Genomic DNA, 55,211 nt, shown 5'->3' with positions numbered 1-55,211 from the left:
TGAATCAGAACTGCTCCAGATTGTTGTGACGCGTTTTCGTCCCGCGAATTTGAAAACGCTCTAAGCCGCAAGCCGCTGATCGGCCGGGCCCGTCAGGTGCTTGAGCACTTCCGCGTGCTCCAGGTCGGGAACCGCAATGGCTGTGTGGCTGTAGCTCGTATTGGTTCGTGAGTTTGCAATCCTGTCCAGGATCTCGCCGCCCTTGATGACGTGGAGACCCATGCCCTCTCCCGACGGGAAGATCGCGAGCACCACGTCATAGGCTGTGATGACGGCGCGAAGCGCTTCGGCCTTGTCTTCGGCAATGTCGACGAACACGCGAACATCGGCCGCGAGTTCACGCAGCTCGTTAAAATCCAGCACTGTGGGGTACTCCAACGCAACGATACTAAGAGGAGCTTGGAGGCGTTAGGTTACCGAAGTCTCAACGGCGCATGCCCAGCCAAAGGTTTATCGACCAGGCGCTCCCGTCCAGCCGATAGGACGCGCGGGCGTTGCCGCTTGCTCGGCAAGGCGCCGGCACGGAAAGAACCTATGGAGCGGGAGGGACGAAGCGCGCCTCATACCCATACGGGCGTCACGCGATACGCGCGTGACTCATGTGCGGTTTACTTGGCGTATCCCTGGGAGCGGAGCCACGCGATCTTGCGGTCGCCATTGATCCAGTCGTCGGCGTCTGCCTTGCTGGTGAAGCCCTTGATTTCGCGCTGTTCGCTGTCCGGGTAATCCGCCAGGATTTTCCAGTCGTTGTCTGCAATGCGGACGGTTTTGAAGGTCACTTTTGTTTTTGCCATGCCGCATTATGCAGGAGATGGCCGAAAAAGAGAACCTGCCTTGTGACGGTCACCGGGGTGGCCGGGCGCAGACCTCGGGGGCCAGCCTGATGGCAGTGCGGGGCCGGGTCCAGGCAAAAACGAAAGCCCCGCCTGGGGGAAGCGGGGCTCTCTGATGGGGGTGAAGCTTGGGGACTTCAAAGAGTTAGACGGCTCAGGGAGAAAATGGTTCAACGCGAAAACGGCGCAAGCTGCGGCATCTTTGCCGGGGCGTCCGGCCCTCCGCAGAACCCCTGCTTGCGTTTTGGGCGTCGATGGGTTCTAAGCCCCGTCACTTCATGAAAGTTGGCATGAAACAGAAGCGCGTTGCGCGGTCGGACCGCGTCTTGAGCAAAGCCTGCTCGCGCGCACAGAAGGAAATTCAGACATGGCGAAGATGACCAAGACTCAGTTGATCGATGCAATTGCCGAGGGCACGCAGCTGTCGAAGAACGACGTGAAGTCGGTCATCGAGTACATGGCGACGGTCGGCTACAAGGAGCTCAACGAGTCCGGCGAGTTCGTCATTCCCGGCTTCGTGAAGATGTCGGTGGTGAACAAGCCGGCGACCGAAGCCCGCATGGGCGTCAATCCCTTCACCAAGGAGCCGATGCAGTTCGCCGCGAAGCCGGCGAGCAAGTCGGTGAAGGCCTCGCCGCTGAAGGTGGCCAAAGACTCCGTCTAAGGGCTCGCGTTTTCGTTGCGGAGGCTTCTTTTCGCGGAGCGCTGCAATGATTGCTTGCTTGTGCTGAACCAATAAGGAACTCTCTTAAGGAACTCTAGGGCGTCGTCAGGCTTTGCTTCCGAAAGGGAGAAATCACATGACTGGTCTCAGCGAAGAAGAGATTCGAAATCGGGCCTATCACCTCTGGAAGGAGGCTGGCGAGCCCGCAGGCACGATGGACACCTTCTGGTATGAGGCCGAAAAGGAGCTTCTCGCCGAGCGGACCAAGCAAGGCGAAGTCCCACCCGGCATGACCGACAATTTGTCGGTCTGACTTTGCTGGTCTAACAGGCGGACAGGGGCGAGCGTCGACAGTTCTCAAAGCAGCCACCCGGCATAACACCCGGGTGGCTGCTTTGCTGTTCGGGCCCTCGTTCGAATCGAGTCGCCTCCTGCGGCCGCCTCAAGAAAAACCCCGGTCTTGGGGACCGGGGCTCTTCAAGCTGGTCGGCCGCGTTGCGACATGCCGCCAGCACCACCGAATTCGACCTGACAACGCGGGGCGGGAAAACTCGTTCCGGCCGCTAGTCCGGCGATACGGACACGTCGATGATCGCCGGCGTATCGACCTGGCGCTCGCGCCAGACGATGAGATCGCATTTGGGATTGAGCCACTGATATTCGGAGCCGCGCGCCTTCAGGTGCGCGAGCGCTGCATCATGTGCGGCGGTCTGATCCGGCGCTTCGACCATGATCTCCACGGTCTCTTCGATCTGACGCACCACTTCGACGGCGTAGTATTTTCTGGTCACGATCCCTAGCTCCGGAATGACTAACGGGGAGGGCGGTGGCGCGTTCCCCAAAAGAAAACCCCGCGCTTTCGCACGGAGCCTTCTTGGCTGGCGGGGAAGGGATTTCAGCGCCTAGCCGCCGCGCCGTGGCTCGAACTTAAGGTTGAAAACCTAAAAAGCAACCGTCGGCGCGCGGAAGGCTCAAGGCGATGTGCCCGGCGAATTTCACGGGAGGGGCTGGACTTGTTGTTCCCATTTTGTTCTAGTGAGGCATCTCTTTTGGCAGCGACATTCTTTGGAGGTGCCCATGACTGTCGAGAAACAACGCGAAGTGATCAGGCTCTGGAATCAGCTCAGGAAGCTTGATGGTCCGGCCGCGGAAGAACTCCGCATCCAGATCCTCGAATGCTTTTCGGAGAAGGCTCTATCGAAGGATACGGCGAAGCGAGCGGCGTGATGAGCATCGCACTATCTCGATGACAACAGGCAATCGCGCGCGCCTTCACCGATCGTTAGGGATCGTTTTGCGCTGGATTTCTCGACCTGATTCGTTCCTTGCGAACGAAATGGAGTCGGATGCAGAACAAGTCGTGGCTTCTGTGTCGATCCGGGACACGCCTTTCCTGACCAAGCCGGCGTGATGCTTCGCACAGTCCCGTTCGCCTGTCCTCGCTACGAGTGAGGCGAGGGAGACGCGACATGGATGCGTGCTGTTGCTCGAGATGTTCGCCGAGATCGCAAAAGTGTTTTGGTACGACCGGCACCCGCGCTTGCGCAACGACAGGCCCTCGGTGTCGCAGGTGCCACCGCGGTCGAAGTCCGAAGACGCCATGTGAGCGCGCGATCGTTGGCGACGGCGCTCGTTTGCATGCGAACAATATATTAAGACTTGCTTCCTGCCGATTTCTGCGATTCCTGATTCGTTCTCCTAGAACGAAAGGCAGGCGAAGCTGGAACAATGCCGGACGACGGATCACCACACCTTCGCTTCACTCCTCGACGCTCTCCGTCTCCGGCGCTATCGTTGCCCCGGCGGACGCAACATGAAGAACGGGCTTTATTCCATCCACATCCACATGCTCGACGGCGTGAAGGGCCGCGACAGCGGCGTGCTGATTCTGCGTGACGGCGTTCTGCTCGGCGGCGGGCCGTATTTCTGGTCGCGCGGCGCCTACACGATCCGGAACGGCAATTCGAACAACGGCCCTTCGAAACACGGGACCTGGAAGGGCGAGCTTGTCACCAACCAGCACACGCCGTTTGCGGATGGCTTCGCCCGGCCGCTGTTCGGCGGAGTGGAGGCAACGAGCGGCTTCTCCGGGACGTTCAGCGACGACACGGCCGAGGTGTTCGGCACCGTGCTGGTCGCAGGCCATCGCAGCCTCGGTTTTCGCGCGAGCCTGAAGCGGCTCGCCGAGTTCTGAAGACGCGTGTTCTGAAGACGCTTGTTCTGAAGACGCTTGTTCTGAAGAGGCTTGGCGAACTCCTAACGGAAGCTTGCCGCGAAGCCGATAACCCTATTCGGTTAGGTTAAAAGCGCAATCGCGTTGCACTTGCCGCCACTTGCGATAGGTGTCTGGCGAAGACGCGATCCGACTTTGGCCAACAAGCGACTTTGGCCAACAAGCAATTTTGCCAAGAACGAATTCATGACACCTTTTTCAGAACCGTCCTTTTATCAGGGCGACCCCCACACCTACCGGCGCATCGCCATCGTCGGCACGCTCTTTTGTCTGGCTTTCGTGGTGATCAGCGTCTCGCTGCGGCCACAGCTCGAGGACACGCGTGTCGCGGTCAAAGCCGACAGGCTGATGCGTACGGCGGGCCAGCTACCGCACACGAATTAACGGTCGTCGGTGGAGGTCTGATGGTCGGCGCAATTGCTTGGGCACGCGGTGCCGTGTGAGGCGAGCGCCACGAAGCCGGCATAGCCGGACAGGTTGAGCAGGATTTCGAGCCAAACGGGCATGTCGGCCTCCTTTCTCCTTGAAGGCTACGCCAACGTGCGCGCGAAGCGCATGTTCCCGGACAAAGGCGGACCGGCGCCTCAAAGTGGGGTGGTGGGGTCGAGCCGCCGGCCGAGGGCGCCTACGGACTCGCTCGACGGCTGTTCCTTAAGGAACTCGGCAATCGCCCGCGCCAGTTCGCCGTCGCTCATCGGGGTCGGCGGCGGGCGCAGCGTACCGACACCGAAACTGCGGACGATCTCGTCGTAATGCTGATCTCCGGATCTGGGAACGAGCCTGCGGATACGGGCCAGCAACGTGGATATCGGCACTTTATCCTCCTCGGCTCCCCGCTGGCAGCAATTGTGGCGCATTGCCAATGCTGTGCGTGGAACTGAAAACCCCGCCAGCATCGGTGATGCTGACGGGGTCTTCGTGCTGTTGCCTCAACCGGACGGCGGAGGCTTCCGCACTTGAGCAAACAATTCGCGGAACGCGTGCCCGTTCCATGCGTGGCCGGATTTATTCCGAACTCGGTTCCACAGGCTTGCGCGCAACCATAGCAACGCGCCGGCGTTGTCTGCGCGAGATACGAAGGAGGAGATTCATGATGAGGAAGACACTGGCAGTTCTGGCTACCGTCGCGGCCGTTGGCGTGACCGCGGTCGCGGCGCCTTCGCCTGCCGAGGCGCGCGGCCGCGGCATCGGTCCGGGCCTCGCGTTCGGTCTTGCCGCCGGCGCCATCACCGCGGGCGCCGTCGCCGCGTCGCATCCTTACGGCTATGGCTACGGCCCGCGGTATGGCTACTATGGCGGCCCCGCTTATGCTTACGGCCCTGGTCCCTACGCTTATTACGGTGATGGACCATACTACCGCCGCCACCATTATTACCGTCACTGGTAACGGCTGAACAAACGAAAAGCCCGGAGCAATGCTCCGGGCTTTTTTCATGCTCGGTGATCCGGTGTCGTTACGGCCAGAGCGAGGGCCGTTCCGCCTTGCGCGCGTTGTCGAGCGTCGACACGAAATACTCTTCACGTTCGCGCTTGAATTTTTCCTGGGTGGCACGGAAGGCGGCGACACGGGCGGCGATCTCTTCGCGTTCGCGGATTTTGCGTTGTTCGTCCTCGGTCATGTTAAATCCCCTCTGCACGTGAGTATGTGTCCTACTGAACCCAAGCACTGCCGCCGCAATCACGTTGAGTCGCGTCAACACATGCATTGGCGCTTCTGATTGGGGCGTCAATGGGGAGGAGGCATTGCAGGATTGTGATAAGCGAGGGTCGGAAAAAATTGCCGACCATGTCTTGCGTGGCGGTGGAGAACAGCGTCAATAATCTTGTCGCTTGCGCATGTTGCAGCTAGCGCAAAAACAAATCAGTAAAACAAAAGCAAAACGGGAGGCGGCGTTGATTGCATCGGATCTTCGCAGCGGCGTCGAGCGTCTTGGCGACATGATCGCCGAAGCCAAACGGATCGTGCCGTTCACCGGCGCCGGCATCTCGACCGAATGCGGCATCCCCGACTTTCGCTCGCCGGGCGGAATTTGGACGCGCAACCGCCCGATCCCGTTCGACGAGTTCGTCGCCAGCCAGGAGGCGCGCGACGAATCTTGGCGCCGGCGCTTCGCGATGGAGGAGGTCTTTGCGGCAGCCAGGCCCGGCCGCGGCCATCGCGCGCTCGCCTCACTCTACCGCGCCGGCAAGGTTCCCGCGATCATCACCCAGAACATCGACAATCTGCATCAGGCCTCCGGCGTCGCAAGCGATCACGTGATCGAACTTCACGGCAACACCACGTATGCGCGCTGCATTGGATGCAGGCAGGCCTATCCGCTTAATTGGGTGAAGCGCCGCTTCGACGAGGAGGGCGCCGCGCCCAACTGTACCGTGTGCGACGAGCCGGTGAAGACCGCCACGATCTCCTTCGGCCAGACAATGCCCGAGGACGAGATGCAGCGCGCGACGGCGCTGTCGCAAGCCTGCGATCTCTTCATCGCGATCGGTTCCTCGCTGGTGGTATGGCCGGCCGCGGGCTTTCCGATGATGGCGAAGGAATCGGGTGCACGCCTGGTGATCGTCAATCGCGAGCCGACGGAGCAGGACGACATCGCCGACCTCGTGATCCGCCACGACATCGGCGAAACGCTGGGGCCCTTTGTCGGTAATTGAGGCAGCAATTTGATTCGCGGCTGTGCAAGCTGTTCATAGGTTCCGCCGAATCTCTTTTTTGTCTATGCGTCGCAACCGGGAGTGTTATCTTTTGAGTCGAAAGATCTGCGTCGCGTCGAGTTGAGAAGATTCTCTAAAGACGCGTGATTCGGCGCCGCCATTCAGGCGGGTTGCATGGCATGTGTGGGGTCCGGGGTTATGGGGTCGTCGGACGGATTTGAGTCCAAGAAGGTCGGAGTTCCCGCGGTGGGCGAACACGGCGGTGGCGGTCGCGACAGTGCACTCAGTCCGTTCACCGGACTTGGTGAGAGCAGCGCCAACCTCGTCGAGGTTCACGGCGTCATCAAATGGTTCGACGCCTCAAAAGGCTACGGCTTCATCGTTCCCGACAATGGCTGGCCCGACGTGCTCCTGCACGTCACCGTGCTTAGGCGCGACGGCTTCCAGACCGCCTACGAGGGCGCCCGCATCGTCGTCGAGTGCATCCAGCGCGCCAAGGGCTACCAGGCGTTCCGCGTGGTCTCGATGGACGAGTCGACTGCGATCCATCCGGCGCAGATGCTGCCGCCGCGCACCCATGTCACGGTGACGGCGACCAGCGGGCTGGAGCGGGCTCAGGTCAAATGGTTCAACCGGCTGCGCGGTTTCGGCTTCCTGACCCGCGGCGAGGGCACCCCCGACATCTTCGTGCACATGGAGACGCTGCGCCGCTTCGGCATGACCGAGTTGCGGCCCGGCCAGTATGTCCTGGTCCGGTTCGGGCCCGGCTCCAAGGGCATGATGGCGGCCGAGATCCATCCCGAGACGGGATCGCCGGTTTCGTCCCACTAATTCCATTCCCGCGATCGTGAGCAGAGGCGCGCTGGCTGGCCGGCGCGCCTCTGGCTTTTCCGGTGACCGCCACGTAAGGACTGGTCCAGTCCCACGCCTCGAGAGCCATCCATGAATTTCGATCGAAAGGCCGTCTTCGCCGTTGCGAAGGGCTGGCTTGCCGCCATCCTCGTCATCGCCGGCTGTGTCGTCGCGAGCGCACCCGTGCGCGCCGCCAGCTTCCAGCCCCTCGAGATCGTCACCAGGAGCGGCGTGCAGGTGTTCTCGGTCGAGGTCGCGACGACGGAGGAAGAGAAGCAGACTGGCCTGATGTACCGTAAGGAACTGGCGGACGGCAAAGGCATGCTGTTCGACTTTAATCCCGAGCAGGAGGTGTCGATGTGGATGAAGAACACCTACGTCTCGCTCGACATGATCTTCATTCGCGCCGACGGCCGAATTCTGCGCATCGCCGAAAATACCGAGCCGATGTCGACAAAGATCATCTCATCCAGGGGGCCCGCGCGGGCTGTTCTGGAGGTGGTGGCAGGCACGGCGCAGAAATATGGCATCCGCGCCGGCGACCGCGTGGGCCACCCGCTGTTCGGCAGCAAGTAGGCGGGAGGGCTTATTGCCCCGTCCTGGCGGTCTTTTGGGAAGCTTGCTCGCGCCTTTGGAAGGCTTGCTGGCGCTTTGGGAAGCGTGTATCGACGGGGCTCGCCGGACATTCGGGGTATAGCGCAGCCTGGTAGCGCGGCAGTTTTGGGTACTGCAGGTCGTTGGTTCGAATCCAGCTGCCCCGACCAGTCCGAGGTGGGCCAGACCCGCGCCTCAGAACAATAGCCAATCGGCGAGGCGCCAGGCGAGCGCAGCTCCAGCCGTGCATGGCGCGCGTTCGATGCCGATGCCCGCAGCCGCCAAAGCCTTCCTAACCCTCGGCGCTCATTCCCTGCGCAACGCGACTTTCCGCGCGACATTTCAAGGCATTGGGGCGGGTCGGGCGGCGCGGAATGCGTAAAACTTTGTCGAACCTTTAGGCGTCGTCCTAGACATATTGGTGTTGGGGATTTCAGCGCCCAATGCCTAGCGGACGCCGCCAAGCGATGATATTCCGCTTGCGCGGCGTTACGCTTTTCCAACCATCAGTTCGTCGCGTACCAGCCGAACGGAAACGGCAGGAATGGCCAGGCCAGCTGATTGTCGTTGGCGACCTTCCGCGGCTCCTGCTCCGGCGTCTTCGCGGGCAGAGCAGGCGGCGTCGAATGCAGCGCCAAGCGCAGACATGCACATTGCAAATTCATCGTGGTGGCCCCCGCCCATCAATCGTTTTCAAAAATTCGCGTCAGCCTGGAAATCAACGCGCGTCCTCAAAACGACGCGCTCATTCTCAAATCGCACACAGTCTAGGAAAATCGGCGGCCGCTTTCAACCGGTCTCGCCACGCGCTCACAGGAGGTAAGGTTGATCGGTTAGGTTAAGAGCGAGCGGTTGTTGCGGGCGCCTTCGCGACTGTTATCAGATCGGTTCGGCTTGCGACGGTCTGCCTGAAATTCGTGCTCACACGACATCACAGTTCGTCGCAGCGCTCGTCTCCTGTGAGTTCTGTATCATGTCTCTCGATCGCAACGTCCGAACCGTCGGTCCGCAGGCGAGCTGGACCGAGATCTGGCACCTCTGGGCCGTGTTCGTGCCGCGCCGCTCGATCAACGGGCAGCTCGTTTACGGCAAGGTCTGGCGCCGCCACGACGGCCGTGACTGGATCTACAAGAAGGTTACCGAGTACGACAGCGAAGCGGCGGCCTGAAGCGGGGGCGCTGTCGTCCGGCGGATCGGAGCTGCCCGTTCAAGCGGCCTTTGCGGCCGCAGTCTTGGGCGGCGGCGGCTTCAGCGGCTTGTCCTGCTTCTTCGACCAGGAGATATAATAGGCCACCGTCGTCATGATCGCGATCCCGGCGACGCTGACGAAGATCTGCGCGAACAGCGAGCCCGAGCTCATCGACAGCTCGAAATGACCGACGAAGGACAGGAACACGCCGACGCAGAACACGGCGAGCGACTGCTGGCCGCACACGATGATGGGGTCGAACCCTTTCCATTCCAGGCCCGGCCAGTCCTTGGGCACGAAGCGGATCACCAGGATCACGATCACGACGAAGTGGATAAAGCGGTAGGGCGCGAGGTTGGTCTTGTCGTTCGGGTTGAACGCCGAGAACAGCCATTCCGGGAACATGCCGCCGAGGGTCGGGAAGCGGCCGGCCATGGTCATGACCAGCGCAAACAGCATGTAACCAAGACAGAGCCACAGCGTGACCGGTGCGTTGATCAGCGTCATCGAGCGCCGCGCGCCGCCCATGGCGCACCAGGCGCCGAACACGAACAGCACCTGCCAGCAATACGGGTTGAAGTACCACTGTCCGGCCGGATAGGCGTTCAGGTTCAGGCCGAAATGGCGCGCGGTCAGCCACAGCACGATGGACAATGCCATCGTCAGGTCCGGCTTGCGCAGCATGAACCAGAGCACGGGCGGAAACAGCCCCATCAGCACGATGTAGAGCGGCAGCACGTCGAGATTGAGCGGCTTGAAGCGCAGGAACAGGCCCTGGCGCAGCGTCTCGGTGGCGTTGTCCACCAGGCCGGCGACGTTGAACTCGTTGATCATCTCGGAATCGCCGAAGCGCAGCGCCAGATAGCTGATCGAGGCGATGTAGATCACGAACAGGATGATGTGGGCGACGTAGAGCTGCCAGACCCGCTTGGTCAGCCTCGTAGCACCGACGAGGAAGCCGCGCTCGAGCATCATCCGCGCATAGACGAAGGAGGCGGTGTAGCCGGAGATGAAGACGAACAAATCCGCGGCGTCGGAAAAGCCGTAGTTGCGGGTGGTGATCCAGTTCACCACGTTGTCGGGGATATGGTCGAGGAAGATCGCCCAGTTCGCAATGCCGCGAAACAGGTCGAGCCTGAGGTCACGGCCCTTCTCGGGGAGCGTGGCGTTGATGTTCAGGAAGGACATGCGACGGGAGCTTTCGGAGGGGACGGACAGGTAGATGTCAACGAAGCAGGGCCACCGGGCGAGACCCCGGCGCGGAAGGCGGGTACGCAATTGTCACGATGCAGCATAATGATTATACCCATCGGCGAGCCATCCCGGGGGGCCGGAATCACCGATCAGTTCCCTAAAGGTGTCTCTATACTATGCCCGCGGTTTCCACCAACTGCTACCGTGACGCATCGAAATCGAACGAAAAGACGAACAAGAGGCCCGGACCGTCCATGACCGCACGCATTTTCAAGCCCGCCAAGAACGCGATGCAATCCGGCCGGTCGAAGACCAAGGAATGGCAGCTCGACTACGAGCCCGAGCAGCCGCGCGCGGTCGAGCCGCTGATGGGCTGGACCTCGTCCGGCGACATGAAGCAGCAGATCACGCTGCACTTCCACAGCAAGGAAGAGGCGGTCGCCTATTGCGAGCGCAAGGGCATCGCCTACCAGGTGATCGAGCCAAAGGAATCGGTGCGCCGTCCGGTCGCCTATGCGGACAATTTCTCGTTCCGCCGCGGCGAGCCGTGGACGCATTGAGGGCGGGCAACGAAACTCTCGTCATGCCCGGGCTTGTCCCGGGCATCCACGTGTTAGCGTCCACGTAAAAAGCCCGCGGTTGGCCGGGACAAGCTCGGCCAACCACGCCGGTTCTTCCCATCGTCCTGCCTTGGCAGCCATTCCGCCCCGTGCTTCGCTGTCTCGCATGATGCGACCATGACGAGGTGGGCTATGGCGGGGCGTGACCAGCTCGACGGCGTCGATCTGAAAATACTCTCCGAGTTGCAGCAGGACGGGCGGGTTCGCAATAACGAGCTGGCGCTGCGCGTCGGGGTGTCCGGGCCCAACTGCGTGAGGCGGCTGAAATCGCTGTTCAGCCGCGGCGTGATCCGGGCGGTGCGCGCCGTTATCGACGAGCGGCTGCTCGGCTACGAGGTGGTGTCGTTCGTCTCGATCCAGCTCGGCAGCCAAGCCCAGCCGGTGCTGGCGGCATTCGAGAGCTCGATCGCCGCGATCCCGCGCATCCAGCAGTGCTGGCGGATTTCGGGAGACACCGACTATCTTCTCAAATGCGTGGCGCCGAGCGTCGAGAGCATGCGGCAGCAGCTCCTGCATTTCGCCGCGATGCCGAACGTGAAGAACGTCCGCAGCTTTCCGGTGCTGGGCGTGGCGAAGGACGTGCCGCTGCCATTGCAGGAGATCGCGGCGGCAGGATAGTTCGGCGGCGACGGGTCCCAAAACGTAGCTCGCGTAACGACATCCAAACATCCGAAGGCGCGGGAGTGACTCCCTTACCGGGATACAGGTTCGGATAAGGCGGATATAAACCTAAGTAACTCACCTAACTGTGACATGTGATTTGCGAAGTTCTGCAATGCGCCGAAGCGTGATTGCCGGTTCCTGGTGCTGGCCTACATGCGAGGTGTGAACCTCAGCCTGCGTCGCATGCCGAGGCCTCTTTTGTGGGACCCTGAAGCAGGAAAAGACAACATGACCTCGATCTCGAAGACGTTCGTCGCATCCGCTGCGACGCTGTTTGCATCTGTGTTTCTCATGATGACCGCGCCGGCTGCCCAGGCAGAAGACTACTGCATCACCAATGGTGCCCAGGCCGCGCATGGCTGCGGCTATCCGACGATGGAGGCCTGCCGGGCCGCGGCCGGCGGCATCGGCGGCTCGTGCTCACAGAGCGGCGGCGCGAAGACGTCGACCGACGCGCTGGCCTTCCAGCCGAAGCAGACGCACTCGCGCACCAAGCTGCGCCCGGGCGGGCAGACCAACTCGAACTGATCGAGACCGGTTTGGAAATGTTGCGGCCTCCGAGTTGGATCTCGGAGGCCGCAACAGCATGACAGCACGCGCGTCAGCGATACCTGCCGCGAAACTCGCGCGGTGAGGCGCCGGCCCAGGTGCGGAAGGCGCGGGAAAAGCTCTTCTCGCTGCGGAAGCCGGCGATCTCCGCGATCCGCTTGATCGGGCTACGACTGCGCATCAGCTCCTGCTTCGCGAGCTCGAATTTTGCCTCTTCCTTGAGATCCCGCAGTGAGGTCGCTTCATCGCGCAGGCGCCGATGCATGGTGCGGGTGGAGAGTGCTAGCTCGCTTGCGACATCCTCGGCGCCCAGACTGCGTCCGCGCGCATTGCGGAGTACGCGGCGAACGCGCTCGACCAGCAGCCGGTCGCGCCGATAGGGCAGTACGGTCAGCCGCAGCGCGCCCTTGAGCATGTTGTCGAGGTCCGCCGCGCTCCGGGTGAGCGGCAGCGACAGGTAATGCTTGTCGAAGGTGATGGAAGCGCGGTCCGCACCGAAGCGGATGTTTCGGCAAAAGATGGTCGGATAGACCGAGACGTGGCCGGGCTCGGGGTACGGAAATTCCGCGGCGCGGAGCGCGATTTGCGAATCCACCGCCCAGCAGGAGAAGCCGAGAACATAGCGGAGCAGGGTGACCAGGCAGAATTCGCGTAGAGGTCCGAGGTCGGCCAGTTCGCGGATGGACACGACCGCGGTCTCCTCGCCGACGGCGAGATCGAGCAGCACGTCCTCGGTGAGCAGACGATGGTGCCGGCACCAGCGCTTGAGCGCGACCTCCAGCGTCGGGGCGGTGATCGAGGCGCGGCACAGCATGCCGTAGGTGCCAAAGGGCAGCCGCCGCGAGAACCAGCCGAGCGCCTCGTCATCGAGTTCGCGCATGGCATGGCCCGCCAGCGCCTCGAACTGGCCGGCCGTGACCCGCCCATCCGGAGAATTGACAAGGTCCGGCGTTACCTGACCCCGGCTCAGCGCCTCGGTCGGATCGCGGCCGTAGCGTTCGTAAGCGGCAACGACGCCGCGGACGAAGGCGGCAGGGGTCACGGCACGGCGCGGGATCGCGGTTGCGACTTGAAAAGGCATCGGAAAATCCTCTGGGAAAATCCTCGCCAAGTTTGGCGGAAAATGCAACCTTTTCGACCGCAGAAGGGCCCCGATGCCGCTAGGTTCGGTCCCCAAAATAGGGAGGAATCGCCTTGAATATCCCGAGCATCGATTTCGATCTGGGCGAAGACATCAGCATGCTGCGCGACACGCTGCGCGCCTTCGTGGAGGCGGAGATCGCCCCGCGTGCCGCCGATATCGAGAAGGCCAATCTATTCCCGGCGGACCTCTGGAAGCGCCTTGGCGACCTCGGCCTGCTCGGCATGACCGCGCCGGAGCAATATGGCGGCTCCAACATGGGCTATCTCGCCCATATCGTCGCGATGGAGGAGATTTCGCGCGGCTCGGCCGCGGTCGGCCTCTCCTATGGCGCCCACTCAAATCTCTGCGTCAACCAGATCCGCCGCAACGGCAATGATGCGCAGCGCGAGCGCTATCTGCCAAAGTTGATCTCCGGCGAGTATGTCGGCGCGCTCGCGATGTCCGAGCCCGGCGCCGGCTCAGACGTCGTCTCGATGAAACTGCGCGCCGACAAACGCGGCGACCGCTACGTGCTCAACGGCTCGAAGATGTGGATCACCAATGGCGGCGATGCCGACGTGCTGGTGGTCTATGCCAAGACCGATCCGGAAGCGGGCCCGCGCGGCATGACCGCCTTCCTGGTCGAGAAGGGGACGAAGGGCTTCAGCCACGGCCAGCATCTCGACAAGCTCGGCATGCGCGGCTCCAACACGTATCCGCTGTTCTTCGACGAATGCGAGGTGCCGGAGGAGAACGTGCTTGGCAAGGTCGGCGAGGGCGTCAAGGTGCTGATGTCCGGCCTCGACTATGAGCGTACGGTCCTCTCGGGTGGACCACTCGGGATCATGGCGGCCTGCATGGACGCGGTGGTGCCCTATATGCACGAGCGCAAGCAGTTCGGGCAGCCGATCGGCGACTTCCAGCTCATGCAGGGCAAGCTCGCCGACATGTACGCGACCTGGCAGGCCACGCGCGCCTATGTCTATGCGGTGGGGCGTGCCTGCGACCGCGCCGATCACGCGCGCAGCTTGCGCAAGGACGCCGCCGCTGCGATCCTCTATTCCGCCGAGAAAGCGACGTGGATGGCGGGTGAGGCGATCCAGGCGCTTGGCGGGGTCGGCTACACCTCCGAATTTCCGGTCGGACGCCTGTGGCGCGATGCAAAGCTTTACGAGATCGGCGCCGGCACCTCGGAGGTCCGACGTATGCTGATCGGTCGCGAATTGATGGCCGAGACGGCTTAAAACCTTCACGCGATTGGAATCAACATGCCGCTCCATTCCAGCATCGATACGTCTTCGTCGGACTTTGCGCGCAATTCCGAGGCCATGCGCACCCTCGTCGCGGATTTGCGCGAGAAGCTGAGCCAGGTGGCCGGCGGCGGCGGCGAGGTCTCGCGCAACCGCCATACGTCGCGCGGCAAGATGCTGGCGCGCGAGCGCGTCGACCTGCTGGTCGATCCCGGCACCGCGTTCATGGAGCTGTCGCCGCTCGCGGCCTATGGCCTCTATGGCGGCGACGTGCATTCGGCGAGCGTCGTCACCGGGGTAGGGCGTATCTTGGGCCGCGAATGCGTGATCGTCGCCAACGACGCCACCATCAAGGGCGGCACCTATTATCCCATGACGGTGAAGAAGCATCTGCGCGCGCAGGACGTGGCGCGGCAGAACAATCTTCCCTGCGTCTATATGGTCGATTCCGGCGGCGCCTTTTTGCCGCTGCAGGACGAGATCTTTCCGGACGAGCGGCATTTCGGCCGCATCTTCTACAACCAGGCGCAGATGTCGTCGCAAGGCATCCCGCAGATCGCCATCGTGATGGGCTCCTGCACGGCCGGCGGCGCCTATGTCCCCGCGATGTCGGACGAGAGCATCATCGTGCGCAACCAGGGCACGATCTTCCTCGGCGGGCCGCCGCTGGTGAAGGCGGCGACGGGCGAGGTGGTGACCGCCGAGGAGCTCGGTGGCGCCGACGTGCATTCGCGACAATCAGGCGTGACCGATCATTACGCCCAGAACGACGCGCACGCGATCGGCATCGCCCGCCGCATCGTCGGCACGCTGAAGCCATCGGTACGGCCAAACCTCAACATGCATCCGCCGCGTGATCCCTTGTTTGCGGCGGAGGAGATCTACGGCGTGGTGCCCGTCGACGGGCGCAAGCCGTTCGACGTGCGCGACATCATTGCGCGCGTGGTTGATGGTTCCGAGTTCGACGAGTTCAAGAAGCTCTACGGCACGACGCTGGTGTGCGGCTTCGCCCACATCTGGGGTTTTCCGGTCGGCATCATTGCCAACAACGGCATCCTGTTCAGCGAGAGCTCGCTGAAGGGGGCGCATTTCATCGAGCTGTGCTGCCAGCGCGGCATTCCGCTGGTGTTCCTGCAGAACATCACCGGCTTCATGGTCGGCAAGAAATACGAAGCCGGCGGCATTGCGCGTGACGGCGCCAAGCTGGTGACGGCGGTCGCGACCGCGTCGGTGCCGAAATTCACCGTAGTGATCGGCGGCTCCTACGGCGCCGGCAATTACGGCATGTGCGGCCGCGCCTACTCACCGCGCTTCCTGTGGATGTGGCCGAACGCGCGCATCTCGGTGATGGGCGGCGAGCAGGCCTCGATGGTGCTGAGCCAGGTCCGCCGCGACAATATCGAGGCCAAGGGCGACAGCTGGTCGAAAGAAGACGAAGATAAATTCCGCGAACCTATCCGCGCGCAATATGAGAGCCAGGGGCACCCGTATTACGCGACCGCGCGGCTGTGGGACGACGGCGTGATCGACCCGGCCGACACAAGGCTGGTGCTCGGTCTCGGCCTCTCGGCGGCATCGAATGCGCCGATCGAACCGACGAAATTCGGCCTGTTCAGGATGTGATGCGATGGACCGCTCAAAGCTCTACCGCCGTTTTCGCACCCTCCTGATCGCCAACCGCGGCGAGATCGCCTGCCGCGTGATCCGCACCGCGCGCGCCATGGGCCTGCGCGCGGTCGCGGTCTATTCCGAGGTGGATCGCGACGCGATGCATGTCGCGCTCGCCGACGAGGCCGTGCTGCTCGGGCCCGCACGTGCCCGCGACAGCTATCTCAATCCCGAACGGCTGATCGAGGCCGCGCGCAAGACCGGCGCGGAGGCGATCCATCCCGGCTATGGCTTCCTGTCGGAGAATGCCGAATTCGCCCAGGCGTGTTTCGACGCCGGACTGGTCTTCGTCGGCCCGACAGCGGCAATGATGACTGCCATGGGCTCGAAGTCCGGCTCCAAGGCGCTTATGGAGAAGGCCGGCGTCCCGCTGGTGCCAGGCTATCACGGCGAGGCGCAGGACGATGCGACGTTGGCGAAGGCGGCCGAGAAGGTCGGTTTCCCGATTCTGGTGAAGGCGTCCGCTGGCGGCGGCGGCCGTGGTATGCGCATCGTTCGCTCCGCGGATGAACTTGCGCCTGCGATCGTCAGCGCGAAGCGCGAGGCCAAGGCCGCGTTCGGCGACGACCGCATGCTGATCGAAAAATATGTCAATAACCCGAGGCATATCGAGGTGCAGGTGATCGGCGACAGCCACGGCAATCTGCTCTCGCTGTTCGAACGCGAATGCACCCTGCAGCGCCGCCACCAGAAGGTGATCGAGGAGGCGCCGTCGCCGACGCTCAATCCCGCCCAGCGCGAGACGGTCTGTGCCGCCGCGCGAAAGGCTGCGGGCGCCGTCAACTATGTCGGCGCCGGCACCATCGAGTTCGTGTCCGACGGCAAGGACGTGTTCTTCATCGAGATGAACACTCGTCTCCAGGTCGAGCATCCCGTGACCGAGCTGATCACGGGGATCGACTTGGTCGAGTGGCAGTTGCGCGTCGCTTTCGGCGAGGCGTTGCCGCTGAAGCAGGACGAGATCAAGCTTCACGGACACGCCGTGGAGGCGCGGGTCTATGCGGAGAACCCGACCAAGAACTTCATGCCGTCGGTGGGCAAGATATCAACCTGGCGTCTGCCCGCTGAAACGGGGGGCTGCGCATCGACTCCGGCTATCGGGAAGGCGATACGGTTTCGCCGTACTACGATGCGATGCTGGCAAAAATGATCGCCTGGGCGCCGACGCGGGATGTCGCGATCGAGCGGCTGAACCGCGGGCTGGAAGAGTCCGACGTCCGCGGCATCGTGACCAACATCCCGTTCCTGTCGGCGCTGATGACGCATCCGAAGGTGAGGGCGAACGCGATCGACACCGGCTTCATCGAGCGCGAACTGATGGTTCTGACGCAGGCCCCGGCGGCGCCGGGCGAGCTCGAGCTCTGCGCCGCGGTGGCCGCTGTGATTAACCACGAGCGGCAGGCTGCACAGGCGGACGCGAATTCGCCCTGGCAGACCTTTGGCTGGATGCCGGTCGGCCGCCGCCAGCGCAATTTTGCGTTTCGCGCGGGTCATGGTGTTGGTCATGGGTCCGAGCAGAAGATCACGCTGAACTATGGCAGCGGACCAGCGACGCTGGTGATCGGCGAACGCGAGCTGGCATTTGCGATCGCGCCCCGGGACGGCGGCTTCGACGTGACGCTTGACGGCGTCAAATCGTTCGTCGCGGCCGTGATCGACGGCCATGAGCTGTATTTGCGCACGCGCAACGGGCGATTCGACCTGCATTGGGTCGATCCGTTCGGCGGCGAGATGGAGGAGCAGGCCGGCGCGGACAAGATCGCAGCGCCCTTGCCGGGCACCGTCGTCGCCGTGCTGGCGGAGGAGGGCGCCAAGCTCGAGAAGGGGGCGCCGATCCTCACCCTGGAAGTGATGAAGATGGAGCAGACGCTGCGTGCGCCCTATGCCGGCGTGCTGAAATCCATCAAATGCAAGGTCGGCGACATCGTCCAGGAGGGCGTCGAGCTCGCCGTGGTCGAGCCTTCCGGAGAATGAGATGAGCGATAAGGTCCGCATCATCGAAATGGGGCCGCGTGACGGCCTCCAGAACGAGAAAACGGCGGTCAGTGTCGAAGCCCGGATCGCCTTCATCGAGGCGCTGGTCGCGGCCGGCCTCAATACAGTCGAGGTCGGCGCCTTCGTCTCGCCCAAGGCGATCCCGCAGATGGCGAGCTCGGACGCCGTGCTGCGCGGCGTTCGCCATTTGACCAGTGCCGAATTCCACGTGCTAGTGCCGAACGAGAAGGGCTATGACGCCGCGTGCGCGGCCGGCGCAAAGATCGTCTCGGTGTTCGCCGCGGCCTCCGAGGGCTTTTCGCGGGCCAACATCAATTGCACGGTCGCGGAGTCCATCGAACGGTTTAAGCCGGTGCTGGCGCGCGCCAGGGTCGATGGTGTCAAGGTCCGCGGCTATATCTCCTGCGTGCTGGGCTGTCCGTTCGACGGCGATATCAAGCCGAAGGCAGTTGCCGATCTCGCCACCACGCTGTGGGATCTCGGCTGCTACGAGATCTCGCTCGGCGACACGATCGGTGTCGGTACGCCTGATAAGGCCAAGGAGATGCTGCGGGCGGTCAGCGCCAACATCCCTCCCGCCAATCTCGCGATGCATTTTCACGACACCTACGGCCAGGCGCTCGCCAATCTCTATGCGGGGCTGGAGGAAGGCGTCCGCGTCATCGACGCCGCCGCCGGCGGCCTCGGCGGCTGCCCCTACGCGCCGGGCGCGACCGGCAACGTCGCGACCGAGGACGTCGTCTATATGCTCGGGGGCATGGGGATTAGGACGGGTGTCGATATGGACCGGTTGCTGGCGGCAACCAACGAGATGAGCGGCGTGCTGGGTAAGCCGCCGGTGAGCCGCGTGGCCTCCGCACTGAACGCGAAGAGGAAGCGCGCCAGCTCCTAGTTCTCCATTATTGCGAGCGCAGCGAGCAATGATGGTGGACGCAGCTACCTGCTCCCGTCCGGCCCCATCACCAGGTCCGGCAGTGCGGTCGAGATGCCCGGCACGAAGCAGAGCAGCAGCACCGCGAGCATCATCAAAAGCACGAACGGCAGCGTGCCCCAGATCACCTCGCGCAGGGGAATATCCGGCGCGACGTTGCGGATGACGAAGATGTTGAGGCCGACAGGCGGATGGATCAGTCCCATCTCCATCACGATGGTCATGACGACGCCGAACCAGATGATGTCGAAATTGGCGGCGCGGAGCGGCGGCAGGATGATCGGCGCGGTCATGAGAATAATCGAGACCGGCGGCAGGAAGAAACCGAGCACGACGACCATGACGAGGACCGCGAACAAGAGCCCCCAGCGCGGCAAATGCATCGCGACGACGGATTCGGCGGCCGATTGCGAGATGTGCAGATAGCTCATCACGTAGGAATAGAGCAGCGACATGCCGATGATCATCATCAGCATGGTCGATTCCCGGATCGTCGATTTCAGGATCGGGGCAAGGTCGCTCGGCCGCCACACGCTGTAGATCGCCGCGATCAATGCCAGCGCCAAGAGGCCGCCGAGGCCGGCGGTCTCCGACGGCGTGGCGTAGCCGCCATAGAGCGCGATCATGACGCCGGTGAGCAGCAGCACGAAGGGGATCACGCGCGGCAGCACGCTGAAGCGTTCCGCGAGCGTGTACTCGTCGCGGGCGAGGATCGCAGCTTCCGGGCCGCCGTTCTTGTAGATCGCTTCGGCCGCGGCGTATTCCTGGCGGAAGCGGATCACGGCGTAAACGCCGAACAGCGAGACCAGCAGCAGGCCGGGCCCGATACCGGCGAGGAACAGCCGTCCTAGCGATTTTTCGGCGGCGACCGCAAACAGGATCATTGTGATCGACGGCGGTAGCAGAATGCCGAGCGTGCCGCCGGCGGCGATGATCCCCGCGGCGAAGCCGCCGGAATAGCCGCGCTTGCGCATCTCGGGGATGCCGGCCGAGCCGATTGCCGAGCAGGTCGCGGGCGAGGAGCCCGCCATCGCCGCAAACAGCGCGCAGGCGAACACATTGGCGACGCCGAGCCCGCCGGGGACGCGGTGCAGCCAGGCGTGCAGGGCCGAGTAGAGATCCTGGCCGGCGCGCGACTTGCCGATCGCGGCGCCCTTCAGGATGAAGAGCGGGATCGACAGCAGCGTGATCGAGGCCATTTCCTCGTAGACATTCTGCGTCACCGTGTCGAGAGAGGCGGCGGGCATGTAGATGCCCATGAACACGACTGCGACCGCGCCGAGCGCGAACGCGATCGGCATGCCTGAAAACATCACGACCAGCGTCGCGATCCCGTAGGCGAGGCCGATACCGAAAACGCTCATGAACGCCTGGCTCCAGCGAAAGGCAGCGCAAGCTGCACGAGGATCTGGACGCAGAGCAGGCTCATGCCGAACGCCATTAGCGAATAGGGGATGGCCAGCGGCGGCGACCACATCGAGTTCGAGACCTGGCCGTCGACATAGGCTTCATGCGCCAGTGTCCAGGACTTCCAGGCGAAGAAAGCGCAGAACAGAAGCGTCACGGCATCGACCAGCCAGAGCCTGATCCGGTTCGCCAGTGGTGAGAGCAGGCCGACGAAGGCCTCGATGCCGATGTGACCGCGGTTCTGCTGCACGTAGGCGGCCGTCATGAAGGTCGCGCCGACCAGCAGGAACACCGCGGCCTCGTCCTGCCAGTAATTGGCAGCCTTGAACAAGGCGCGGCTGAGCACGCTGTAGCTCAGGATGGCGCAGGCGGCGATCAGCGCAATCGCGGCGAACACGACGATGATGTTGTTGAGGATGGCGAGACCGCGATCGATCGCTGCCGCAAGGCCGGTCCTTGCGGCAGCGTTTACCTGGTCGTCACGATCCGGAAGCGGACCGTGGCTCATGCGGCGACGTCGGTCGCGAGCTTGAGCAGGTTGGCAGATGTCGCGGTCTTGGCGCCGTAGTCCTTCCATGCGGTGTCGCGGGCGATGTCGCGCCACTTGCCGACGGTCGCGGCATCAAGCGCCGAGACCTTGGCGCCGGCCTTCTCGTAGACCTTGGCGACCTCGATGTCGTCGTCCTGCGCGCCCTTGCGGCCGAAGGCTTCGAGCTCGGTGCCGACCGCGAGCAGGACGTCCTGCTGGTTCTTCGGCAGCTTGTCGAAGATCGCCTTCGACATCATCAGCGGCTCGAGCATGAACCAATAGGACGCGCCTGCGCCCGAGGTCAGCGATTTCGCGACCTCCTCAAGCCGGAACGAGATCAGGCTGGTCGAGGAGGTGATGCCGGCATCACACGCCCCCGTCTGCATCGCTGCGTAGATTTCGTTCGAGGGCACCGACAGCACGGATGCGCCGGCAGTCTGCAGCACCATGTCCATCTCGCGCGAGCCGCCGCGCACCTTGAGACCCTTGGCATCTTCGGGGGCCACGATCGGCTTGGAGCGGCTGGCGACGCCGCCGGCCTGCCACACCCAGCTGAGCAGGATGATGCCCTTGTCGGCGAGGAAGTCGGTCAAGGCCTTGCCGACCGGCTCCTTCTTCCAGCGCATGCCCTGGTCGTAGGTGGTGACGAGGCCCGGCATCAGGCCGATATTGGTTTCCGGCAATTCGCCGCCGGCATAGGGCATCGGATAGAGGCTGATGTCGAGCGCGCCCTTGCGCATCGCGGAGAACTGCGCGTTGGTCTTGATCAGCGAGGAGTTCGGATAGATCTCGGCGGCGATGTCGCCGTTGCTGCGCTTGCTGACTTCAGCGGCGAACACGCGACAGAGCCGGTCGCGGAAATCGCCCTTGTCGACGGTGCCGCCCGGGAATTGATGCGAGATCTTCAGCGTGGTCGCGGCATGCGCGGTGCCGGTGCTGAAACGGAGAATGGCGGGTGCGGCGACGGCGGTCGCGATCAGGTGGCGGCGCGTGAACATGGCGTGATTCCCTTGGACGGTTCTTGGAAGGTTCTTGTTTGCTTTGCCGTGATTTTGGGCCGGTCTTGGAGACCGCGCTGAGGCCCATCCTAGCCGGTCTTTCAGACAATGTTCTCTAGTCTGATAGTTCGAGACCGAATGCCGCGGCAAGCGTCGGTGATGCTGCATTGCACACTCCTGATCTCCTACATCCGCAGAACCAAGGATGGCGGCGGGCTCGCGGAAATTTATCAGCGGCCGCGTAACAACGCCCCGTGGCAATCCGTCGAGATCAGATAGCGGCGTCCGTCGCTGACCAACATCCATCTCGAAGGGAAGACCAGTCATGACCATTCGTACCCGCATCGCGCTCGGCGTTTCGGCGGCCGTTCTCTCGCTCGGCCTCGCGCTGTCGCCTGCCGCCTTTGCCCAGGACAAGATGGGCAAGGATGACGGCATGATGAAAAAGGACACGATGTCCAAGGACGGCATGAAGAAGGACACCATGTCCAAGGACGACGGCATGAAGAAGGACACGATGTCGAAGGACGGGATGAAGAAAGACGACGGGGTGATGAAGAAGCACTGATCTTCCAACGTCGAGGAGGCGCTTGCGACAGGCAGACGCGCGCCAAAAATCCGGGGGCGGTCACGTAGACCGCCCCCAGAGCATTTGTTTCAGTCCAAATTCAATTGAACGTGACTTGCGCGCGTTAGACTTGCAAACGTTACTTGCGCTTCGCCTTGCGGGCGGCGTAGCGGGCGTCCCGCTTGGCTTTTTGCTCGGCCTCGGCTTCGGCCGCCTTCGCGACGGCTTCTTCGGCCTCGCGGGCGATCCGCGCGGCCTCGAGCGCGGCAGCTTCTTCTTGAAGGCGCTTCTGCTCGGCCTTTTCCGTGTCGCGCGCAGCCTTTGCTTCGGCGCGCTTGGCCGCAAGGGCCTCGCGCTCCGCACGCTTCGCCACAACCGCGGGATCATCCGGCCCCGGCTGCGACTTGAATTTGTTCAAAAGGTTCTTGCGTGCTTCCTGTGCCGCCTTTTGCCGGTCGGAGAAGCCTGGTTCCCTAAATCCACTCATCGGCGAACCTTGTCATCCTCGCTTTCGATCCTACATCACTGCCTGTTGGTACGTCGGCTGGGCATAGCGGGCGCCGCGCGACGCAGATGCGTGTACATCGGCGCGCGCCGTGATGCCACCTATAATCGCAGCCGATCAGGTAGACGAAAATCGCCGCCCCCGACGATCTCTCGTAGCCCGGAAAAACTGCCGAATTGTGATGTCCCTCATAAGGGGGCACCAGGGCGGTGCCTAGCGTCCGCCTGGTATGAGACGCGGAGCACGGGTATGACGATCTCACGACTGAGCCTGAAGGCGCTCGCAATCGCGGTCGTGGTGGCAACCCTGGCCGGTGCCACGCTGCTGCTCGCCCGTCCGCAGCCGATCGAAAGTGCCGTCCTGGGCACAGATTGGGAATGCACCCAGACCGCGTTTGTGCTTACGACCTGCGCTCCGCGCGTCCAGCAGGCGATCCCGGCGGCCGAAACCTCCCGCAAGGAAGCGATCCGGCCGACCCGAGGCTAACCGGGAGAAGCTGGACGGGATGTGACGCCACGCCGCAGAGGTGATAAAGCCCGCTCGCCCCCGTGATCGGTCAGCCATGTCCAAGCCCGAAGCCAGTTCCGAAGCCAACTCCGAACCTAAGCCCGAACCGGGCGCGAAGCCGAAATCCACTCCAAAACCTCAATCCGGTGACAACCGCCGCGGCGCCATCGCTGGCTTGATCATCGCGATCCTGATCCTCGGCGTCGGCTGGTGGCTCGCCCGCGATCTCACCTCCGCGAGCAAGATGCAGGACTGCCTGATGTCCGGGCGAAGCAACTGCAATGTGATCGAGCCGGCCCGCTAGAGGCATGCCAGAGCGACCCGCGCGGACGAAAAAATGTCGTGATCTTAATCATTTGTAACGGGACTTAGCCGACCAAAGCAGGTCAGTCATGTCAGCCGGCATCAGCTCAGCGCGAGCCGAATCGTCTATCGCGCCAGGCATCACGGCGGTTGACGGCAATCGAAAGAGTAGGGGGCAAGCACGCATGAGTGTGTCCAGTCGCATCAAGATCATCATTCCCTTGGTTTCGGCGATGTCATTGCTCGCCGTCCCGGCGCAGGCTCAGGACGCCAGACCGCCGAGAGACGCCGCCCAGCCATCGGCCGGGCCAGGCGCCGGCGCGCCGCCGCAGAACATGCGAAAGGGGCCGCCGCCGCAGCAGGCTGCCCGGCCGGCGCCACAGGCCGGCGTCCAGCCCTACGCCGGCGGTCTTGGTCATGCTGGTCCGGGTCCAAATCCTGCTCTCGCGAGTCCAGGTCCTGGCCCTCGCAATGCCGGCGGTCCGCCGCCCGGACGCAATTACGCCAGGGGTCCCGCACCGGCGCGCGACTGGGGCGGACACACCTATCGCGGCCATCTCGCCTGGGATGGCGGACGCTGGCGCCACGAAGTCCACAACGGCCGCTCTGGCTGGTGGTGGGATGTGGGCGGCGCGCGGTATTATTATCCGCAACGGATGGACGGGCCTCCGGCCTATATCTCGGAGGATTATTACGACGACGTCCCCGTGGCCTATGCTCCGCCCGTCGCCTACGAACCGCCGCCGCCGCCGCCAGCGGCCGATCCCGGCGCGAGCGCGCTTGGCGGCGCTATCGTCGGCGGCGTGCTGGGCGGCCTGATCTCGGGCAACGCCTCGGGTGCGGCCGCAGGCGCTGTGATCGGCGGTGCCACCGGCGCGATCGCCGGCGCGACGGCTGCTTCGCGCCCCGGCTACTATCTGGCCCAAGGCAACTGCTACTACCGCTATCCGAGCGGCCAGTACGTGCAGGCTGATCCACGGGCTTGTTACTGAGCACGCCAGGCGAGGGCTGAAGCGAAGAGGCGGCGAAAAGCCGCCTCTTTTCGTTTTGGCGCTGGCCCTCAGCTGGCCGGGAATTGATTCAAGGGGATCGCCCCGCGCGTCAGGACACTACCCAGTTGAAGAACGCGATCGCGGCCCAGACCAGGCCTGCGATCCAGGCCAGCATCACGATGCCGATGGTCGCAAGATAAGCGATGCCGAGCGGGTCGGATCTTTCGCCTCGCGCCGGGACGGGAATTTCGGCTGCGGCTTCTTGCGTCATGACGGGAATATCTCCCAAGCCTTCTCGCTCTCTGGGAGCGCTGAGGACTGTTTAGCGGAGGCGCCGTGCGCCGGCTGTGACGCACTTCACAGATCGGTACGCATCAAGCCCCCAATCGGGGCGGGTCGTTCGACAGATGCGTGAATTGGATTGCGTCGCAAATCCGCGAGGACGGCATTACCCCGCAATCATACGGACGAAATTGCCACGCGCTTGTCCAGATCGTCCGGCTAGAATTGGCTTCATGTGTACCAAGTACGATCCACAGCATGAAGCCGAGACGGCGATGAAGCGCGCCGTGGCGGCCGAGGGTCCTGACCGGCAACGTCTCATCGAGCTGGCCCTGGCCTGGCATCAACTCGCCCGCGACCGGCGCGAAGAGCGGACGGACTGAGCTCTCTCTTTACGAGAGAACTGGTATTCACAGAAAAACCCCGTGCTCGGGGGACAAGCACGGGGTTCTCGAGAGCCGATCGGGGCTGGCAAATCGGCACCACTGGATTTCGAACGCGCCGATCGCAAGTTCGTTCCGCGCCCCCTTCAATTCATTTCGCGCGAGAACGCCGCCATCGGCGCCTATGCTCGTGACACTCGACGCCTGACGCGAGCCGCCGAAACGCTACGTTAAGACTCGTTCGGACGACGATTTTCCGATCGCGATTCGTTTCGGGGAACGAAGCGGAGCAGGATCGTGAACAAACAAAAAGTCCCCGAAGGGCTGCACTGTGTCAGGCAGCTTCCGACTTCGGCACCGCGTCGGCATTGACCGAAAGCTTGACGACATCGCCTTCGACGGCACCGACATATTTCGTGTCGATGTAATGATGATGGTCCTTGTGACCTTCCGGGTTGTCCTTCCGCGTCAGCTTGATACGCTTGCCCTCGACGCGGTCGACGGTGCCGACATGTGCGCCGTCCTTGCCGACGATCTTCATGTGCTCTCTGATCTCGCTCATGATGTTCTCCTTGTGCCGTGTCAACGGCGAGGACCGGTCTTCGTTGCAAGGATAGGCGGGCCCGGCTGTTGGAGCCAATGCGCTCGCCGGACGTTGAATGGCAGTCGCAATTGCCAAGATACGCATCAAGACGCTCATCAAGATCCGCATGGAGACCTCCGAAGCCTATCTCGATCGAAAGCACAGGGAAATCGGGCTGCTGAACGATTGCCTGAGGAGCCCGCTGCATTTGGCTCGGCCGCAATCGGTCGACGAGGTTGTGGTCTCCAAGTTTCAGCTCGCCGCCGCACTACGCGCGGAACATGCGCTGCAGGACTGGAGAGCGACGGAGACGGCCTGGTCGCATGCGGCGTCTCCCAGCAGCGGTCCGTTCGTGTTCAGCTACGACTATCAGCGCGCGGACCTCAAGGTGAGTGGTCCCTCGTTCTATGAACTCGAGCGGGGCTGCAGGAGCGATGCGATCTATACCGCCTCCGGCATGGCCGCGATCTCCGCGCTGCTGCTCGCGTCCGCACGGATCATCGGCAAAGCAGACGTCGTGGTGCTGCCGGGCACTTACGGCGAGACACTGGAGCTGATCGAGAGCCTCGTCCCCCATTTGCGGCTTGTCATCGCCAGCCTCCCGCTGGGCGAAGCGTTCGCTGCGGCAGCCTTGCCACGCTTGCTCCTGCTCGATTCATGCGCCCCTGCCCGGGCGTTCGAGGCAGCTCTGCGTTGTGACGGTTCGGGGCTCGATCTGTTGATTTTCGACACGACATGTTTCGCCGGCAGATCGGCGCGCATCCGGCGTGTCTTGAGATGGGCCGCGCGATGGGACATTCCCGTCGTGTTGGTGCGAAGCCACAACAAGCTGGATTCGCTCGGGGTGGAATACGGCCGGCTCGGCTCTGCCGTGTTCGTGCATTGGAGCCGGAAGGACCTCAAGGCGGGCCAGCTGCTGTCCGAAAGCCTGGCGGCGGAAACCCGCAATGCCGTCCGGCTTCTCGGTGGCGCGGCGTTGCCGGCGCACTTCCCGCCATTCGTGGGCTCTGTGGCCTATTGGGCCCTGACGAAAACGCGCGTCGCTGCGATTCTGCGCAACGGTCGCCACGCGGCGCGATATTTCGCCGCCGAGCTCGCTTCGCTCTCGGCCGAGCTGCATTTCACCCACGGCCTCTATGTCACGCTTCGCGGCAGGCGCGCCCTCGATGAGGCGACCGCGCGGCAGGCCGCCGAGGACATGAGCCGCGACCTGAGCGGCAAAGGCTTCCCCATTCGCCACGCGGGCAGTTTTGGTTTCGATTTCGCGGCGACCGAGTGGTTTCACGACGCGACGACGGATCGGTACAGCGTCCGGGTGGCGGTGCCGGATTTGCCGACTGAGTTGTGGAAGGATCTAGCAGCGGCGATTGCCGGGTGGTGGGCGCGACATCAAGGCGACACTGAAGGGTGAGTGCGGTGCAAGGCCATGACAGAGCGACCGAAAGCGTTTCCTTACAGGGAATGCACGTGGCATGTTTCAGACGAACAGTCCCGGCAATGGCTTACGGTGCTTGAAAAGACGGGTGCAGCCAACGTCCGAGCGCGCCTTGCCCAGACCGTCGCGGCATCCGCAGGAGCGATCGCGATCGGAACCGCGCCCGTCATGACGATCGGGTTCGCCCAGGAATGGCTGAACTGGAAAGATAATCAAAAATCCGAGGCGGATATCGAACGGCACGAGCGGCAGATCTGGTGGACTCGGACCGCGGCAATCGCCGCATCGGTCGCCGCCTTGAGCGCACTGCTCGGCTGGATTTGGACGATCTTCATCCGGGGGAATAACGGCCTATAACAAACATGATTGTTACGTTGCGCATACATCCGCCAGACGAGAGGGGCGACAAACTGCGCTGTTTCAATCGATCGCCAGGCATTCTTCCACGGCCGGCTTCTGGTGGCCGCGACGCGCCCACGCTTGAACGGCGAAGGCGAGTTGGTGCTGACTCGCTGCCGCGTCCGCGATGGTGGCCCGGGCCGTCGCGATCGGCTTTGTGACCACACCGGAGTTCACGACTCCCGCGTCAACTGCCAAAAACGATATTGCTACAACCGCCACCGCCGACGCGATCGCCATTCTTGTCAAGTCGGATAGTGGCATCGAAGTCCTTATCGGGCGCACGTCGCCCGGCGAATAGATAGGGCTCGTTTGCCCGGATCAAAGGCCGGAGCGAGGCGGCCCACGCGTTCGTGAAGGACGGATTCTGCAGGTGCGCGCCGTAGATCTGGCTCACGATGAACGGATGAGACCGAAATTGGCGATCCCGGCAGGAATCGAACCTGCAACCCTCAGAGTAGAAATCTGATGCTCTATCCAGTTGAGCTACGGGACCGTCTTGAGCCGCCCTGGTTGGGGGCCGCTGTTCATCTACTATGCCATTATGAAAAATATCGTCTTTCGCCAAGCCTGAACCGAACCGTTTTCGTCGAAGCCGCGACAAAGCGGAACGGCGGGGTGTCAGGGTGCCGGGTTGAGCGGCAGCAGACTGGACGATGGATCACATCGCCGGGAACGCTGATCAGCTTCCGGGACACGGCCGCCGGACGACTGGTCGGATATTGCTGCGCCATCAGGACGGCGTGCGCGGCGGTAGCTTGATCGGTCTCCTCTGGGCGTGCCTTGTCATGGCGAATGCGACGGTTTGCACCTTTGGTTCCATCGCCTTGAGTCCGTCACCTTTCCGCGCATTTCATGCGACAAGCGGCGTTCGTCCGCGATTTCCGGGAGTCCATCCATGATCGGTCTTGTTCGCGCCGTCACACTCTGCGCCACGCTGGCGTTCGGCCTTAGCGTCGCGCAGGCCGCCGACAAAGCCTTCAAGCGGGACGACCTCGCCGATTCCGCGATCAAGCTGGAGGCGCAGATCAAGGGCGAGGCGGGGCCGGTCGCCAAGACCGGCGCGAGCTTGCGCACCGACGCCGATGTTGCCTTCCGGCGCAACGACTATCGCACCGGCCTGTCGGTGCTCGGCCAGATCGCGGCGACCACGCCGGAGGACGCCGGCAACTGGTTGCGGCTGGCAAAGGTCATCTTCCAGATATCGCCGAAGAGCTCGAGCGAGCAGACGTTCCTGCTGGAGCGCGCCTCGACCGCCGCCTACATCGCCTACCAGCGCGCCGGGAATGCGGGCGAGGAGGCCGACGCGCTCGCGGTGCTCGGCAAGTCTCTTTCCGAACGCAAGCTGTGGCGGCCGGCGCTGGATGCTCTGCGGCTGTCGCTCGACATGCGCGAGGTCGCCGACGTCCGCGGCCAATATGAGAAGATGCGCGACGAGCACGGTTTTCGGCTGCTCGACTACACCGTGGACTCGGACTCCGCCAGTCCGCGCGCCTGCTTCCAGTTCTCGGAGGAGTTGGCAAAACGCACCGATTTCGCGCCGTACCTCGCGCTGGCCGGCCAGGACAAGCCGGCCCTGTCGGCCGAGGCCAAGCAGCTCTGCGTCGACGGGCTGAAGCATGGCGAGCGCTACAACATCAATTTGCGCGCCGGCCTGCCGTCCACCGTGAAGGAAGGCCTTCCGAAATCGGCCGAGTTCAACGTCTATGTGCGCGACCGCAAGCCCTTCGTGCGCTTCACCAGCCGCGCCTATGTGCTGCCGAGGACGGGCCAGCGCGGCATTCCCGTCGTCAGCGTCAACACGCCAGCCGTCAACATCAACGTGTTCCGGATCGGCGACCGCAATTTGATCAACACGGTGGTCGACAGCGATTTCCAGAAGACCCTGTCGAAATACCAGCTCAGCGATCTCGGCGGCGAGCGCGGCGTGAAAGTCTGGACCGGCGAGCTTGCCACCGCGATGACGCTCAACCAGGACGTCACCACGGCATTCCCGGTCGACCAGGCGCTTGGTGAACTCCAGCCCGGCGTCTATGTGATGACGGCCGCGGCCAAGGGGCCGGGCTCGGACGACGACTATCAGCTCGCCACCCAATGGTTCATCGTCTCCGATCTCGGCGTCACGGCCTATTCCGGCAATGACGGCATCCATGTCTTCGTGAATTCGCTGGCCTCGACCGATCCGGTCGGCAAAGCCGAGGTGCGGCTGGTCGCGCGCAACAACGAGATCCTGGCCACCCGCAAGACCGATGAGAGCGGCCATGTGCTGTTCGAGGCGGGGCTTGCGCGCGGCGAGGGCGGCCTGTCGCCGGCGATGCTCACCGTGACCGGCGAGAAGGCCGACTATGCCTTCCTCAGCCTCAAGTCCTCCGCCTTCGACCTGTCGGACCGCGGCGTTTCGGGCAGGGCCGTGCCTGCGGGCGCCGACGCTTTCGTCTATGCCGAGCGCGGCGTCTACCGCTCCAGCGAGACCGTCTATCTCACCGCGCTGTTGCGCGACGGGCAGGGCAACGCCGTCACCGGCGGGCCGATGACCCTGGTGATCGAGCGTCCTGATGGCGTCGAATTCCGCCGCGCCGTGCTGTCCGACCAGGGCGCGGGCGGGCGCACCTTGTCGGTGCCGCTCAACTCGGCCGTCCCGACCGGGACCTGGCGGGTGCGCGCCTTCACCGATCCGAAGGGCTCTTCGGTCGGCGAGACCACTTTCATGGTCGAGGACTACGTCCCCGATCGGATCGAATTCGACTTGTCTGCCAAGGACAAGCTGATCAAAGCTAACGCTCCAGTGGAGCTTAAGGCGGACGGTCATTTCCTCTATGGCGCGCCGGCCTCGGGGCTAGCGCTCGAAGGCGACATGCTGGTCGCGCCCGCGTCCGAGCGGCCGGGCTTCGCCGGCTACCAGTTCGGCGTCGCCGACGAGGAGACCACCTCGAACGAGCGCACGCCGCTGGAGAACCTGCCGGAAGCCGACGCCAACGGCGTTGCGACCTTCCCGGTCACGCTCGACAAGCAGCCGGCCTCGACGCGGCCGCAGGAGGCGCAGATCTTCGTCCGCATGGTCGAGACCGGCGGCCGCGCCGTCGAGCGCAAGATCGTGCTGCCGGTCGCGCCTGCTGCCGCGATGATCGGCATCAAGCCGCTATTCGGCGACAAGAACGTCGCCGAGGGCGACAAGGCCGAGTTCGATGTTGTGTTCGTCTCGCCCGAGGGTGAGAGGCTTCGCCGCGACGGCCTGCGCTACGAGCTCCTGAAGATGGAGTCGCGCTACCAATGGTATCGCCAGAGCAATTACTGGGAGTACGAGCCGGTCAAATCGACCTCGCGCGTCTCCGACGGCGACGTGACAGTTGCCGCGGACAAGCCGTCGCGGATTTCGCTGACCCCACAGCCCGGCCGCTACCGGTTGGACGTGAAGTCGAACGACGCCGACGGGCCCGTGACCTCGGTACAGTTCGACGTCGGCTGGTATTCCGACGGCAGCGCCGACACGCCGGACCTCCTGGAGACCTCGATCGACAAGCCGCAATACGCCTCGGGCGACACGATGACCGTGTCGGTCAACGTCCGCAGCGCCGGCAAACTGACGGTCAACGTGCTCGGCGATCGCCTGCTGACGACGCAGACCATCGACGTCAAGGAAGGCACCGCCCAGGTGAAGCTCCCGGTCGGCAAGGACTGGGGCACCGGCGCCTATGTTGTGGCAACGCTGCGCCGTCCGCTCGATGCGGCCGCGCAACGCATGCCGGGCCGGGCGATCGGACTCAAATGGTTCGGTATCGACAAGCAGACCCGTACATTGCAGGTGAAGCTGACGCCGCCGGCTCTGATCCGGCCGAATGGGCTGCTGAAGATCCCCGTCAAGCTCGACGGGCTCAATCCGGGCGAGGACGCCAAGATCGTGATCGCCGCGGTCGACGTCGGCATCCTCAACCTCACTAATTACAAGCCGCCGGCGCCAGACGACTATTATCTCGGCCAGCGCCGCCTGAGCGCGGAGATCCGCGATCTCTATGGGCAACTCATCGACGGCATGTCGGGCACGCGCGGGCAGATCAAGTCCGGCGGCGACGCCGGTGCCGCCGAGCTCCAGGGCTCGCCGCCCGCGCAAAAGCCGCTCGCGCTCTATTCGGGCATCGTCACCGTTGCCGCCGACGGCACGGCCGAAGTGAGCTTCGACGTTCCGGAGTTCGCCGGCACCGCGCGCGTGATGGCGGTGGCGTGGACCGCGACCAAGCTCGGTCGCGCCAACACGGACGTGGTGATCCGCGACCCTGTCGTGCTGACCACGACCTTGCCGCGCTTCCTGCTCAACGGCGACCACGGCACGGTCAATCTCGAGATCGACAATGTCGAGGGGCAGGCCGGCGATTACGTCATCAACGTGAAGACCGGCGGGCCAGTGAGAATGACCGGCAATCCCGCGACGACGGTCAAGCTTGCCGCCAAGCAGCGGAATTCGTTCACGCTCGCCATCGACGCGACGGCGGCGGGGCAGGCGACACTCGACGTCGACATCAAGGGGCCGAATGGCCTGGCGCTGGCGCGCCATTATGCGCTCGACGTCAAGGCGGCGACGCAAGTGCTGGCGCGGCGCTCGATCCGGACGCTGGCGAAGGGTGAGAGCCTGACGTTGACCTCGGATATGTTCGCCGATCTCGTGCCGGGCACCGGTAGCGTCTCGGTCTCGGCCAGCCTGTCCACTGCGCTCGATGCGGCGACGATCCTCAAAGCACTTGACCGCTATCCCTATGGCTGCTCGGAGCAGATCACCAGCCGCGCCATGCCGTTGCTCTATGTCAACGAGCTCGCGGCCGGTGCGCACCTGGCCATGGACACCGAGGTCGACCAGCGCATCCGCGACGCCATCGAGCGGCTGCTGGCCCGCCAGGGCTCGAACGGCTCGTTCGGGCTGTGGTCGGCAGGCGGTGACGATTCCTGGCTGGACGCGTATGTGACGGACTTCCTGACTCGCGCCCGCGAAAAGGGCTTTGTGGTGCCGGATGTGCTGTTCAAGACCGCGCTCGACCGCATCCGCAACTCGGTCGTCAACGGCAACGAGCCGGAGAAGGACGGCGGCCGCGATCTCGCCTACGGCCTCTATGTGCTGGCGCGCAACGGCGCGGCGCCGATCGGCGACCTCCGCTATCTCGCCGACACCAAGCTGAGCAACCTCGCCACTCCCATCGCGAAATCGCAGCTCGCCGCGGCGCTCGCGCTGGTCGGTGACCGCAACCGCGCGGAGCGGGTCTATGGCGCAGCCCTCGACAGTCTCGCCCCAAAGCCGGTGCTGGAGTTCGGCCGCACCGACTACGGCTCGCAGCTCCGCGATGCCGCAGCGCTGGTGTCGCTTGCCAGTGAAGGCAACGCGCCGAAGGCAACGCTGACGCAGGCGGTGTCGCGGGTCGAGACTGCGCGCGGGCTGACGCCCTACACCTCCACGCAGGAAAATGCGTGGCTGGTGCTGGCGGCGCGCGCGCTCGCCAAGGAGAACCTGTCGATGGAGGTGGACGGCCAGCCGGTCAAGACTGCGCTGTACCGCAGCTACAAGGCCGCCACTCTGGAAGGCAAGCCGCTGAAGATCACCAACACCGGAGACGCGCCGGTGCAGGCGGTGGTCTCGGTGTCGGGGTCGCCGGTGACGCCTGAGCCCGCGGCATCGAACGGCTTCAAGATCGAGCGCAGTTTCTTCACGCTCGACGGCAAGCCCGCCGATATCAGCAAGGTCAAGCAGAACGACCGCTTCGCCGTGGTGCTGAAGATCACCGAGGCCAAGCCCGAATACGGCCACATCATGGTGTCCGACTATCTGCCGGCCGGCCTGGAAATCGACAATCCAAAACTGGTGTCGTCGGGCGACAGCGGCACGCTGGGCTGGATCGAGGATGGCGAAGAGCCCGAAGATACCGAGTTCCGCGACGATCGTTTCACGGCTGCCGTCGATCGGGCCTCGGATTCCAAGGCGGTCTTCACGGTGGCCTACGTCGTGCGTGTGGTCTCACCCGGCAAATACGTGCTGCCGCAGGCCTATGTCGAGGACATGTACAATCCCTCGCGCTACGGCCGTACCGGGACCGGCACGGTCGAGGTGCGGGCGGCGAAGTGAGTGGTGATGGGATGAGCGACAAGGAGCCACATGCTCCGCCGTCATGCCCGGGCTTGTCCCGGGCATCCACGGACTTTGGTGCGAGAGGCAAGAACGTGGATGGCCGGGACAAGCCCGGCCATGACGGAGCAAGGGGCAGGGGCCCGCGTGTCCTCTCCGCGCTGGCATTCTCGCTCATCCTCACCATCGTCGGCGTCGTCGCGTGGGTTTACTCCCTCGGTCCGCTGCCTTTCGACGACGCCCGCCAGGTTTCCACCACCATCGTCGATCGGAATGGCAAGCTGCTGCGCGCCTATGCGATGGCGGATGGACGCTGGCGACTGCCGGTCGAGACAAAAACGAACGTCGATCCGACCTATCTGAAGCTGCTGCTCGCCTACGAGGACCAGCGCTTTTACGCACATGACGGCATCGACCCGGTGGCGCTGGGGCGCGCTGCGTTTCAGCTTGCGACGCGCGGCCACATCGTCTCGGGCGGCTCGACCATCTCGATGCAGCTCGCGCGGCTGATGGAGCCTCGGCGGCAGCGCTCGCTCCATGCAAAGCTGCGGCAGATCGTGCGTGCGATCGAGATCGAGCGCAGCTTGAGCAAGGAGCAGATCCTCGACCTCTATCTGGCGCTCGCGCCTTACGGCGGCAATCTCGAGGGCATTCGCGCTGCCTCGATCGCCTATCTCGGCAAGGAGCCGAAGCGGTTGTCGCTGGCTGAAGCCGCGTTGCTGGTCGCGCTGCCTCAATCGCCGGAGACCCGCAGGCTCGATCGCTATCCCGATGCGGCGCGCAAAGCGCGTGACCGCGTGCTCGACCGCATGGTCGAGGAGCAACAGATCAGCCTCGACGATGCGAAGCAGGCGAAAGCCGTTCCTGTGCCGAAACTGCGCAAGCCGATGCCGATCCTGGCGCCGCACGCCTCCGATGCGGCGCTTGCGACGGTCAAGGACGCGCCAGTCATCAAGCTGACGCTCGATGCCACCCTCCAGAAGGTGCTGGAGCCGCTAGCGCGCGATCGTGCCATTGCGTTGGAGCCGAACATCTCGGTCGGCATCATCGTCGTCGACAATGAGAGCGGCGACGTGCTCGCGCGCGTCGGCTCGGCCGATTATTTCGACGAGCGCCGGGCAGGGCAGGTCGACATGACCCGCGCCATCCGCTCGCCGGGCTCGACGCTGAAACCCTTCATCTACGGGCTGGCCTTCGAGGACGGTTTTGTTCATCCGGACAGTCTGATCGACGATCGGCCCGTGCGCTTCGGCTCCTACGCGCCGGAAAATTTCGACATGACGTTTCAGGGCACGGTGCCGGTGAAGAAGGCGCTGCAGCTGTCGTTAAACGTGCCCGCGATCGTGCTGCTCGACCGCGTCGGCGCGAGCCGGCTGGCCTCGCGGCTGCGTCAGGCCGGTGGCAATCTGGTTCTGCCCAAAGACGAGGCGCCGGGACTTGCCATGGGCCTTGGCGGCGTCGGCGTGACGCTGCAGGACCTCGCCCAGCTCTATGCGGGCTTCGCCCGGCTCGGCACCACCAAGCCGCTGCGCGAGATCATGAGCGACGGGGACGAGCGCGAGCCGCTGCGGCTGCTCGATCAGGTCGCGGCCTGGCAAGTGGGCAATGTGCTGCTCGGTACCCCGCCGCCGGAGAACGCGGCTCATAACCGCATCGCTTTCAAGACCGGCACCTCCTACGGCTACCGCGATGCCTGGTCGATGGGCTTCGACGGGCGCATGACCATCGGGGTCTGGGTTGGCCGGCCCGATGGCGCGCCGGTTCCGGGCCTGATCGGTCGGGTTGCCGCCGCGCCGATCCTGTTCGACGCCTTCGCCCGCACCGGCAAGACGCTCCTGCCGTTGCCGAAGCCGCCGAAAGGAACTCTCGTGGCCAGCAACTCCAAGCTGCCATTGCCCTTGAGGCGGTTCCGCCCGGTCGGGGATCTGGTGCGGACCGGGGGCGAGCAGGCCCTGCACATCCAGTTTCCGCTGAACGGCTCGCGGATCGACGTCGATCGCTCAGGTGGCGAGGGCGGCGCAGCCATGCCGGTCAAGGTCGCCGGCGGCGTTCTGCCCATGACCGTCATGGTTAACGGAACGGCGCAGGGCGAGATCGACGGACGGCGCCAGCGGCTGATCGATCCGCCCGGTCCGGGCTTTGCGCGGCTGACCGTCATCGATGCCACGGGCGCCGCGGACACAGTTGTCATTCGAATTCAGTGACCCTGCCTCAAGCGGTTGTGGCGATGGCGGTTTCAGCGTAAGCGGAACCGATGGCCGAGACCTATCCAACACCCCGTTTTGGAGCTCCCCGCGAGCCGAAATCCCCGGTGAATCCGGGCAGCCGGCTCGTGTCCATGTTCGACATCGCCACGGCCAGCCACGTCCGCGCGGTCGCCTTCCTGCTGCTGTGCGCGCTGCTGCTATTCCTGCCGGGCTTCTTTACGATTCCGCCGGTTGATCGCGACGAGGCGCGCTTTGCGCAGGCCACCAAGCAGATGGTCGAGAGCGGCGATTATGTCGACATCCGCTTCCAGGAAGACGTCCGCTACAAGAAGCCCGTCGGCATCTACTGGCTGCAATCGGCCGCGGTCGAGACGGCATCGGCGCTCGGTCTGCCGCGGGCCGAATTGCGCATCTGGGTCTATCGGCTTCCCTCGCTGATCGGCGCGATAGGCGCCGTGCTCATGACCTATTGGACGGCGCTCGGCTTCGTCACGCGGCGCGCCGCGGTGCTTGCAGCACTTCTGATGTGCGCCTCCGTGCTGCTCGGCGTCGAGGCGCGGCTTGCGAAGACCGACGCCATGCTGCTGTTCTGCGTGGTCGCCGCGATGGGCGCGATGGCACGGGCGTATCTGTCGTGGCAGCGCGCCGAGGACGAGACCCATCCGCCCTGGAGCTGGCCCGCGATCTTCTGGACGGCTCTCGCTGTCGGCATCCTGATCAAGGGCCCGCTGATCCTGATGTTCGCAGGCCTGACCATCATCGCGCTCGCGATCCAGGACCGCGATGCCTCCTGGCTGTGGAAGCTGCGCCCGCTCTGGGGCCTGATGTGGATGCTGGTGCTGGTGCTGCCCTGGTTCGTCGCGATCTTCTGGCGCGCGGGCGATGCCTTCTTCGCCGATTCCGTCGGCGGCGACATGTTGAGCAAGTTGGGCGCGCAGGAATCCCACGGCGCGCCGCCCGGACTGTATCTGGTGCTGTTCTGGATCACGTTCTGGCCCGGCGCGCCGCTCGCGGCGATGGCCGCGCCCGCGGTCTGGCGCGCGCGGCGCGAGCCCGGCGCGCAATTCCTGCTGGCCTGGCTGGTCCCGTCCTGGATCGTGTTCGAGGTGGTGCTGACCAAGCTGCCCCATTACGTGCTGCCGCTGTATCCTGCGATCGCGATCCTCACCGCGGGCGCGCTCGAGCGGCGGGTGCTGTCGTGGTCCTGGCTGATGCGCGGCTCGGCATGGTGGTTCGCAATCCCCGTGGGCGGCTCGATCATCGCGGTCGTCGGCGCGGTGATGCTGACGCGGCAGCCTGCTTTCGTGGCATGGCCGTTCATCGCGGCCTCGCTGATCTTTGGCCTGTTCGCCTGGTGGCTTCACGACAACAATCACGCCGAGCGCTCGCTGCTCAACGCGCTGGTCGCAGCCCTGATGCTCGCGCTAACGGTCTACGGCATCGTGCTGCCGTCGCTGACGCCGCTGTTTCCGAGCATCGAGATCGCACGCGCCCTTCGCAACGTCACCTGCGTGGGCCCGAAGGCGGCCGCGGCCGGCTATCACGAGCCGAGCCTGGTCTTTCTGACGGGTACGCAGACGCTGCTCACCGACGGTTCGGGTGCGGCGGATTTCCTGCGGCAGGGGAGCTGCCGTTTCGCGCTGATCGAGCAGCGTTCGGAGCGCGGCTTCGTGCAGCGCGCCGAGGCGATCGGGCTGCGCTACAAGGTTGGCACCCGCATCGACGGCTACAATTTCTCGCAAGGGCGCGCGATCTCGATCTCGATCTTCCGCTCGGAAGGCACCGAGTAGGATGTCGGCACCAACCGACATCTCGCCGCGCGCGAGCTATCCCGCACAATTGCTCACGCTCTCGGGGCGCGCCCTGGCACAGCTCGTGCGCACGCCCTCGCATTCGCGCCGCGCCGAGGCCGCGCGAAAGCTGGCGCGGCATTCGCTTTGGCTGAGTGCTGCAGGTGCAGCCCTGGTCATCGCGCTGATGGTCGTGTTCGACCTGACCGAGATCCAGCTGATGCCGCCGCGTGGCACGCCAGGCCTGTGGCCGATCCGCATCCTCACCGATTTCGGCAAGGACGAGTATGTGCTCTCGGTGCTCGGGGGTGTGCTGGTGGTGCTGGTGCTGGTTGCGGCGGGATTGCACGGCACAAGCCGCGCATTGCTGCTCGGCCTCGGCACGCGGCTGCAGTTCGTGTTTCTGTCTGTTGCCGTGCCGATATTCGTCGCCGAGATCCTGAAATATCTCATCGGCCGCGGACGTCCGTTTGTCGGCGGCAAGGCCAATCCCTTCAACTTCATCCCGTTCGAGGGGACCGGGGCCTATGCCAGCTTGCCGTCGGGGCATGCAGTGACGGCGTTCGCCCTGGCGTTTGCGGTCTCGGCGCTGTGGCCGCGCCTGCGCGTGTTCATGTTCACTTACGCGATCGTGATCCTGCTGACGCGACTGGTGCTGCTTGCGCACCACCCGAGTGACGTGGTGGCCGGCGCCCTGGTCGGCATGGTCGGCGCGATGGCGGTGCGCTACTGGTTCGCGGCCCGCAGGCTCGGCTTTGCCATCCGTGCCGACGGGACCATTGTGCCTCTTGCGGGGGCAGTCTCAGGCCGCCTCAAAAGGGTTGCCCACGGGGCATCCGCCCCATAAAAGCGGCTGCCTGCCGGGACCGCCGGTTCCTTAAGGCAAGCCAATTCCAACCACGAGCTTCGATTTGTCGTCCCAGCCTTCGGTTTTCCAGCCCTCGGTTTCGATCGTCGTTCCCGTGCGCAACGAAGCCGACAACATCGTGCCGCTGATCGAGGAGATCGGCGCGGCGCTCGACGGCCGCTGGGCCTATGAGATCATCTACGTCAATGACGGTTCGACGGACGCGACCGGCGAACGGCTTGGCGCGGTCATGAAGCAGCGGGACAATCTGCGCCAGCTGCGCCATGCCAGATCAGGCGGCCAATCCGCGGCCGTGCGCAGCGGGGTGCGTGCGGCACGCGGCGCGATCGTGGCGACGCTCGACGGCGACGGCCAGAACAATCCGGCCTTCCTGCCGGACCTGATTTCGGCTGTCGAGAACGGAAGCAAGGTCGGACTTGCGGCTGGACAACGCGTCGGCCGCAAGGATACCGGCTTCAAGAAATTCCAGTCACGTGTCGCCAACGGCGTCCGCAACGCGATCCTGAAGGACGGTACGCGCGACACCGGCTGCGGCCTGAAGGCGTTCCGGCGCGAGGTGTTCCTGATGATGCCCTATTTCGACGGGCTGCACCGCTTCCTGCCGGCGCTGGTGCGCCGCGAGGGTTACGAGATCGCCTATGTCGACGTGATCGACCGTCCGCGCCGCTCCGGCGTGTCAAACTACGGTTTCTTCGACCGGCTGTGGATCGGGATCATGGATCTCGTGGGCGTCTGGTGGCTGATCCGCCGCAAGAAGCCGACGCCGGATGTGACTGAGGTGACGGCATGATCATCCAATACGGTCAGGCGCTGAGCAATTATTTCTACGATGTCTTCGTGGCCAAGTTCGACTTCTGGCTCGCGTTCGGCCTCGTCGCGCAGCTGTTCTTCACGGCACGCTTCCTGGTGCAGTGGATCGCGAGCGAGCGCGCCGGCAACAGCGTGGTGCCGATGGCGTTCTGGTTCTGCTCGATGGGCGGCGGGCTGATGACGCTGGTCTATGGCGTCGTCAAGCGCGAGCCTGTCATCATCCTCGGCCAGGCGCTCGCGACCATCATCTATATCCGTAACATCATGTTGATTGTGAAGAACCGCGGCCGCGCGTCAAAGACGCTGGAGCGCTGATCCAGGCTAGCGCGGCAACGCGGACGCCGCGCCCGGCGCGGGCAGGGCGGCGGTCTCCGCTTCGTGCCTGCGATGGGGCTCCCCGGCCGCGTCGAGCACGGGATAGGCGACCGAGCAGATATGCGAGTGGATGCGGCGCAGGTCCCGCAGCACGTCGAGATGCAGCGACGTGGTTTCGATTGTCTCGGGGCGGCCCTCGCGCAGGCGGTCGAGGTGGCGCTCGACGGCGGCAAGCTCGGTATTGCGCAGCGCAGTCTTCTCCACCAGCAGCTTGCGCGCCTCGTTGGCGTCGCCCGACATGAAGACGCCGAAGGCGATGCGCAGCGAATCCATCGTGCGCTTGTGGAAGGCGGCGAGCTCCTCGGCGCCCTCGGGCGAGAACTGGAAGCGACGCTTGATCTTCTTGGTCGCGAGCTCGCTCAGGCTCTTGTCGATGATATCGCCGATATGTTCCAGATTGATGGCGAAGGAGATGATCTCCATCGCGCGCCGGCCCTCGCTCTCGTCGAGGCTGCCGCGCATGAGTTTAGTCACGTAGAGCTTGATGGCTTCGTCGAGGCCGTCGACGATGTTGTCCATCTTCGAGACCTGGTCGACCAGCGCACGGTCGCCGCTCATCATCGCCGCCATCACCTTGCGCAGCATGATCTCGACGAGATCGCCCATGCGCAGGGTTTCGCGGCCGGCATCGGCCAGCGCCAGCGACGGCGACTCCAGCGCGGTTTCGTCGAGATAGCGCGGCCGGGCCGGATCGGCCTCCTGAACACGATCGGGCAGGACCCGGGTCAACAGGCGCGACACGGTATCGAGCAGGCCGATGAAGATGATGGCCGTGCCGACGTTGAAGGCGATATGAAACGCCGCCGTCATCCTGGCGAGATCGGGCTGCCAGGCGTGCATGTGCTCGGCGATCGGGCCCAGGAAGGGCAGGACCAAGGCGATCCCGATCACGCGGTTGACGAGATTGCCCACCGGCAGGCGATAACTGGCGGGATCGTCACGCTTGGCGCCTTCGAATACGGGATTGATGGCGCTGCCGAGATTGGCGCCAAGCACCAGTGCGAGCGCCGCGTAAGGCGAGATGAACTGCGAATAGGCGAGCGACATGATCAGCAGCACGCTGGCGACGCTCGAATGCACCGCCCAGGTGACGAGCGCCGCGATCACGATGCACAGAACGGGATCGCCCGTGATGGAGGACATCACGATGCGGACGCCCGGCGCGTTCTCGGCCGGCGCCAGCGTGTCGAGCAGGATGTGCAGCGACAGCAGCATCAGCCCGAGGCCGATCAAGACACGGCCAACGTCCTTGATCCGTGAGCGTGGACCCACGCGGAAGGCGACCAGTCCGAGCACGAACAGGACCGGCGCGACGGCGGCGATGTTGAACGACAGCACCTGCACGATCAACGTCGTGCCGACATTGGCGCCGAGCATGATGGCGAGCGCGGTGACCAGGCTGAGCAAGCCCTCGGCTGCGAACGAACTCGTGAGCAGCGCGGTCGCGGTGCTGCTCTGGAGCAGGGCAGTAAGGCCGAGACCGGCGGCGAACGCGTTGAAGCGGTTACCAAGCGCCTTGCCGAGGAGCCGTCGCAAGTCCGGGCCAAAGGCGCGCAGAATCCCGCTGTGGACCATGTGCAGGCCCCACAGCAACAGCGCCACGCCGCCCATCAGATCGAGCAGTACCAACGTTCCCATGCTCCGTGTCCGGATTGGAGTCGATTGGTGAGGCTAGCGCCAAATGCTTGAGGTTCAAACCATTTGTTGGCGCGTCGGCGTTAACGTTTGCGGCTTCTGCACGTTCCCACGGCGTGATGCCTTGTGAGCAGGCTCACATTGCTGCCTTGAGGGCAGCGAAGCCGCGATCGAGGTCGGCCTTGAGGTCGTCGACGCTTTCGAGCCCGATATGCAGACGCAGCGTCGGGCCGCCCGGCGACCATGTCGTGGCGGTGCGATAGGCGTCGCAATCGAAGGGAATCGCCAAGCTCTCGAAGCCGCCCCAGGAAAAGCCCATGCCGAACAGTTTGAGCGTATCGAGCATGGTGTCGACCGCCTTCTGCGGCGCTGGCTTCAAGACGATGCTGAACAGGCCCGAAGCGCCGGTGAAGTCGCGCTTCCAGATCGCATGACCCGGATCGGTCTCGAGCCCCGGATGCAGCACGCGCGCGACCTCGGGACGGCTCGCAAGCCAGCGCGCCATGTCGAGCCCGGAGCGATGATGCTGCGCCAGCCGCACCGACAGCGTACGCAGGCCGCGCAGTGCCAGGAAGACGTCATCGGGACCGGCACAGACGCCGAGCAGGCGGATGCCTTCGGCGATCTGCGGCCATGCTTTGGCATTGGCCGAGATGGTGCCGAACATGATGTCGGAATGACCGCCGATATATTTGGTGGCGGCCTGCATGCTGATGTCGACGCCCTGTTCGAGCGAGCGGTGATAGAGCGGCGTCGCCCAGGTGTTGTCGTCGATGACGATCGCGCCGCGGGCATGCGCGACCTCGGCGATGGCGCGGATGTCTGGCATCTCGAACGACTGCGAGCCTGGCGCCTCGACCAGCACAGCGCTTGTGTTGGGCCTGAACAGCTTGTCGATGCCGGCGCCGATCATCGGATCGAAATAGGTGGTCTCGACGCCGTAGCGGGTGAGCATGCCGTTGCAGAAATTGCGCGAGGGCCGATAGACGTTATCGCAGACCAGGATGTGGTCGCCGGCCTTCAGCACCGAGAGCAGGGTGGTCGAGATCGCCGACAGACCCGACGGCACGATGCCGACGCCGGCGCATTGCGGCCCCTCTAGCGTCATCAGCGTCTCCTGGAACGCCTTGGTGGTGGGGGAACCATGGCGGCCATAGGTGAACTCGCCGCGATGGGCGTGCAGGTCCTCGGCGGTCGGATAGAGCACGGTCGAGCCGTGGAACACCGGAGGATTGACAAACCCCTTCTGCGCCTTGGTGTCGCGGCCGGAGGTGACCAGCCGGGTCTCGGCGTGCTGTTCGGAGGGGGGTGAGGAATCCATGCGTCTGCTTTCAAAAGCGCGTTTCCACCAGGCACGCTGCGCCCGCGGGCTGGCCGAAAGGCCGCTGTCGTTAATAACAGAACACAGAAGAGTCCCGTCAACCCCTTGACCCGGCAGGCCAGTCGTTCTGTTATCGCAGGTGCTATTCAGTCGCCGCATGTTGAGGGGCCTGCCGCGACCTTCGATCCATCGCCTGACCGGACCAAGCGCCACAGCCGTAACGGCGGGCGCCTGTCGGCGGGGATTAAGGCAGGGCCTCCCGGGATCGGCGGGTGATCGGCAAGGATTTCCAGCATGACTCTTGCGGGGCTGGTCTTGAGACGGCTAGCCCTGGCAGAGGCGATCGCAAAGACAACGTTCCTGACCTTGAGACGACTTTGAAAGGCCCAAAGCCCATGAAACGCGTAACCCTGGCTCTCTCTCTCGCCCTCGCCGCCGGCCTGGCTGCCCAAGCCGCCGATGCGCAAACGCTCAAGACCGTCAAGGACCGGGGCATGCTGTCCTGCGGTGTCAGTCAGGGTCTGCCCGGCTTCTCCTCGCCGGACGACAAGGGCAACTGGACCGGGCTTGATGTCGACGTCTGCCGCGCGATCGCCGGGGCGATCTTCAACGATCCGACCAAGGTCAAATACGTGCCGCTCTCCGCCAAGGACCGTTTCACGGCGCTGCAATCCGGCGAAGTCGACGTGCTGTCGCGCAACACCACCTGGACCATTTCGCGCGACACCTCGCTCGGCGCCAACTTCACCGGCGTGACCTATTATGACGGGCAGGGCTTCATGGTGAAGAAGTCGCTCAAGGTGAACTCGGCGCTCGAGCTCAACAGCGCGTCGGTCTGCGTCCAGACCGGCACCACGACCGAGCAGAATCTCGCCGACTACTTCAAGGCCAACAACATGAAGTACGAGGTGATCGCGTTCGGCACCAACGACGAAACGGTCAAGGCCTACGAGGCCGGGCGCTGCGACGTCTTCACCACCGACCAGTCGGGCCTGTACGCCAACCGCCTGAAGCTTGCCAATCCCGGCGATCACATGGTGCTCCCGGAAATCATCTCGAAGGAGCCGCTCGGTCCGATGGTGCGCCACGGCGACGACCAATGGTTCGACATCGTGAAATGGACGCTGTTTGCCATGATCACCGCCGAAGAGCTCGGCGTGACCGCGAAAAACGTCGACGAAAAGGCGAAAGGGGAAAATCCTGAACTGAAGCGCGTTCTGGGTACCGATGGCAATTTCGGTGAACAGCTCGGCCTAAGCAAGGATTGGGTGGTGCGCATCGTGAAGGCCGTCGGCAATTACGGCGAAGTGTTCGACCGCAATGTCGGCGCAGGCTCGCCGCTCGGTATCAATCGGGGTCTCAACAATCTCTGGAACAAGGGCGGTCTCCAATACGCCCCGCCGATCCGCTGATCCCGCCTGACCCGCGCTCGCGGCGATGAGCATCGAGGCTCGCAAACCCCCGCCCCAGATCGCGCTGAAGATCAGGCGCGTGCTGGGGGGCAAGACGGGCTGGAACGGCATCGCCGTCCAGTTTGCCTTCGCTGCGATCCTGGGCTGGATTGCCTATGAAATCGTCTCCAACGCCCGCGCCAACCTCGAGAACCAGCATATTGCCGCCGGCTTCGGCTTCCTCGCGAACAACGCCGGTTTCGACGTCAATCAGACGCTGATCTCGTATACCGGCTCGGACACGTTCCTGCGCGTATTCCTGGTCGGGCTCCTCAACACGCTCGTGGTCTCGGTGGTGGGCATTGTGTTCGCCACCTTGATCGGCTTCATCGTCGCGCTGTGCCGGCTGTCGCCCAACTGGCTGCTCGCGCGCATTGGCGAAATTTATGTCGAGATCATCCGCAACTTGCCGCTGCTATTCCAGATCCTGTTCTGGTACCTGGCGGTGCTCGCGGCCTTGCCCAATCCACGACAGAGCATTTCGCTGCTCGGCATAGCTTTCGTCAGCAATCGCGGTCTCGTCATTCCCCGCCCGATCGGCGAGAGCGGCTTCGAGGCGTTTCTGGCGGTGCTGGCCCTCGGCATTGTGGCTTCGGTGGCGTTGCGCATCCATGCGCGCCGGGCGCTGTTCGAGCGGGGTCAGGTGATCCGGATCTGGCCCTATATGCTGGGCCTGCTGTTCGGACTGCCGCTCGTCACCATGCTGGTAGCGGGTCTGCCCTTCAGCTTCGAGCTGCCGCAGCTCAAGGGTTTCAATTTCGCCGGTGGCTCGCGGATCATCCCGGAGTTCGTGGCGCTCACGTTGGCCTTGTCGACCTATACGGCCGCCTTCATTGCCGAGATCGTGCGCGCGGGCATCCTCTCCGTCCACAGCGGACAGATGGAGGCGGGATCGTCGCTGGGCCTGAGCCGCGGCACCACGCTGCGCTTGGTCGTCGTGCCGCAGGCGATGCGCGTCATCGTTCCGCCGCTGACCAACCAGTACCTCAATCTCACCAAGAATTCGTCGCTGGCCGTCGCGATCGGCTATCCCGACCTCGTCTCCGTGTTCGCCGGCACGTCGCTGAGCCAGACCGGGCAGGCCATCGAGATCATCGCCATGACGATGGGCGTGTATCTCCTGATCTCGCTGATCACCAGCGCCGTCATGAGCGTCTACGGTTGGCGCGTCAGCCGGAGTCTCGGCGCATGAGCGATATCACCTCGTCCAGTTTCGTTCGCCGGGATCTTCTGGATGAGCGTCCCGCGCCGGTGAAGACCACGGGCTTCGTCGGCCTGGTGCGGACGCGCCTGTTCAACTCGCCGACCAACATCCTGCTCACGATCGTCGGCGCCTTGCTGCTCTGGTTCACCATCATTCCTTCCGTCAAATTCCTGATGGTCGATGCAGTCTGGACCGGCAAGGATCGCACGGCCTGCCTCGCCGAGAACGCCGGCTTTACGGTCGGCGCCTGCTGGCCCTACATCCAGGCCAAGCTGCCGCAACTGATCTACGGCTTCTACCCCGAAGCCGAACGCTGGCGGGTCAACCTCACGCTCGTGTTGTCAGTAGTCCTGTTGGTGCCGTTGCTCATTCCGCGACTGCCGTCGAAAGGATTGAACGCTGGCCTGTTCTTCCTTGCGTTTCCGGTGGTCGCATTCTTTCTGCTGCATGGCGGCGGCATCAAGGGATTTGGCCTGAGCTGGACCGCTGACCTGCTGCAATTGTTCGACGACAGCATCATCGGCGCTGGGCAGGCTCTGCTCGGTCTCGGCAAGACCTCCTCTGCCGCACCGCTGTTGTGGGTCGTCGGCAATGTCATCGTGCTCGTGGGTACCGCGATCTACTGGCTGATCTTTCCGCTGACCTGGCTGCGTGACCAGTTGCAGGGGACAGGCCAGTCGGTCTGGGCCGATTTCGCCATCACTGCCGCGATCGTCTCACTGATCGCCTTCGTTCTCGGCGGCGGCCTCCGCACCGGGGGCGGGCCCTCACATCCAGCATCGTCACCTTCGCCGCCATCGCAATCGTGATCAAGCTGATGGGGCTTGATCACGGCGGACTGCCGATCGTGCAGACGAACCTGTGGGGCGGACTTCTGGTGACGCTGGTGGTCTCCGTCACCGGCATCGTCACCTCGCTGCCGATCGGCATTGCGCTGGCGCTTGGCCGCCGCTCGACCATTCCGTTGATCCGGATCTTCTCGATCGCCTTCATCGAGTTCTGGCGCGGCGTGCCGCTGATCACCGTGCTGTTCTTTGCCACCTACATGCTGCCGCTGTTTCTGCCGGGCAATTTCACGGTCGATGGTCTCGTGCGTGCGCTGATTGGAATCTCTGTTCACGGGCGCCTATCAGGCCGAGAACGTCCGCGGCGGGCTGGCTGCGATCCCGCGCGGGCAGGGCGAGGCGGCCGCGGCATTGGGGCTGTCCTGGTGGAAGACGACCTCGCTGATCGTGCTGCCGCAGGCGCTACGCCACGTCATTCCGAACCTCGTCAACAGCTTCATCTCGCTGTTCAAGGACACTTCGCTGGTCTCGATCGTGGCGCTGTTCGATCTCCTCGGCTCGCTGCGGGCGTCGTTCTCGGATCCGAAATGGTCGTCGCCATCGACCGCTTTCACAGGGTTCGCCTTCGCCGGGATCATCTACTTCATCTTCTGCTTTGGAATGTCACGCTACTCGCTCTTCGTTGAGCACCGCCTCAACGCTCACCGCCGCAACTGATCGAGGTCACCATGTCCGACCCCATCGTCAAGATTTCCGGCCTGAACAAATGGTACGGCGAGTTTCACGTGCTGCGCGACATCGACCTTACGGTCGAGAAGGGCGAGCGCATCGTGATCTGCGGCCCCTCCGGCTCGGGCAAGTCGACGCTGATCCGCTGTATCAACGCGCTCGAGGAGTTTCAGGAAGGCGAGATCGTCGTTGACGGCATCGAGCTCGGGCCGAACCTCAAGCACGTCGATGCGGTGCGGCGCGAAGTCGGCATGGTGTTCCAGAGCTTCAACCTGTTTCCGCACCTGTCCGTGCTGGACAATTGCACGCTGGCGCCGATCTGGGTGCGCAACATCCCCAAGAAGGACGCCGAGGCTGCGGCGATGAAGTTTCTGGAGCGGGTCAAGATCCCGCACCAGGCCAACAAGTTTCCGGGACAGATGTCCGGCGGTCAGCAGCAGCGCGTCGCGATCGCCCGCGCGCTGACGATGAACCCGAAGGTGATGCTGTTCGACGAGCCGACCTCGGCGCTCGACCCCGAAATGGTCAAGGAGGTGCTGGACACCATGGTCGACCTTGCCGAGGAGGGCATGACCATGCTGGTGGTCACCCACGAGATGGGCTTTGCCCGCGAGGTCGCCAACCGCGTGGTGTTCATGGACGCGGGCCAGATCATCGAAGCCAACACGCCCAACGAGTTCTTCGCGGCCCCACAGCACGCCCGAACAAAACTGTTCCTGAGCCAGATCCTGCGCTGAGCACCTGCAATCCGGTGGCGTCGCGGGTCTAACCGGCCCGCCAGCTTGGCACCATGCGAATCGGCCAAGCTCTTTTTCGGGCCATCCTCCGGAGAGAGACTTTGCAGAGCAGCGCCGGCGCGCGCGCATTCCAGAACGCGCGATTGCAAAAGAAATTGAAGAAGCAGGCGGACGCACTCATGTCCGCCGCGGTTCAGGCACTCGGCCAGGGCAGATACGCGGAGGTCGAGACACTCTGCCGCCGGATTTTGACGGAGGTTCCGGATCATTTCGACGCCGCGCACTTGCTCGGTCTGCGCGCGTATGATGGCGGGCGGCTCGATGAGGCGCAACAACTGCTCGAGCGCGCGACCGTGCTCGATCCGCGTTCGCCCGATGCCCATGGTAATCTCGGGGCGGTGTATTTCACCCTCCAGAAGTTTCAGGAGGCTCGCGCATGCCAGGAGAAGGCCGTTGCGCTGAAGCCGAATTCTCCGATCGCCTTGACCAATCTCGGCAATACGCTGCTGCACATGGGCCTCGCCGAGCAGGCTATCGAGCTGCACGATCGCGCTATCAGGCTGAAGCCGGACTATGCCGATGCATTTTGCAATCGGGGCATGGCGGAGCTGATCGAAGGCCAGTCCCAGCGCGCCAAGGAGAGTTTCGATCGCGCCCTCGCGTTTCAACCGCGTCACGCGGAAGCGATCGCAGGCAGGGCATGGTATGCATCGAGCTCCGGCACTACGAAGAGGCGGCCGCGGCGATCGCGGCAGGGCTCGCGATCAAGCCGGATTCGCCGAAGATTCTGGCGCAGCGCGGACGGCTCAATCTCGATCTGTTGCGGCTGGAGCAGGCGCTCGCGGACTTTGATGCGGCGCTGGCGCTTTCGCCGAGGCTCGAAGTGGCCTTGCAGGGAAAGGCGCAAGTCAACCTTGTCAAGGGCAACACGGCCGAGGCGATTGCGGCCGTCGAGACCTTGCTGGAGGAAAATCCGCGGTCCGACATCGGAATTGCGCTCCTGGCTTCCTGCTATGCGAGCCAGGGAGACATCGCGACGGCGCTCGAACATCTCGACGCCGGGCTGGCAATGGCGCCTGATTATGCGGACTTGATCGGGCGCAAGATATTCTTCCTGGACTATCTCCCGGAGGCCGATTTTTCGGTTCAGCAGGCTGCGCGAAAACAATGGTGGGACGCGATCGGCGCCAAATTGGCGCAAAGGGCGTTGGCGCCCCGCACGCTTGATCCGGACAAGCGGATTTTGATCGGATATGTCGCTTCCGAATTGAGGAACCACTCGGCAGCGTTCGCTCTGTTGCCGGTGCTGCGCCATCATGATCATGCCAGGTTCGAGATCGTCTGCTATTCGTGCTCGCCGGTAAGAGATGAGATGACCGCCGCATTCAGGTCCTCGGCGGACGTCTGGGTCGACGCCTGGCAGATGTCGGACGACGAACTGGCCGATCGCATTCAGGCCGACAAGGTCGATATCCTGATCGACGTATCCGGGCACACGACCGGCAACAGGCTCCATGTCTTCGCCCGCAAGCCGGCCCCGATCCAGGTCTCGGGGTTTGGTCACGCCACGGGCACGGGCCTTCAGACCATGGACTACGTGCTCGCGGATCCCGTCTTCATTCCGCAATCGGCGCGCCATCTGCTGGCTGAAAAGGTCTACGACCTGCCGTGCCTGATCACGATCGATCCCATTTTGGATCTACCTGCATCGGAGCCGCCCATGCTCCGCAACGGCCATGTCACCTTCGGCGTGTTCAACCGCATCTACAAGATCTCGGACGAGGCCATCCGGGTGTGGTCGAAATTGATGCGCGAAGTGACCGGTTCGAAGATCATCGTCAAACATACCCTGCTTGACGATCCCATGTTGCGCGACAATTTGGTCGCGCGGTTCGTGGCACAGGGCGTTGCCGAGGAGAATGTCACCTGCCTGGGCTCGTCGCCGCGCCCCGAGCACCTGCGCGGCCTTTGCGAACGTCGACATATCGCTCGACACGTTCCCGCAAAATGGCGGCGTCAGCACCTGGGAATCGCTCTATGCCGGCGTTCCGGTCGTGGCCAAGCTCGGCAACGGCGCCTCGTCGCGTGCCGGTGGTTCGATCGTGGCTGCGGTCGGTCTCGACGACTGGATCGCGCAGGACGACGAGGGCTATGCCGCGATCGCCTGCAAATATGCGGCGCAGCCGGCGTATCTGGCGAGGTTGCGCAGCGGCTTGCCGGCCCGAATCGCAGCGTCCCCCGCCGGCAATGTCGAAATCTACACGCGCGAGGTCGAAGCGGGCTATCGCCAGTTCTGGCGCGACTACTGTGCCGCGGCTGTCGAAGGCAGCGAGGTTGCGTAGGGGACCGGCAGCGCCGGGCCGCTGAGCCCCGGGAAATCCCGGGGGTGTCACCATGCCAGCTGACCGGCAGGTCGGGCTTGCGAATCAGTTAGAACTCTGCCCCGGGCCATCTTCCGGAGAGACACCTTGCAGAGCAGCGGCGGCGCGCGCGCATTCCAGAACGCGCGATTGCAGAAGAAATTGATGAAGCAGGCGGACGCCGTCCTCTCCGCCGCGGCTACCGCCTATGGCCAGGGCCGATATGCTGAGACTGAAGCACTCTGCCGGGAGATCCTTAAAGCGCTGCCCGATCATGTCGACGCTCTGCACCTGCTCGGCATGTGCGCGCATGACGGCCGGCGCCTGGAGGAGGCGCAACAGCTGCTCAAGCGCGTGATTGTGCTCGATCCGCGCCTGCACGATGCCCATAACAACCTCGCGACCGTGCATTTCGATCTCGGCAATTACGAGGAGGCGCGGCGGTGCCAGGAGAGGGCCATCGCGCTAAAGCCGAATTTTGCGGTCGCGCTGACCAACCTCGGCAACACGCTGATGCATCTGGGGCAGTACGAACAGGCGCTCGAGCTGCATGAGCGCGCCATCAAGATCAAGCCGGATTATGCCGACGCGTTCTGCAATCGCGGTATGGTCGAGATTGTGCTTGGACAGATCATGCGCGCCAAGGAAAGCTTCGACCGCGCCCTGCTGTTTCAGCCCCGTCACGCCGAGGCTATCGTCGGCAGCGGCATGGTCAGCATGGAGCTGCGGCACCACGACGAGGCGGCCGCCAAATTTGCCATGGCGCTGGCGATCAAGCCCGGCTCGCCGAGGATCGTGGCCCAACGCGGGCGGCTCAGTTACGAGTTGCAGCGCCTGGAGCCCGCGCTTGCGGATTTCGAGGCGGCGCTTGCGATCTCGCCCAAGCTCGAGCTGGCGCTACGCGGCAAGGCCCAGGCCTGCCTCGTCATGGGAAAGACCGCGCAGGCGATGGCAGCCGCAACGGCCCTGATCGAGCAAAATCCGCGCTCCGAGGTGGGGCTGGCGCTGATGGGCTTCTCTTATTCGAACCAGGGGGACATGGACGCAGCGATCGAGTATCTCGATCGCGCGCTGGCAGTCCGGCCGGACTATGGGGATGCGATCAGAGGAAAGATCTTCCTGGAGGACTACCGCGCCGAGGCCGATTTCGTGGTCCAGCAGGCGGTGCGAAAATCCTGGTGGGACCAGATCGGCTCCAAGCAGCCGCGAAGGGAGTTGCCGAAGCGGCCGCTGGACCCGGAAAAGCGGATCGTGGTCGGCTATGTCGCTGCCGAATTCCGGCAGCACTCCGCGGGGCTCACGCTGCTGCCAGTGCTGCGCCATCATGATCACACTAAATTTGAAATCATCTGCTACTACTCATGGCCGGGCGCGGACGAGTACACCGCCATGTTCAAATCATTGGCCGACGTCTGGGTCGATGCCTGGGGGCTTTCGGACGACGAACTCGCCGATCGTATCCAGGCCGACAATGTCGACATCCTGATCGACGTTTCGGGCCACACGACCGGTAACAGGCTGCAGTGTTTTGCGCGTAAGCCGGCCCCGATCCAGGCCACTGGCTTCGGACACGCGACGGGCACAGGCATGCCGATTATGGACTACGTGCTCGCGGATCCCATTTTCATTCCGCCGTCGGTTCGGCATCTGTTTGCCGAGAAAATCTACGATCTGCCGTGTCTGATCACCATGGAGCCTGTCTCGGATCTGGCGCCTTCGGAGCTGCCGATGCTCCGCAACGGCTACGTCACCTTTGGCGTGTTCAACCGCATCTACAAAATATCGGATGATGCGATCCGTGTGTGGTCGCGCATCATGCGGGAGTTGCCGGGATCGAAGATGGTCCTCAAGCATGGTCTGCTCGATGATCCCCTGCTGCGCGATAGTCTGGTCGCGCGTTTCCTCGCGCAGGGCGTTGTCGAGGAGAACATCACCTGCCTCGGCACCACCTCGCGCGACGACCATCTGGCGGCTTTCGCCCAGGTCGATATGTCCCTCGACACGTTCCCGCAAAATGGCGGCATCAGCACCTGGGAATCTCTCTACAAGGGCGTTCCCGTCGTGGCCAAGCTCGGCATCGGGGCCTCCTCGCGTGCCGGCGCCTCTATCGTGACTGCCGTCGGCCTCGGCGACTGGGTGGCCGAAGATGACAATGGCTATGTCGAGATTGCTCGCAGGTTTGCGTCACAGCCCGATTATCTGGCGAAATTGCGCACGGAATTGCCGGCCCGGATCGCGGCTTCGCCCGCCGGCAATGTCGAGACCTACACGCGGGAGCTCGAGGCGGGTTACCGAAAGTTCTGGCGCGACTATTGTGCCGCCGCCGCGGATAACGCTGACGTTGCGTAGGCGAGGCCCGGGTTGGGCACCGGCATCTTCCGGGGGATTGCCGGGCCGCCTAAACCGGCGGCTCTGGCCGCGAATCAGCTAGAATCGTCTCGGGCATCCTCCGGAGAGAATCCTTGCAGAGCAGCGGCGCCGGCGCGCGCGCGTTCCAGAACGCGCGATTGCAGAAGAAATTGAAGAAGCAGGCGGACGCGATCATTTCGACCGCGAATGCGGCCTATGGCCAGGGCCGGTATGCGGAGACCGAGGCGCTCTGCCGCCAGATCCTGAATGAACTTCCGGAGCATTTCGGCGCCTTGCACCTGCTTGGCTTGGGCGCGTTCGCGAGCCGACACTTCGAGGCAGCGAAACAGGCCCTCAAATATGCCGTGACGGTCGACCCACGCTCGGCACAGGCTTTTTCCGATTTGGGAGCCACGCATTTCGCACTTGGGGAATATGAGGACGCGCGTACGTCCCTGGAGAGAGCCATCGCGTTGAAGCCCAGCTTCCCGATGGCCTTGGCCAATCTCGGCAATACCTTGTTGCATCTAAACCGCGTCGAGCAGGCTATCGAACTGTACGATCGCGCGATCGGGCTGAAGCCCGATCATGCCGATGCGCTTTGCAATCGCGGCCTGGCAGAGCTCGCGCTGCGCCAGCTTGATCGCGCCAAACAGAGCTTCGAGCGCGCACTGTTGTTTCAGCCGCGAAACGTCGAGGCGCTCGTCGGCAAAGGTTTGGTCAATATCGAGCTCAAAAACTTCGACGAGGCCAAAGGCGCGCTGGAGGCGGCGCTCGCGATCAGGCCAGGCTCGGCGAAAATCCTGGCGAACCGTGGACGGCTCAATCTTGAGACGTCGAGGTTGGAACAGGCGGCGGCGGATTTCGACGCGGCCCTTGCGCTTGCGCCCAAGCTCGAGGTGGCCTTGCAGGGGAAGGCACAAGTCGCGCTCGCCATGGGAAACACGGCGCAAGCGATTTTAGCCTGCACCATGTTGCTGGAGGAATATCCACGCTCAGCGATCGCGATGGCGCTGCTGAGCGCTTGTTTTGCAAATCAGGGAGAGATCGCGTCGGCGATCGAGCTTCTCGATGCGGCGCTGGCCATTGTGCCGGATGCATCCTTGATCGGCCGGAAGATCTTCTTCCTCGACTATCTCTCCGAGGCCGATTTCGCGGTTCAGCAGGCCGCACGAAAGCAGTGGTGGGACGCGATCGGCTCGAAGTTGCCGCGAAGGACTCTTGCCCCCCGGCAGCTTGATCCCGACAGGCGGATCGTGGTCGGCTATGTTGCTGCCGAGTTTTGGCATCACTCGGCGGCGTTCGCTCTGTTGCCGGTGCTGCGCCATCATGATCACGCCAGGTTTGAGATCGTCTGCTATTCGTGCTCGCCGGTAAGAGATGAGATGACCGCCGCATTTAGGTCCTCGGCGGATGTCTGGGTCGACGCCTGGCAGATGTCGGATGACGAGTTGGCCGATCGCATCCAGGCCGACAAGGTCGATATCCTGATCGACGTATCCGGGCACACGACCGGCAACAGGCTCCATGTCTTCGCCCGCAAGCCGGCCCCGATCCAAGTCTCCGGGTTTGGTCACGCCACGGGCACGGGCCTTCAGACCATGGACTACGTGCTCGCGGATCCGGTCTTCATTCCGCAATCGGCGCGCCATCTGCTGGCTGAAAAGGTCTACGACCTGCCGTGCCTGATCACGATCGATCCCATTTTGGATCTACCTGCATCGGAGCCGCCCATGCTCCGCAACGGCCATGTCACCTTCGGCGTGTTCAACCGCATCTACAAGATCTCAGACGAGGCCATCGAGGTGTGGTCGAAAGTGATGCGCGAGGTGACGGGTTCGAAGATCATCATCAAGCATACTCTGCTTGACGATCCCATACTGCGCGACAATTTGGTCGCGCGGTTCGTGGCACAGGGCGTTGCCGAGGAGAATGTCACCTGCCTGGGCTCGTCGCCGCGCCCCGAGCACCTGCGGGCGTTTGCGAACGTCGATATATCGCTCGATACATTCCCGCAAAACGGCGGCGTCAGCACCTGGGAATCGCTCTATGCGGGCGTTCCGGTCGTGGCCAAGCTTGGCAACGGCGCCTCGTCGCGTGCCGGTGGTTCGATCGTGGCTGCGGTCGGTCTCGACGACTGGGTCGCCGAGGACGACGAGGGCTATGCCGCGATCGCCTGCAAATATGCGGCGCAGCCGGCGTATCTGGCGAGGTTGCGCAGCGACTTGCCGGCCCGGATCGCAGCGTCCCCCGCCGGCAATGTCGAAATCTACACGCGCGAGGTCGAAGCGGGCTATCGCCAGTTCTGGCGCGACTACTGTGCTGTGGCCTCCGAAGGCGGCGAGGGCGCCTGACCGTGCCGGGTGAGGCGAGCCTCGAATTGCGCCGGCCACCTTAGTCCTCCGGAAACCATGCGGCGCTCCGCGACCGTGCCGGTTCATGGCTCCGAAAGCTATCTCTGGGCATGTGGCGCCAAAAGGGTGCGCCAATGCTCGGTTTCGTCTTCGGCTTGAACGCCCGGCTCGGGCGATTGCATTTCTTCCTCGCGACGGTCGCGCTTGCGATCGTGATGACGGCGATCTG

General features: G+C 63.8%; 54 protein-coding genes, 2 tRNA genes and 3 pseudogenes (1 of these 59 only partly in view). 40 read left to right on the top strand and 19 right to left on the bottom strand.

Annotation, left to right across the window (positions count from 1 at the left end; translation table 11 throughout):
* Positions 1 to 60: 60 nt before the first annotated feature.
* Entirely contained in the window at positions 61 to 363 is a 303-nt protein-coding gene (locus AB3L03_RS00555; RefSeq protein WP_018454373.1) for a hypothetical protein, read from the bottom strand.
* Between the two features lie 245 nt (positions 364 to 608).
* A complete protein-coding gene (locus tag AB3L03_RS00550; RefSeq protein WP_007591378.1) occupies positions 609 to 794 on the bottom strand; it encodes a hypothetical protein in 186 nt (61 codons plus the stop codon).
* Between the two features lie 406 nt (positions 795 to 1,200).
* Between AB3L03_RS00550 and AB3L03_RS00545 the strand changes: the two genes are divergently transcribed.
* Together AB3L03_RS00545 and AB3L03_RS00540 are read left to right on the top strand one after the other, a co-directional pair.
* On the top strand, positions 1,201 to 1,497 hold the full coding sequence (locus AB3L03_RS00545) for an HU family DNA-binding protein (RefSeq protein WP_007591377.1): 297 nt from the start codon (positions 1,201 to 1,203) through the stop codon (positions 1,495 to 1,497).
* A 136-nt stretch (positions 1,498 to 1,633) separates the two neighbouring features.
* Positions 1,634 to 1,810, top strand: coding sequence for a DUF2934 domain-containing protein (locus tag AB3L03_RS00540; protein ID WP_018454372.1), 177 nt, complete (start codon positions 1,634 to 1,636; stop codon positions 1,808 to 1,810).
* Between the two features lie 250 nt (positions 1,811 to 2,060).
* Here the strand turns inward: AB3L03_RS00540 and AB3L03_RS00535 are convergent, their stop codons facing one another.
* On the bottom strand, positions 2,061 to 2,288 hold the full coding sequence (locus AB3L03_RS00535) for a hypothetical protein (protein WP_018454371.1): 228 nt from the start codon (positions 2,286 to 2,288) through the stop codon (positions 2,061 to 2,063).
* Between the two features lie 286 nt (positions 2,289 to 2,574).
* On the opposite strand from AB3L03_RS00535, the gene AB3L03_RS00530 reads away from it, so the two are divergent.
* The 4 genes from AB3L03_RS00530 (at position 2,575) to AB3L03_RS00515 (ending at position 4,114) form a co-directional block, all read left to right on the top strand.
* On the top strand, positions 2,575 to 2,724 hold the full coding sequence (locus AB3L03_RS00530) for a hypothetical protein (RefSeq protein WP_018454370.1): 150 nt from the start codon (positions 2,575 to 2,577) through the stop codon (positions 2,722 to 2,724).
* 256 nt (positions 2,725 to 2,980) lie between these two features.
* On the top strand, positions 2,981 to 3,103 hold the full coding sequence (locus AB3L03_RS00525; protein WP_256465002.1) for a hypothetical protein: 123 nt from the start codon (positions 2,981 to 2,983) through the stop codon (positions 3,101 to 3,103).
* 207 nt (positions 3,104 to 3,310) lie between these two features.
* Positions 3,311 to 3,691, top strand: a complete 381-nt coding sequence (locus AB3L03_RS00520; RefSeq protein WP_368508061.1) for a GrlR family regulatory protein — start codon at positions 3,311 to 3,313, stop codon at positions 3,689 to 3,691.
* A gap of 225 nt (positions 3,692 to 3,916) precedes the next feature.
* A complete protein-coding gene (locus AB3L03_RS00515; RefSeq protein WP_247405207.1) occupies positions 3,917 to 4,114 on the top strand; it encodes a hypothetical protein in 198 nt (65 codons plus the stop codon).
* Here AB3L03_RS00515 and AB3L03_RS00510 read toward each other — a convergent pair.
* Entirely contained in the window at positions 4,111 to 4,236 is a 126-nt protein-coding gene (locus AB3L03_RS00510) for a hypothetical protein (protein WP_256464728.1), read from the bottom strand. The genes AB3L03_RS00515 and AB3L03_RS00510 overlap by 4 nt on opposite strands.
* Before the next feature lie 78 nt (positions 4,237 to 4,314).
* On the bottom strand, positions 4,315 to 4,545 hold the full coding sequence (locus tag AB3L03_RS00505; RefSeq protein WP_026233438.1) for a hypothetical protein: 231 nt from the start codon (positions 4,543 to 4,545) through the stop codon (positions 4,315 to 4,317).
* Between the two features lie 278 nt (positions 4,546 to 4,823).
* Here AB3L03_RS00505 and AB3L03_RS00500 point away from each other — a divergent pair, with 278 nt between their 5' ends.
* Complete coding sequence (locus AB3L03_RS00500) at positions 4,824 to 5,117, top strand: hypothetical protein (protein ID WP_026233439.1); 294 nt, start codon at positions 4,824 to 4,826, stop codon at positions 5,115 to 5,117.
* A gap of 67 nt (positions 5,118 to 5,184) precedes the next feature.
* On the opposite strand, the gene AB3L03_RS00495 is transcribed toward AB3L03_RS00500, so the two are convergent.
* Positions 5,185 to 5,349 (bottom strand): hypothetical protein, encoded by a 165-nt coding sequence (locus AB3L03_RS00495; RefSeq protein WP_018457755.1) that lies wholly within the window; start codon positions 5,347 to 5,349, stop codon positions 5,185 to 5,187.
* A 274-nt stretch (positions 5,350 to 5,623) separates the two neighbouring features.
* Here AB3L03_RS00495 and AB3L03_RS00490 point away from each other — a divergent pair, with 274 nt between their 5' ends.
* From AB3L03_RS00490 to AB3L03_RS00475, 4 genes are all read left to right on the top strand, one after another.
* Entirely contained in the window at positions 5,624 to 6,385 is a 762-nt protein-coding gene (locus tag AB3L03_RS00490; RefSeq protein ID WP_368508060.1) for an NAD-dependent protein deacetylase, read from the top strand.
* 198 nt (positions 6,386 to 6,583) lie between these two features.
* Positions 6,584 to 7,216: a cold-shock protein gene (locus AB3L03_RS00485; RefSeq protein ID WP_368508059.1), complete on the top strand. Its 633-nt coding sequence runs from the start codon at positions 6,584 to 6,586 to the stop codon at positions 7,214 to 7,216.
* A 111-nt stretch (positions 7,217 to 7,327) separates the two neighbouring features.
* Complete coding sequence (locus tag AB3L03_RS00480; RefSeq protein ID WP_368508058.1) at positions 7,328 to 7,813, top strand: DUF192 domain-containing protein; 486 nt, start codon at positions 7,328 to 7,330, stop codon at positions 7,811 to 7,813.
* 111 nt (positions 7,814 to 7,924) lie between these two features.
* A tRNA-Pro gene (locus tag AB3L03_RS00475) sits at positions 7,925 to 8,001 on the top strand.
* Positions 8,002 to 8,337: 336 nt separating this feature from the next.
* Here AB3L03_RS00475 and AB3L03_RS00470 read toward each other — a convergent pair.
* A complete protein-coding gene (locus AB3L03_RS00470) occupies positions 8,338 to 8,469 on the bottom strand; it encodes a hypothetical protein (protein ID WP_256374433.1) in 132 nt (43 codons plus the stop codon).
* A 335-nt stretch (positions 8,470 to 8,804) separates the two neighbouring features.
* Between AB3L03_RS00470 and AB3L03_RS00465 the strand changes: the two genes are divergently transcribed.
* Entirely contained in the window at positions 8,805 to 8,999 is a 195-nt protein-coding gene (locus AB3L03_RS00465) for a hypothetical protein (RefSeq protein ID WP_368508057.1), read from the top strand.
* 39 nt (positions 9,000 to 9,038) lie between these two features.
* Here the strand turns inward: AB3L03_RS00465 and AB3L03_RS00460 are convergent, their stop codons facing one another.
* Positions 9,039 to 10,208, bottom strand: coding sequence for an OpgC domain-containing protein (locus AB3L03_RS00460; RefSeq protein WP_018457761.1), 1,170 nt, complete (start codon positions 10,206 to 10,208; stop codon positions 9,039 to 9,041).
* A 260-nt stretch (positions 10,209 to 10,468) separates the two neighbouring features.
* Between AB3L03_RS00460 and AB3L03_RS00455 the strand changes: the two genes are divergently transcribed.
* The 3 genes from AB3L03_RS00455 to AB3L03_RS00445 all read left to right on the top strand — a co-directional run bounded on the left by AB3L03_RS00455 (position 10,469) and on the right by AB3L03_RS00445 (position 12,025).
* Positions 10,469 to 10,774: an ETC complex I subunit gene (locus tag AB3L03_RS00455; RefSeq protein WP_007591346.1), complete on the top strand. Its 306-nt coding sequence runs from the start codon at positions 10,469 to 10,471 to the stop codon at positions 10,772 to 10,774.
* Between the two features lie 192 nt (positions 10,775 to 10,966).
* The gene (locus tag AB3L03_RS00450; protein ID WP_007591345.1) at positions 10,967 to 11,452 is read left to right on the top strand and encodes an Lrp/AsnC family transcriptional regulator; all 486 of its coding nucleotides are present in this window, start codon (positions 10,967 to 10,969) and stop codon (positions 11,450 to 11,452) included.
* Positions 11,453 to 11,725: 273 nt separating this feature from the next.
* Positions 11,726 to 12,025: a DUF3551 domain-containing protein gene (locus tag AB3L03_RS00445; RefSeq protein WP_368508056.1), complete on the top strand. Its 300-nt coding sequence runs from the start codon at positions 11,726 to 11,728 to the stop codon at positions 12,023 to 12,025.
* Between the two features lie 73 nt (positions 12,026 to 12,098).
* Here the strand turns inward: AB3L03_RS00445 and AB3L03_RS00440 are convergent, their stop codons facing one another.
* Complete coding sequence (locus tag AB3L03_RS00440; protein ID WP_204511133.1) at positions 12,099 to 13,127, bottom strand: AraC family transcriptional regulator; 1,029 nt, start codon at positions 13,125 to 13,127, stop codon at positions 12,099 to 12,101.
* 113 nt (positions 13,128 to 13,240) lie between these two features.
* On the opposite strand from AB3L03_RS00440, the gene AB3L03_RS00435 reads away from it, so the two are divergent.
* The 4 genes and pseudogenes from AB3L03_RS00435 (at position 13,241) to AB3L03_RS00420 (ending at position 18,974) form a co-directional block, all read left to right on the top strand.
* Entirely contained in the window at positions 13,241 to 14,413 is a 1,173-nt protein-coding gene (locus AB3L03_RS00435; protein ID WP_018457765.1) for an isovaleryl-CoA dehydrogenase, read from the top strand.
* Positions 14,414 to 14,437: 24 nt separating this feature from the next.
* Entirely contained in the window at positions 14,438 to 16,042 is a 1,605-nt protein-coding gene (locus AB3L03_RS00430; protein ID WP_204511134.1) for a carboxyl transferase domain-containing protein, read from the top strand.
* Positions 16,043 to 16,046: 4 nt separating this feature from the next.
* A pseudogene (locus AB3L03_RS00425) lies at positions 16,047 to 18,061 on the top strand (acetyl-CoA carboxylase biotin carboxylase subunit).
* Position 18,062: 1 nt separating this feature from the next.
* A complete protein-coding gene (locus AB3L03_RS00420; RefSeq protein WP_204511137.1) occupies positions 18,063 to 18,974 on the top strand; it encodes a hydroxymethylglutaryl-CoA lyase in 912 nt (303 codons plus the stop codon).
* A 44-nt stretch (positions 18,975 to 19,018) separates the two neighbouring features.
* Here the strand turns inward: AB3L03_RS00420 and AB3L03_RS00415 are convergent, their stop codons facing one another.
* From AB3L03_RS00415 to dctP, 3 genes are read right to left on the bottom strand one after another with little or no spacing between them, the layout of a single operon-like run.
* On the bottom strand, positions 19,019 to 20,377 hold the full coding sequence (locus AB3L03_RS00415) for a TRAP transporter large permease (protein ID WP_204511138.1): 1,359 nt from the start codon (positions 20,375 to 20,377) through the stop codon (positions 19,019 to 19,021).
* A complete protein-coding gene (locus AB3L03_RS00410) occupies positions 20,374 to 20,928 on the bottom strand; it encodes a TRAP transporter small permease (protein WP_204511140.1) in 555 nt (184 codons plus the stop codon). Before AB3L03_RS00410 ends, AB3L03_RS00415 begins: the two co-directional genes overlap by 4 nt.
* On the bottom strand, positions 20,925 to 21,947 hold the full coding sequence (dctP, locus tag AB3L03_RS00405; protein ID WP_368508055.1) for a TRAP transporter substrate-binding protein DctP: 1,023 nt from the start codon (positions 21,945 to 21,947) through the stop codon (positions 20,925 to 20,927). Before dctP ends, AB3L03_RS00410 begins: the two co-directional genes overlap by 4 nt.
* A 325-nt stretch (positions 21,948 to 22,272) precedes the next feature.
* Between dctP and AB3L03_RS00400 the strand changes: the two genes are divergently transcribed.
* Positions 22,273 to 22,515 (top strand): pentapeptide MXKDX repeat protein, encoded by a 243-nt coding sequence (locus tag AB3L03_RS00400; RefSeq protein ID WP_368508054.1) that lies wholly within the window; start codon positions 22,273 to 22,275, stop codon positions 22,513 to 22,515.
* Positions 22,516 to 22,654: 139 nt separating this feature from the next.
* Here AB3L03_RS00400 and AB3L03_RS00395 read toward each other — a convergent pair whose 3' ends face one another.
* Positions 22,655 to 23,002 carry a DUF6481 family protein gene (locus AB3L03_RS00395; protein ID WP_018457771.1) on the bottom strand — a complete coding sequence of 116 codons (348 nt, stop codon included), beginning with the start codon at positions 23,000 to 23,002 and terminating at the stop codon, positions 22,655 to 22,657.
* Positions 23,003 to 23,269: 267 nt separating this feature from the next.
* Here AB3L03_RS00395 and AB3L03_RS00390 point away from each other — a divergent pair, with 267 nt between their 5' ends.
* The 3 genes from AB3L03_RS00390 (at position 23,270) to AB3L03_RS00380 (ending at position 24,822) form a co-directional block, all read left to right on the top strand.
* Positions 23,270 to 23,506: a hypothetical protein gene (locus tag AB3L03_RS00390; RefSeq protein ID WP_018457772.1), complete on the top strand. Its 237-nt coding sequence runs from the start codon at positions 23,270 to 23,272 to the stop codon at positions 23,504 to 23,506.
* 76 nt (positions 23,507 to 23,582) lie between these two features.
* A complete protein-coding gene (locus AB3L03_RS00385; RefSeq protein ID WP_018457773.1) occupies positions 23,583 to 23,831 on the top strand; it encodes a hypothetical protein in 249 nt (82 codons plus the stop codon).
* Between the two features lie 184 nt (positions 23,832 to 24,015).
* On the top strand, positions 24,016 to 24,822 hold the full coding sequence (locus AB3L03_RS00380; RefSeq protein ID WP_247338017.1) for a hypothetical protein: 807 nt from the start codon (positions 24,016 to 24,018) through the stop codon (positions 24,820 to 24,822).
* Positions 24,823 to 24,931: 109 nt separating this feature from the next.
* On the opposite strand, the gene AB3L03_RS00375 is transcribed toward AB3L03_RS00380, so the two are convergent.
* On the bottom strand, positions 24,932 to 25,093 hold the full coding sequence (locus AB3L03_RS00375) for a hypothetical protein (RefSeq protein ID WP_018457775.1): 162 nt from the start codon (positions 25,091 to 25,093) through the stop codon (positions 24,932 to 24,934).
* 244 nt (positions 25,094 to 25,337) lie between these two features.
* On the opposite strand from AB3L03_RS00375, the gene AB3L03_RS00370 reads away from it, so the two are divergent.
* On the top strand, positions 25,338 to 25,487 hold the full coding sequence (locus tag AB3L03_RS00370) for a hypothetical protein (RefSeq protein WP_018457776.1): 150 nt from the start codon (positions 25,338 to 25,340) through the stop codon (positions 25,485 to 25,487).
* A gap of 334 nt (positions 25,488 to 25,821) precedes the next feature.
* Here the strand turns inward: AB3L03_RS00370 and AB3L03_RS00365 are convergent, their stop codons facing one another.
* On the bottom strand, positions 25,822 to 26,049 hold the full coding sequence (locus AB3L03_RS00365) for a DUF2171 domain-containing protein (protein ID WP_368508053.1): 228 nt from the start codon (positions 26,047 to 26,049) through the stop codon (positions 25,822 to 25,824).
* A gap of 148 nt (positions 26,050 to 26,197) precedes the next feature.
* On the opposite strand from AB3L03_RS00365, the gene AB3L03_RS00360 reads away from it, so the two are divergent.
* A complete protein-coding gene (locus AB3L03_RS00360; protein ID WP_026233440.1) occupies positions 26,198 to 27,481 on the top strand; it encodes a hypothetical protein in 1,284 nt (427 codons plus the stop codon).
* 15 nt (positions 27,482 to 27,496) lie between these two features.
* On the top strand, positions 27,497 to 27,862 hold the full coding sequence (locus tag AB3L03_RS00355; RefSeq protein ID WP_247338016.1) for a hypothetical protein: 366 nt from the start codon (positions 27,497 to 27,499) through the stop codon (positions 27,860 to 27,862).
* Positions 27,863 to 27,925: 63 nt separating this feature from the next.
* On the opposite strand, the gene AB3L03_RS00350 is transcribed toward AB3L03_RS00355, so the two are convergent.
* Entirely contained in the window at positions 27,926 to 28,144 is a 219-nt protein-coding gene (locus AB3L03_RS00350) for a hypothetical protein (protein WP_018457780.1), read from the bottom strand.
* A gap of 179 nt (positions 28,145 to 28,323) precedes the next feature.
* Positions 28,324 to 28,400, bottom strand: a tRNA-Arg gene (locus tag AB3L03_RS00345).
* A gap of 402 nt (positions 28,401 to 28,802) precedes the next feature.
* Between AB3L03_RS00345 and AB3L03_RS00340 the strand changes: the two genes are divergently transcribed.
* The 6 genes from AB3L03_RS00340 to AB3L03_RS00315 all read left to right on the top strand — a co-directional run bounded on the left by AB3L03_RS00340 (position 28,803) and on the right by AB3L03_RS00315 (position 39,997).
* A complete protein-coding gene (locus tag AB3L03_RS00340) occupies positions 28,803 to 34,007 on the top strand; it encodes an alpha-2-macroglobulin (protein WP_247405220.1) in 5,205 nt (1,734 codons plus the stop codon).
* A 95-nt stretch (positions 34,008 to 34,102) separates the two neighbouring features.
* Positions 34,103 to 36,211 (top strand): penicillin-binding protein 1C, encoded by a 2,109-nt coding sequence (gene pbpC / locus AB3L03_RS00335; RefSeq protein ID WP_368508052.1) that lies wholly within the window; start codon positions 34,103 to 34,105, stop codon positions 36,209 to 36,211.
* A gap of 50 nt (positions 36,212 to 36,261) precedes the next feature.
* Entirely contained in the window at positions 36,262 to 38,004 is a 1,743-nt protein-coding gene (locus tag AB3L03_RS00330; protein ID WP_026233442.1) for a glycosyltransferase family 39 protein, read from the top strand.
* A gap of 1 nt (position 38,005) precedes the next feature.
* The gene (locus AB3L03_RS00325) at positions 38,006 to 38,851 is read left to right on the top strand and encodes a phosphatase PAP2 family protein (RefSeq protein ID WP_085385250.1); all 846 of its coding nucleotides are present in this window, start codon (positions 38,006 to 38,008) and stop codon (positions 38,849 to 38,851) included.
* Between the two features lie 64 nt (positions 38,852 to 38,915).
* Positions 38,916 to 39,662 carry a glycosyltransferase family 2 protein gene (locus tag AB3L03_RS00320; protein ID WP_018457785.1) on the top strand — a complete coding sequence of 249 codons (747 nt, stop codon included), beginning with the start codon at positions 38,916 to 38,918 and terminating at the stop codon, positions 39,660 to 39,662.
* Positions 39,659 to 39,997, top strand: a complete 339-nt coding sequence (locus AB3L03_RS00315; protein WP_007591223.1) for a lipid-A-disaccharide synthase N-terminal domain-containing protein — start codon at positions 39,659 to 39,661, stop codon at positions 39,995 to 39,997. The genes AB3L03_RS00320 and AB3L03_RS00315 overlap by 4 nt, the downstream gene beginning before the upstream one ends.
* A 6-nt stretch (positions 39,998 to 40,003) precedes the next feature.
* On the opposite strand, the gene AB3L03_RS00310 is transcribed toward AB3L03_RS00315, so the two are convergent.
* Entirely contained in the window at positions 40,004 to 41,695 is a 1,692-nt protein-coding gene (locus AB3L03_RS00310) for a Na/Pi cotransporter family protein (protein WP_368508051.1), read from the bottom strand.
* A gap of 133 nt (positions 41,696 to 41,828) precedes the next feature.
* Positions 41,829 to 43,013: a cystathionine beta-lyase gene (gene metC, locus AB3L03_RS00305; RefSeq protein WP_368508050.1), complete on the bottom strand. Its 1,185-nt coding sequence runs from the start codon at positions 43,011 to 43,013 to the stop codon at positions 41,829 to 41,831.
* A 395-nt stretch (positions 43,014 to 43,408) separates the two neighbouring features.
* Between metC and AB3L03_RS00300 the strand changes: the two genes are divergently transcribed.
* From AB3L03_RS00300 to AB3L03_RS00265, 8 genes and pseudogenes are all read left to right on the top strand, one after another.
* Positions 43,409 to 44,425 carry an amino acid ABC transporter substrate-binding protein gene (locus tag AB3L03_RS00300; RefSeq protein WP_368508049.1) on the top strand — a complete coding sequence of 339 codons (1,017 nt, stop codon included), beginning with the start codon at positions 43,409 to 43,411 and terminating at the stop codon, positions 44,423 to 44,425.
* 25 nt (positions 44,426 to 44,450) lie between these two features.
* Positions 44,451 to 45,656, top strand: a complete 1,206-nt coding sequence (locus AB3L03_RS00295; RefSeq protein WP_085394800.1) for an amino acid ABC transporter permease — start codon at positions 44,451 to 44,453, stop codon at positions 45,654 to 45,656.
* Positions 45,653 to 47,170: pseudogene (locus AB3L03_RS00290) on the top strand (amino acid ABC transporter permease). The gene AB3L03_RS00295 and the pseudogene AB3L03_RS00290 overlap by 4 nt, the downstream one beginning before the upstream one ends.
* An 11-nt stretch (positions 47,171 to 47,181) precedes the next feature.
* Positions 47,182 to 47,919 (top strand): amino acid ABC transporter ATP-binding protein, encoded by a 738-nt coding sequence (locus tag AB3L03_RS00285; RefSeq protein ID WP_018457791.1) that lies wholly within the window; start codon positions 47,182 to 47,184, stop codon positions 47,917 to 47,919.
* 101 nt (positions 47,920 to 48,020) lie between these two features.
* A pseudogene (locus tag AB3L03_RS00280) lies at positions 48,021 to 50,261 on the top strand (tetratricopeptide repeat protein).
* A 126-nt stretch (positions 50,262 to 50,387) separates the two neighbouring features.
* A complete protein-coding gene (locus AB3L03_RS00275; protein ID WP_162496619.1) occupies positions 50,388 to 52,628 on the top strand; it encodes a tetratricopeptide repeat protein in 2,241 nt (746 codons plus the stop codon).
* A gap of 113 nt (positions 52,629 to 52,741) precedes the next feature.
* A complete protein-coding gene (locus tag AB3L03_RS00270; protein ID WP_204511167.1) occupies positions 52,742 to 54,982 on the top strand; it encodes a glycosyltransferase family 41 protein in 2,241 nt (746 codons plus the stop codon).
* Between the two features lie 134 nt (positions 54,983 to 55,116).
* Positions 55,117 to 55,211: the start of a DUF805 domain-containing protein gene (locus tag AB3L03_RS00265; RefSeq protein ID WP_018457795.1), read on the top strand. 439 nt of this gene lie beyond the right edge of the window; 95 of the gene's 534 nt are visible here — the first part of the coding sequence; it begins with the start codon at positions 55,117 to 55,119; the stop codon falls past the right edge of the window.

This window comes from Bradyrhizobium lupini (assembly GCF_040939785.1).
Lineage (GTDB): Bacteria > Pseudomonadota > Alphaproteobacteria > Rhizobiales > Xanthobacteraceae > Bradyrhizobium > Bradyrhizobium canariense_D.
Note: the sequence above shows the minus strand (reverse complement) of the source record. Positions and strands in the feature narration are given on the sequence as shown.

Excerpts from the sequence above, each read along its gene's own strand:
- AB3L03_RS00395 (WP_018457771.1), bottom strand. The coding sequence starts at position 23,002 with ATGAGTGGATTTAGGGAACCAGGCTTCTCCGACCGGCAAAAGGCGGCA.
- AB3L03_RS00310 (WP_368508051.1), bottom strand. The coding sequence starts at position 41,695 with ATGGGAACGTTGGTACTGCTCGATCTGATGGGCGGCGTGGCGCTGTTG.
- AB3L03_RS00520 (WP_368508061.1), top strand. The coding sequence starts at position 3,311 with ATGAAGAACGGGCTTTATTCCATCCACATCCACATGCTCGACGGCGTG.
- AB3L03_RS00410 (WP_204511140.1), bottom strand. The coding sequence starts at position 20,928 with ATGAGCCACGGTCCGCTTCCGGATCGTGACGACCAGGTAAACGCTGCC.
- AB3L03_RS00355 (WP_247338016.1), top strand. The coding sequence starts at position 27,497 with ATGACAGAGCGACCGAAAGCGTTTCCTTACAGGGAATGCACGTGGCAT.
- AB3L03_RS00390 (WP_018457772.1), top strand. The coding sequence starts at position 23,270 with ATGACGATCTCACGACTGAGCCTGAAGGCGCTCGCAATCGCGGTCGTG.
- metC (WP_368508050.1), bottom strand. The coding sequence starts at position 43,013 with ATGGATTCCTCACCCCCCTCCGAACAGCACGCCGAGACCCGGCTGGTC.
- AB3L03_RS00340 (WP_247405220.1), top strand. The coding sequence starts at position 28,803 with ATGATCGGTCTTGTTCGCGCCGTCACACTCTGCGCCACGCTGGCGTTC.
- AB3L03_RS00500 (WP_026233439.1), top strand. The coding sequence starts at position 4,824 with ATGAGGAAGACACTGGCAGTTCTGGCTACCGTCGCGGCCGTTGGCGTG.
- AB3L03_RS00480 (WP_368508058.1), top strand. The coding sequence starts at position 7,328 with ATGAATTTCGATCGAAAGGCCGTCTTCGCCGTTGCGAAGGGCTGGCTT.
- AB3L03_RS00385 (WP_018457773.1), top strand. The coding sequence starts at position 23,583 with ATGTCCAAGCCCGAAGCCAGTTCCGAAGCCAACTCCGAACCTAAGCCC.
- AB3L03_RS00350 (WP_018457780.1), bottom strand. The coding sequence starts at position 28,144 with ATGGCGATCGCGTCGGCGGTGGCGGTTGTAGCAATATCGTTTTTGGCA.
- AB3L03_RS00495 (WP_018457755.1), bottom strand. The coding sequence starts at position 5,349 with ATGACCGAGGACGAACAACGCAAAATCCGCGAACGCGAAGAGATCGCC.
- AB3L03_RS00545 (WP_007591377.1), top strand. The coding sequence starts at position 1,201 with ATGGCGAAGATGACCAAGACTCAGTTGATCGATGCAATTGCCGAGGGC.
- AB3L03_RS00530 (WP_018454370.1), top strand. The coding sequence starts at position 2,575 with ATGACTGTCGAGAAACAACGCGAAGTGATCAGGCTCTGGAATCAGCTC.
- AB3L03_RS00365 (WP_368508053.1), bottom strand. The coding sequence starts at position 26,049 with ATGAGCGAGATCAGAGAGCACATGAAGATCGTCGGCAAGGACGGCGCA.
- AB3L03_RS00455 (WP_007591346.1), top strand. The coding sequence starts at position 10,469 with ATGACCGCACGCATTTTCAAGCCCGCCAAGAACGCGATGCAATCCGGC.
- AB3L03_RS00315 (WP_007591223.1), top strand. The coding sequence starts at position 39,659 with ATGATCATCCAATACGGTCAGGCGCTGAGCAATTATTTCTACGATGTC.
- AB3L03_RS00450 (WP_007591345.1), top strand. The coding sequence starts at position 10,967 with ATGGCGGGGCGTGACCAGCTCGACGGCGTCGATCTGAAAATACTCTCC.
- AB3L03_RS00420 (WP_204511137.1), top strand. The coding sequence starts at position 18,063 with ATGAGCGATAAGGTCCGCATCATCGAAATGGGGCCGCGTGACGGCCTC.
- AB3L03_RS00510 (WP_256464728.1), bottom strand. The coding sequence starts at position 4,236 with ATGCCCGTTTGGCTCGAAATCCTGCTCAACCTGTCCGGCTATGCCGGC.
- AB3L03_RS00295 (WP_085394800.1), top strand. The coding sequence starts at position 44,451 with ATGAGCATCGAGGCTCGCAAACCCCCGCCCCAGATCGCGCTGAAGATC.
- AB3L03_RS00465 (WP_368508057.1), top strand. The coding sequence starts at position 8,805 with ATGTCTCTCGATCGCAACGTCCGAACCGTCGGTCCGCAGGCGAGCTGG.
- AB3L03_RS00485 (WP_368508059.1), top strand. The coding sequence starts at position 6,584 with ATGGGGTCGTCGGACGGATTTGAGTCCAAGAAGGTCGGAGTTCCCGCG.
- AB3L03_RS00370 (WP_018457776.1), top strand. The coding sequence starts at position 25,338 with ATGTGTACCAAGTACGATCCACAGCATGAAGCCGAGACGGCGATGAAG.
- AB3L03_RS00550 (WP_007591378.1), bottom strand. The coding sequence starts at position 794 with ATGGCAAAAACAAAAGTGACCTTCAAAACCGTCCGCATTGCAGACAAC.
- AB3L03_RS00325 (WP_085385250.1), top strand. The coding sequence starts at position 38,006 with ATGTCGGCACCAACCGACATCTCGCCGCGCGCGAGCTATCCCGCACAA.
- AB3L03_RS00360 (WP_026233440.1), top strand. The coding sequence starts at position 26,198 with ATGGAGACCTCCGAAGCCTATCTCGATCGAAAGCACAGGGAAATCGGG.
- AB3L03_RS00300 (WP_368508049.1), top strand. The coding sequence starts at position 43,409 with ATGAAACGCGTAACCCTGGCTCTCTCTCTCGCCCTCGCCGCCGGCCTG.
- AB3L03_RS00515 (WP_247405207.1), top strand. The coding sequence starts at position 3,917 with ATGACACCTTTTTCAGAACCGTCCTTTTATCAGGGCGACCCCCACACC.
- AB3L03_RS00375 (WP_018457775.1), bottom strand. The coding sequence starts at position 25,093 with ATGACGCAAGAAGCCGCAGCCGAAATTCCCGTCCCGGCGCGAGGCGAA.
- AB3L03_RS00445 (WP_368508056.1), top strand. The coding sequence starts at position 11,726 with ATGACCTCGATCTCGAAGACGTTCGTCGCATCCGCTGCGACGCTGTTT.
- AB3L03_RS00380 (WP_247338017.1), top strand. The coding sequence starts at position 24,016 with ATGAGTGTGTCCAGTCGCATCAAGATCATCATTCCCTTGGTTTCGGCG.
- AB3L03_RS00400 (WP_368508054.1), top strand. The coding sequence starts at position 22,273 with ATGACCATTCGTACCCGCATCGCGCTCGGCGTTTCGGCGGCCGTTCTC.
- AB3L03_RS00430 (WP_204511134.1), top strand. The coding sequence starts at position 14,438 with ATGCCGCTCCATTCCAGCATCGATACGTCTTCGTCGGACTTTGCGCGC.
- AB3L03_RS00440 (WP_204511133.1), bottom strand. The coding sequence starts at position 13,127 with ATGCCTTTTCAAGTCGCAACCGCGATCCCGCGCCGTGCCGTGACCCCT.
- AB3L03_RS00460 (WP_018457761.1), bottom strand. The coding sequence starts at position 10,208 with ATGTCCTTCCTGAACATCAACGCCACGCTCCCCGAGAAGGGCCGTGAC.
- AB3L03_RS00415 (WP_204511138.1), bottom strand. The coding sequence starts at position 20,377 with ATGAGCGTTTTCGGTATCGGCCTCGCCTACGGGATCGCGACGCTGGTC.
- AB3L03_RS00285 (WP_018457791.1), top strand. The coding sequence starts at position 47,182 with ATGTCCGACCCCATCGTCAAGATTTCCGGCCTGAACAAATGGTACGGC.
- dctP (WP_368508055.1), bottom strand. The coding sequence starts at position 21,947 with ATGTTCACGCGCCGCCACCTGATCGCGACCGCCGTCGCCGCACCCGCC.
- AB3L03_RS00540 (WP_018454372.1), top strand. The coding sequence starts at position 1,634 with ATGACTGGTCTCAGCGAAGAAGAGATTCGAAATCGGGCCTATCACCTC.
- AB3L03_RS00330 (WP_026233442.1), top strand. The coding sequence starts at position 36,262 with ATGGCCGAGACCTATCCAACACCCCGTTTTGGAGCTCCCCGCGAGCCG.